At 58.6% G+C, this 57,671-nt stretch carries 39 protein-coding genes and 2 pseudogenes (2 of these 41 running past the window's edge); 16 read left to right on the forward strand and 25 right to left on the reverse strand.

Translation table 11 applies throughout. The features are described from left to right. Together treS and glgB are read left to right on the forward strand one after the other, a co-directional pair. On the forward strand, positions 1-2,890 hold the 3' portion of the coding sequence (gene treS / locus ABVN21_RS08200) for a maltose alpha-D-glucosyltransferase (RefSeq protein ID WP_339555790.1). 452 nt of this gene lie to the left of the window's left edge; the window shows 2,890 of its 3,342 coding nt (coding positions 453-3,342); its start codon lies beyond the left edge, outside the window; the stop codon is at positions 2,888-2,890. 2 nt (positions 2,891-2,892) lie between these two features. Further along, positions 2,893-5,124 (forward strand): 1,4-alpha-glucan branching protein GlgB, encoded by a 2,232-nt coding sequence (gene glgB / locus ABVN21_RS08205; protein WP_339555789.1) that lies wholly within the window; start codon positions 2,893-2,895, stop codon positions 5,122-5,124. Positions 5,125-5,223: 99 nt separating this feature from the next. Here the strand turns inward: glgB and ABVN21_RS08210 are convergent, their stop codons facing one another. The 14 genes from ABVN21_RS08210 to ABVN21_RS08275 form a co-directional block, all read right to left on the reverse strand. After that, positions 5,224-8,061 carry an RHS repeat-associated core domain-containing protein gene (locus ABVN21_RS08210; protein WP_339555788.1) on the reverse strand — a complete coding sequence of 946 codons (2,838 nt, stop codon included), beginning with the start codon at positions 8,059-8,061 and terminating at the stop codon, positions 5,224-5,226. 176 nt (positions 8,062-8,237) lie between these two features. Beyond that, positions 8,238-9,299: an autotransporter outer membrane beta-barrel domain-containing protein gene (locus ABVN21_RS08215; RefSeq protein ID WP_339555787.1), complete on the reverse strand. Its 1,062-nt coding sequence runs from the start codon at positions 9,297-9,299 to the stop codon at positions 8,238-8,240. Positions 9,300-9,710: 411 nt separating this feature from the next. After that, positions 9,711-10,511 carry an endonuclease/exonuclease/phosphatase family protein gene (locus ABVN21_RS08220; RefSeq protein WP_034146639.1) on the reverse strand — a complete coding sequence of 267 codons (801 nt, stop codon included), beginning with the start codon at positions 10,509-10,511 and terminating at the stop codon, positions 9,711-9,713. An 89-nt stretch (positions 10,512-10,600) separates the two neighbouring features. Further along, positions 10,601-11,359 carry a PIG-L family deacetylase gene (locus ABVN21_RS08225; RefSeq protein WP_339555786.1) on the reverse strand — a complete coding sequence of 253 codons (759 nt, stop codon included), beginning with the start codon at positions 11,357-11,359 and terminating at the stop codon, positions 10,601-10,603. A 163-nt stretch (positions 11,360-11,522) separates the two neighbouring features. Further along, complete coding sequence (gene glgX, locus ABVN21_RS08230; RefSeq protein ID WP_339555785.1) at positions 11,523-13,682, reverse strand: glycogen debranching protein GlgX; 2,160 nt, start codon at positions 13,680-13,682, stop codon at positions 11,523-11,525. A gap of 139 nt (positions 13,683-13,821) precedes the next feature. After that, positions 13,822-14,142 carry a DUF2934 domain-containing protein gene (locus ABVN21_RS08235; RefSeq protein WP_339555784.1) on the reverse strand — a complete coding sequence of 107 codons (321 nt, stop codon included), beginning with the start codon at positions 14,140-14,142 and terminating at the stop codon, positions 13,822-13,824. A gap of 21 nt (positions 14,143-14,163) precedes the next feature. Continuing rightward, positions 14,164-16,923 carry a malto-oligosyltrehalose synthase gene (locus ABVN21_RS08240; RefSeq protein WP_339555783.1) on the reverse strand — a complete coding sequence of 920 codons (2,760 nt, stop codon included), beginning with the start codon at positions 16,921-16,923 and terminating at the stop codon, positions 14,164-14,166. An 8-nt stretch (positions 16,924-16,931) separates the two neighbouring features. Continuing rightward, positions 16,932-19,010, reverse strand: coding sequence for a 4-alpha-glucanotransferase (gene malQ / locus ABVN21_RS08245; protein WP_339555782.1), 2,079 nt, complete (start codon positions 19,008-19,010; stop codon positions 16,932-16,934). Continuing rightward, positions 19,007-20,803, reverse strand: a complete 1,797-nt coding sequence (treZ, locus tag ABVN21_RS08250) for a malto-oligosyltrehalose trehalohydrolase (RefSeq protein WP_339555781.1) — start codon at positions 20,801-20,803, stop codon at positions 19,007-19,009. Before treZ ends, malQ begins: the two co-directional genes overlap by 4 nt. 12 nt (positions 20,804-20,815) lie before the next feature. Next, on the reverse strand, positions 20,816-22,402 hold the full coding sequence (gene glgA, locus ABVN21_RS08255) for a glycogen synthase GlgA (protein WP_339555780.1): 1,587 nt from the start codon (positions 22,400-22,402) through the stop codon (positions 20,816-20,818). 548 nt (positions 22,403-22,950) lie between these two features. Beyond that, entirely contained in the window at positions 22,951-23,904 is a 954-nt protein-coding gene (locus ABVN21_RS08260) for a D-2-hydroxyacid dehydrogenase family protein (protein WP_339555779.1), read from the reverse strand. Positions 23,905-23,917: 13 nt separating this feature from the next. Continuing rightward, a complete protein-coding gene (locus ABVN21_RS08265) occupies positions 23,918-24,940 on the reverse strand; it encodes an alpha/beta hydrolase (protein WP_339555778.1) in 1,023 nt (340 codons plus the stop codon). Positions 24,941-25,022: 82 nt separating this feature from the next. Further along, on the reverse strand, positions 25,023-25,457 hold the full coding sequence (locus tag ABVN21_RS08270) for a YqaA family protein (RefSeq protein WP_339555824.1): 435 nt from the start codon (positions 25,455-25,457) through the stop codon (positions 25,023-25,025). After that, the gene (locus ABVN21_RS08275) at positions 25,457-25,903 is read right to left on the reverse strand and encodes a DUF411 domain-containing protein (RefSeq protein WP_339555777.1); all 447 of its coding nucleotides are present in this window, start codon (positions 25,901-25,903) and stop codon (positions 25,457-25,459) included. The genes ABVN21_RS08270 and ABVN21_RS08275 overlap by 1 nt, the downstream gene beginning before the upstream one ends. Before the next feature lie 416 nt (positions 25,904-26,319). Here ABVN21_RS08275 and ABVN21_RS08280 point away from each other — a divergent pair, with 416 nt between their 5' ends. After that, a complete protein-coding gene (locus ABVN21_RS08280) occupies positions 26,320-26,856 on the forward strand; it encodes a hypothetical protein (protein ID WP_339555776.1) in 537 nt (178 codons plus the stop codon). 216 nt (positions 26,857-27,072) lie between these two features. Further along, on the forward strand, positions 27,073-27,261 hold the full coding sequence (locus tag ABVN21_RS08285; protein WP_010460665.1) for a hypothetical protein: 189 nt from the start codon (positions 27,073-27,075) through the stop codon (positions 27,259-27,261). 19 nt (positions 27,262-27,280) lie between these two features. On the opposite strand, the gene ABVN21_RS08290 is transcribed toward ABVN21_RS08285, so the two are convergent. Continuing rightward, on the reverse strand, positions 27,281-27,652 hold the full coding sequence (locus ABVN21_RS08290) for a fe2+ zn2+ uptake regulation protein (RefSeq protein WP_339555775.1): 372 nt from the start codon (positions 27,650-27,652) through the stop codon (positions 27,281-27,283). Positions 27,653-27,900: 248 nt separating this feature from the next. On the opposite strand from ABVN21_RS08290, the gene ABVN21_RS08295 reads away from it, so the two are divergent. Next, positions 27,901-30,246 (forward strand): acylase, encoded by a 2,346-nt coding sequence (locus ABVN21_RS08295; RefSeq protein WP_339555774.1) that lies wholly within the window; start codon positions 27,901-27,903, stop codon positions 30,244-30,246. 54 nt (positions 30,247-30,300) lie between these two features. On the opposite strand, the gene ABVN21_RS08300 is transcribed toward ABVN21_RS08295, so the two are convergent. Beyond that, entirely contained in the window at positions 30,301-31,305 is a 1,005-nt protein-coding gene (locus ABVN21_RS08300) for a FecR family protein (protein WP_339555773.1), read from the reverse strand. Between the two features lie 193 nt (positions 31,306-31,498). Further along, a complete protein-coding gene (locus ABVN21_RS08305; protein ID WP_339555772.1) occupies positions 31,499-36,322 on the reverse strand; it encodes a DUF6543 domain-containing protein in 4,824 nt (1,607 codons plus the stop codon). 240 nt (positions 36,323-36,562) lie between these two features. Between ABVN21_RS08305 and ABVN21_RS08310 the strand changes: the two genes are divergently transcribed. Then, positions 36,563-37,603 carry an Ldh family oxidoreductase gene (locus tag ABVN21_RS08310; protein WP_339555771.1) on the forward strand — a complete coding sequence of 347 codons (1,041 nt, stop codon included), beginning with the start codon at positions 36,563-36,565 and terminating at the stop codon, positions 37,601-37,603. A gap of 103 nt (positions 37,604-37,706) precedes the next feature. Here the strand turns inward: ABVN21_RS08310 and ABVN21_RS08315 are convergent, their stop codons facing one another. Continuing rightward, positions 37,707-38,024, reverse strand: coding sequence for a DUF883 family protein (locus tag ABVN21_RS08315; RefSeq protein WP_339555764.1), 318 nt, complete (start codon positions 38,022-38,024; stop codon positions 37,707-37,709). A gap of 163 nt (positions 38,025-38,187) precedes the next feature. Between ABVN21_RS08315 and ABVN21_RS08320 the strand changes: the two genes are divergently transcribed. Next, positions 38,188-38,442 carry a hypothetical protein gene (locus ABVN21_RS08320; RefSeq protein ID WP_223505641.1) on the forward strand — a complete coding sequence of 85 codons (255 nt, stop codon included), beginning with the start codon at positions 38,188-38,190 and terminating at the stop codon, positions 38,440-38,442. 3 nt (positions 38,443-38,445) lie between these two features. Here the strand turns inward: ABVN21_RS08320 and ABVN21_RS08325 are convergent, their stop codons facing one another. The 3 genes and pseudogenes from ABVN21_RS08325 to ABVN21_RS08335 form a co-directional block, all read right to left on the reverse strand. Next, positions 38,446-39,165, reverse strand: a complete 720-nt coding sequence (locus tag ABVN21_RS08325) for a LysR substrate-binding domain-containing protein (protein ID WP_339555763.1) — start codon at positions 39,163-39,165, stop codon at positions 38,446-38,448. A 307-nt stretch (positions 39,166-39,472) separates the two neighbouring features. After that, a pseudogene (locus ABVN21_RS08330) lies at positions 39,473-39,754 on the reverse strand (hypothetical protein); the annotation flags it as partial. Positions 39,755-40,211: 457 nt separating this feature from the next. Beyond that, positions 40,212-40,727: pseudogene (locus tag ABVN21_RS08335) on the reverse strand (IS66 family transposase); the annotation flags it as partial. 351 nt (positions 40,728-41,078) lie between these two features. On the opposite strand from ABVN21_RS08335, the gene ABVN21_RS08340 reads away from it, so the two are divergent. Further along, positions 41,079-42,506, forward strand: coding sequence for a coniferyl aldehyde dehydrogenase (locus ABVN21_RS08340; protein WP_339555762.1), 1,428 nt, complete (start codon positions 41,079-41,081; stop codon positions 42,504-42,506). 7 nt (positions 42,507-42,513) lie between these two features. Here the strand turns inward: ABVN21_RS08340 and ABVN21_RS08345 are convergent, their stop codons facing one another. Further along, on the reverse strand, positions 42,514-43,533 hold the full coding sequence (locus ABVN21_RS08345) for an AraC family transcriptional regulator ligand-binding domain-containing protein (protein WP_339555761.1): 1,020 nt from the start codon (positions 43,531-43,533) through the stop codon (positions 42,514-42,516). Positions 43,534-43,693: 160 nt separating this feature from the next. Between ABVN21_RS08345 and ABVN21_RS08350 the strand changes: the two genes are divergently transcribed. The 4 genes from ABVN21_RS08350 (at position 43,694) to ABVN21_RS08365 (ending at position 47,366) form a co-directional block, all read left to right on the forward strand. Continuing rightward, the gene (locus ABVN21_RS08350; protein ID WP_339555760.1) at positions 43,694-44,509 is read left to right on the forward strand and encodes a class II aldolase/adducin family protein; all 816 of its coding nucleotides are present in this window, start codon (positions 43,694-43,696) and stop codon (positions 44,507-44,509) included. Positions 44,510-44,541: 32 nt separating this feature from the next. Further along, positions 44,542-46,191, forward strand: a complete 1,650-nt coding sequence (locus ABVN21_RS08355; RefSeq protein WP_339555759.1) for a choline dehydrogenase — start codon at positions 44,542-44,544, stop codon at positions 46,189-46,191. Next, the gene (locus ABVN21_RS08360; protein WP_339555758.1) at positions 46,188-46,673 is read left to right on the forward strand and encodes a MaoC family dehydratase; all 486 of its coding nucleotides are present in this window, start codon (positions 46,188-46,190) and stop codon (positions 46,671-46,673) included. The genes ABVN21_RS08355 and ABVN21_RS08360 overlap by 4 nt, the downstream gene beginning before the upstream one ends. Before the next feature lie 87 nt (positions 46,674-46,760). Next, entirely contained in the window at positions 46,761-47,366 is a 606-nt protein-coding gene (locus tag ABVN21_RS08365) for a Crp/Fnr family transcriptional regulator (RefSeq protein ID WP_339555757.1), read from the forward strand. Positions 47,367-47,458: 92 nt separating this feature from the next. On the opposite strand, the gene ABVN21_RS08370 is transcribed toward ABVN21_RS08365, so the two are convergent. Both ABVN21_RS08370 and ABVN21_RS08375 read right to left on the reverse strand, forming a co-directional pair. Then, positions 47,459-49,177 (reverse strand): AMP-binding protein, encoded by a 1,719-nt coding sequence (locus ABVN21_RS08370; RefSeq protein ID WP_339555756.1) that lies wholly within the window; start codon positions 49,175-49,177, stop codon positions 47,459-47,461. Positions 49,178-49,382: 205 nt separating this feature from the next. Beyond that, positions 49,383-50,426, reverse strand: coding sequence for an AraC family transcriptional regulator ligand-binding domain-containing protein (locus tag ABVN21_RS08375; RefSeq protein ID WP_339555755.1), 1,044 nt, complete (start codon positions 50,424-50,426; stop codon positions 49,383-49,385). A gap of 317 nt (positions 50,427-50,743) precedes the next feature. Between ABVN21_RS08375 and ABVN21_RS08380 the strand changes: the two genes are divergently transcribed. From ABVN21_RS08380 to ABVN21_RS08395, 4 genes are all read left to right on the forward strand, one after another. Further along, positions 50,744-52,582: a DUF1302 domain-containing protein gene (locus ABVN21_RS08380; RefSeq protein WP_339555754.1), complete on the forward strand. Its 1,839-nt coding sequence runs from the start codon at positions 50,744-50,746 to the stop codon at positions 52,580-52,582. A gap of 22 nt (positions 52,583-52,604) precedes the next feature. Further along, positions 52,605-53,960: a DUF1329 domain-containing protein gene (locus ABVN21_RS08385; RefSeq protein ID WP_339555753.1), complete on the forward strand. Its 1,356-nt coding sequence runs from the start codon at positions 52,605-52,607 to the stop codon at positions 53,958-53,960. Positions 53,961-54,031: 71 nt separating this feature from the next. After that, positions 54,032-55,000, forward strand: coding sequence for a YCF48-related protein (locus ABVN21_RS08390; protein ID WP_339555752.1), 969 nt, complete (start codon positions 54,032-54,034; stop codon positions 54,998-55,000). Next, complete coding sequence (locus ABVN21_RS08395; RefSeq protein WP_339555751.1) at positions 54,997-57,405, forward strand: efflux RND transporter permease subunit; 2,409 nt, start codon at positions 54,997-54,999, stop codon at positions 57,403-57,405. The genes ABVN21_RS08390 and ABVN21_RS08395 overlap by 4 nt, the downstream gene beginning before the upstream one ends. 246 nt (positions 57,406-57,651) lie before the next feature. Here the strand turns inward: ABVN21_RS08395 and ABVN21_RS08400 are convergent, their stop codons facing one another. After that, on the reverse strand, positions 57,652-57,671 hold the 3' end of the coding sequence (locus ABVN21_RS08400; RefSeq protein ID WP_339555750.1) for a LysR family transcriptional regulator. The gene runs 874 nt beyond the window's last position; the window shows 20 of its 894 coding nt (coding positions 875-894); its start codon lies beyond the right edge, outside the window; the stop codon is at positions 57,652-57,654.

Below are 57,671 nucleotides of genomic sequence, written 5' to 3' on the forward strand. Positions count from 1 at the left end.
CATCATTTTTCTCGACACCGAAAAGTCTAACTGGACCTGGGACCCGGTGGCCGGCCAGTATTTCTGGCACCGTTTCTATTCCCACCAGCCAGACCTGAATTTCGATAACCCGCAGGTGATGAAAGCCGTGCTGTCGGTGATGCGTTACTGGCTGGACATGGGCATCGACGGCCTGCGCCTCGATGCGATCCCCTACCTGATCGAGCGCGACGGTACCAACAACGAAAACCTGCCTGAGACCCACGACGTACTCAAACAGATCCGCGCTGAAATCGATGCCAATTACCCGGATCGCATGCTGCTGGCCGAGGCCAACCAATGGCCGGAAGACACCCAGCTGTATTTCGGCGACACCGACAAAAAAGGCCTGAACGGCGACGAGTGCCACATGGCGTTCCACTTCCCGCTGATGCCGCGCATGTACATGGCGCTGGCCCAGGAAGACCGCTTTCCGATCACCGATATCCTGCGCCAGACCCCGGAAATCCCGGCCAACTGCCAATGGGCGATTTTTCTGCGCAACCATGATGAACTGACCCTTGAGATGGTCACCGACAAGGAGCGCGATTACCTCTGGAATTACTACGCGGCCGACCGTCGCGCGCGGATCAACCTTGGGATTCGCCGGCGTCTGGCGCCGTTGATGGAGCGGGACCGTCGCCGCGTGGAGTTGCTCAACAGTCTGTTGCTATCGATGCCCGGCACGCCGACCTTGTACTACGGCGATGAAATCGGCATGGGCGACAACATCTACCTCGGGGACCGCGATGGCGTGCGTACGCCGATGCAATGGTCGATCGACCGTAACGGCGGCTTCTCCCGCGCCGACCCGGCCAGCCTGGTGCTGCCGCCGATCATGGACCCGCAATACGGCTACTTGTCGGTCAACGTCGAAACCCAGGCCGGCGACCCGCATTCGCTGCTGAACTGGACCCGACGCATGCTCGCCGTGCGCAAGCAATCCAAGGCGTTCGGGCGAGGCACGCTGAAAATGCTGTCGCCGACCAACCGCAGAATTCTGGCCTACACCCGGGAATTCACCGGGGCGGATGGCAAGCATGAAATCATCCTCTGCGTGGCCAACGTGTCCCGTAGTGCGCAAGCGGCGGAGCTGGACTTGTCGGCCTACGTCGGCATGGTGCCGGTGGAGATGCTCGGCGGTAACGCTTTCCCGCCCATCGGCCAGCTGAATTTCCTCCTGACCCTGGCGCCTTACGGTTTCTATTGGTTCGTGCTGGCAGCGGAAAACCAGATGCCGAGCTGGCACGTGGAACCGGCGCACAGCCTGCCGGACTTCACCACGCTGGTGCTGAAGAAACGGATGGAAGAATTGCTTGATTCGCCGTCGCGCAACACGCTGGAGAAGGAGATTTTGCCGAGCTGGCTACAGAACCGTCGCTGGTTCGCCGGCAAGGACGCGGCTATCGACCAGGTCAACCTGGCTTACGGTGTGCGTTTCGGTGACGCGCTGCATCCGGTGCTGTTGAGTGAAATCGAAGTCACCAGTGGCGACCAGACCAGCCGTTATCAACTGCCGTTCGGGTTCATTGCCGAGGATCAGGTCGGCACGGCGTTGCCGCAACAATTGGCGTTGTCGCGAGTGCGTCGCGGGCCGCAGGTTGGTCTGATCACTGATGCCTTCAGTCTCGAGAACTTCATCCGCACCGTGCTGCAGGGCATGCAGGACAATCTTGTGTTGCCTTCGGACGGTGGTGAAATCCGTTTCGAACCGACCGCCGAGCTGGCGACGTTGGGCCTGACCGCTGAGTCCGAAGTGCGTTATCTGTCCGCTGAGCAATCCAACAGCTCGGTGGTCATTGGCAGCAGCCTGGTGCTGAAGCTGATCCGCAAGGTCGCTTCCGGTGTGCACCCGGAACTGGAAATGAGTGCTTATCTGACCGGCGCCGGCTTCCGCAACATCTCGCCGCTGCTGGGCTCGGTGGTTCGCCGCGATAGCAAGGGCGAAGACAACTTGCTGATGATCGCCCAAGGCTACTTGAGCAATCAGGGCGACGCCTGGGAATGGACCCAGAACAACCTGGAACGGGCATTGCGCGACGAGTTGGCGGATGCCATGTCCGAGCAGGAACAGCACTACAACGCGCTCGGCGAGTTGAAAGATTTCGCCGGCATGCTTGGCCAGCGACTGGGAGAAATGCACCAGGTGCTGGCGGCGCCGAGCGACAACCCGGACTTCACGCCGCAAGTCACTTCGCAGAAAGATGCGCTGGCCTCGGCCAAGGACGTCGCGGCGCAAATCGAGCATGCGCTGAAGCTGCTCAAGCAACATCAAAACGAACTGAACCCGGCGGACAGAACCCTGGTCAGCCGTTTACTGGACAACAAAAAAGCCATCCTCAGTTATGTGCAAACATTGGGTAAACAGACGGCTGGCGGCTTGCGCATTCGGGTCCATGGCGACTTGCACTTGGGGCAGGTGTTGGTGATCAAGGGCGATGCCTACCTGATCGACTTTGAAGGTGAACCGGCGCGACCGCTGCACGAGCGCCGTGGCAAGCACAGTCCGTATAAAGATGTGAGCGGCGTTTTGCGATCTTTCGACTACGCTGCGGCCATGGCCATTAACGTGCATAACGTTGATAACACAGCAGAAGCGCGAGCGGCTCGGCAGCGGGTTTCCGACCGCTACCTGAGCGAGGCCCGACAGGCGTTTGTCGACGCTTATCGGCTGGCGGCAGCCAGTCTTGGCCATGCATGGCAAGATCCTAAAGGCGAAGACGCCGCGCTGGCGTTGTTCGGCCTGGAGAAGGCAGCGTACGAAGTGGCCTATGAGGCAGAGAATCGCCCCACCTGGCTGTCCGTGCCCTTGCACGGTTTGTACGGGTTATTGAATGGGCTCAAACCCTTTTCCGATCTTGGTGGAGAGTAGTCATGAGTTTCTCGAACAAGGAACAGGGTCAACACAAAGAGGCGTTGCTACCCAGGGCGCGGGATATTGATGCGCTGGTACGCGCCGAGCATCACGACCCCTTTGCAATACTCGGTCCCCATGGCGATGGCGCCGGCGGGCAGTTCATTCGGGCTTATCTGCCGGACGCCTTGAGCGTTCAGGTGGTGGCCAGGGAATCGGGAGAAGAGCTCGGCCAACTTGAAGCAACGCAGACACCGGGGTTGTTTGTCGGTCATTTTGACCGGGCGCAACCCTACGTGCTGAGAACCCGCTGGGCCGGTGGCGAACAGTTCTCCGAAGACCCTTACAGTTTTGGCCCGTTGCTCGGCGAGATGGACTTGTATCTGTTCGCCGAAGGCAATCACCGTGACCTCAGCGCTTGCCTCGGTGCGCAGCTGAAAACGGTGGACGGTGTCGACGGCGTGCGTTTCGCCGTGTGGGCGCCGAACGCCAAACGTGTCTCGGTGGTCGGCGATTTCAACAACTGGGACGGCCGTCGTCACCCGATGCGCCTGCGTCATCCCACCGGGGTCTGGGAATTGTTTATCCCGCGCATGCAGGCGGGTGAGGCCTATAAATACGAAATCCTCAGCGCCCACGGCATTCTGCCGCTCAAGGCCGACCCGATGGCCCTGGCGACCTCATTGCCGCCAGACACTGCGTCGAAAGTGGCGCCTCCGCTGAATATCGACTGGCAGGATCACGAGTGGATGCAGGCCCGTGGCGAACGGCAGCGTCCGAGCGCGCCGCTGTCGATCTACGAACTGCACGCCGGTTCGTGGCAATGTGAACTCGACGATCTGGGCGAAGTGGCCCGCCAGTACACGTGGCCAGAACTGGCCGAGCGGCTGATCCCGTATGTCAAAGAACTCGGTTTCACCCACATCGAACTAATGCCGATCATGGAGCACCCGTTCGGTGGTTCGTGGGGCTATCAATTGCTCTCGCAATTCGCCACCAGTGCCCGCTATGGCACCGGCGATGAATTTGCAGCCTTCGTCAACGCCTGTCACCAGGCTGACATCGGCGTGATACTGGACTGGGTGCCGGCGCATTTCCCCACCGACACTCACGGCCTGGCGCAATTCGACGGCACCGCGCTGTACGAATATGGCAACCCGCAGGAAGGTTTCCATCAGGATTGGGACACGCTGATCTACAACCTCGGCCGCACCGAAGTGCACGGCTACATGCTGGCCTCGGCATTGCACTGGCTCAAGCATTTCCATGTCGACGGCCTGCGGGTGGATGCCGTGGCGTCGATGCTGTACCGCGACTATTCGCGCAAGGCCGGCGAGTGGGTGCCGAACCGCCATGGCGGGCGGGAAAACCTCGAAGCCATCGACTTCCTGCGTCATCTCAACGACGTGGTGGCACTGGAAGCGCCGGGCGCGTTGGTGATCGCTGAGGAGTCCACCGCGTGGCCGGGTGTCAGCCAAAGCACGCAACAGGGCGGCCTGGGCTTCGCCTACAAGTGGAACATGGGCTGGATGCACGATTCGCTGCATTACATCCAGCAAGATCCGGTGTACCGCGCTCACCATCACAACGAGCTGAGTTTCGGCCTGGTGTACGCCTGGTCCGAACGCTTCATCCTGCCGATTTCCCACGACGAAGTGGTGCACGGCAAACACTCGCTGATCGACAAAATGCCCGGCGACCGCTGGCAGAAGTTCGCCAACCTGCGGGCCTATCTGAGTTTCATGTGGACCCATCCGGGCAAGAAGCTGCTGTTCATGGGCTGCGAGTTCGGCCAGTGGCGCGAGTGGAACCACGACCAGCAACTGGATTGGTACCTGCTGCAGTATTCGGAACACAAAGGCGTGCAGAAACTGGTGGGCGACCTCAATCGTCTTTATCGCGAAGAACCGGCGTTGCATGAGCAGGATGATGTACCGCAGGGCTTCCAATGGTTGATCGGTGACGATGCAATCAACAGCGTTTATGCCTGGCTGCGTTGGAGCAAGGAGGGCAAACCGGTGTTGGTGGTGGCTAACTTCACGCCAGTGCCGCGTGAGGCTTATCGCGTAGGCGTGCCGTTCGCCGGGCGCTGGACGGAGTTGTTGAACAGTGATTCGGCGACATATGCGGGCTCCAATTATGGGAACGGTGGCGGGGCGTTTACCGAGGAGACGCCGAGCCATGGGCAGGCGTTGTCGTTGGTGCTGAATTTGCCACCGTTGGCGGTGCTGGTGTTGAGGCCGGAGGGGTAAGGGTACCGGTTAAGGGGCACAGGTTGTTCGGCAACTCGTATACCTATCAGTATTCGAGTTGCTTAACTAATAAAATCATGATTTACATCTGTCCAATTTTTATATCCATTTTGTTCTAGATGGCGGATTGTTATTGGTTTTTTCAAGGTAAATCATTGGTGTGAATTTTCTGGTTGTTTGGAAAAGACTGTTTCCGCTGGTGGTTTGAGTGACGATATTTTTAACTATGTAGTTGGTTGCTGGAAAAACTATACTTTCGTGTTCAATAGAGTTGCTGATGGTGTAAGTGTCTGATGCGACAAAAATTACGCCGACGGTTCCCTTTATGAAGTTATCATGATGATATTTCGATATGAAACTTTCGGCTTCTGTTTTGTCTGAGCTAAACGATAAAAAGCTACTGGCGCTTACGATATCACCTATTTTCAAAGTCGGGCTTACACCGAGGCTCAGACCCATGTCTGACAATCGTGACCCTCGATAAACTGGCGAACTTGTTTTAGGTCCCACTGAGGCTGACATCAGGAGAATGGTTTGCCACGGATCTTGTTCGTGCTCGCTCAATAGCTGTAATGCTGGTACAAAGCTACTTTTGTATACGTCATTCGACATGTTGACGCTGTATTCGCCGGTATTGGATTTTAATTCACGGCGCGCCTCGTTTGAAGCTGTGGCCAAGGAAGGACGCTCTTGTGTATTTGCTCGAATAAAGAAGTTTCTGCTGGTTGCTCCAATGTAGCGAGAGCCCGCGTTTGTGCTCCAGAATAAATGCAACCCTTTCTTTTCGTTACTTGTTAGTCTTCTATGATAGGTGGTCTCTTGCGGCTCGGCTATTGCCTCGGATGCAAAGCCCAGTTTTGACATGATTGTTGCGGAATATTGTTGTGGGTTAGCACCTTTTCCTTTTAGATATTGGTTAACTACAGAGCGTACATCTTCTTGAGGAAGTTCGCCCATGTCTCGTTTGAGGGTGTTTACTATATGACTGATATCTGCCGCTGTTAATTCAGTTCCCATGCGACCATCCAGATCCGCAAAATTGATGGGCCTGTTTCCAACCATCGCATACAAATTCATTCCATCCACATATCCCGCCGGATCCGGATTAATCCACCGCTGCAACCACGGCGCGTAATACCGAAACCCGTAATAATAAAGCCCCGTCGCATCCCGTTCCTTACCCGAGTAACGCACAGTCTTGTACTTCGCTTCGGTGGCCGACCGTGCCGCGAAGCAAGCCGTGCCCCCAAATGGGTAATACCATTCCTGGCTGATCAGATCGGCATTCTGGTCCAGTTCCATCGTGCTGGACTTCAGGTGATCGTTGAGGCTGTAGCGCACCTGGTCGTTGGTGATGTCGCCCGGTTTTTGCGCGACCCAGTGCAGCACTTGCACACCGTTGCTACCTGCGCTGGCGTTGATCACGTGGAGGATTTCACCCGTGCCGCTGTGGGTGCGGATTTCTACGCCGGGCAGGTAACGCACTTCGCTGATCAACGTGCGCACATTGGTTTGGTTCGCGCGAATTTTGCGGACCCGCTGGCCGCTGCCGTCGTAGAGGTACTTTTCGTAATCGTCGTTGCCGTCTTCACGCACCACCGGACGCACACGGGTCAGCTGATTACGCAGGTCCCAATCCAGTGACTGGCCGACCTGCAACTCCCGCAGATTGCCGTTGGCATCAAACCCGTCAGCCAGTTCGGCTTCAGTCGGTGGCCGACCATTGCGCTCGGGCAGGCAACGGTTGCTGTATTGAGTGCGGGTCAGGGTGCGGCCATGGGTCTGGGCACCGACATGCACCAGGTTCAACAAATTGCCGCCCGCGTCGTAGTGAAAGGTCTGTACGTAGTTGGCGATCTGGTTGGGGTCGAGGGGCAGGGGTTGCGTGCCCGGAAGGGCGGGGCCGCCGTTGCCGGTCTTGGCTTCCCAGCCGGTGGCTTCGATCAGTTGGCCGAGGGTGTCATACCGGTAAGTCTTGATCGGTTCGATGCGCTGGTTGTTGAAGTAGCGGATCGGTTGCGCGGCGTCTTCGATGCTCAGCACATTGCCGGCTGCGTCGTAGCGATAGTTCAGATCTTGCAGTGGAGTGCCATTGGCTTTGTGTGCGCTCAGTCCAATCAGGCGACCGTCCGCAAGGTCGTAGCGGTGGCGGGTGATGACGCCGTTGCCGGCGGTTTCCGATTCGATCTGGCCGGAGGGGTTGTAGAGAATCTCGCTGACCAGGGGCTTGTCAGATTGCCCGGCACCGGCCAGGGTCAGATAGGTGGTGCTCAACTCCCCGGCGACGGTGTAGGCGAATCGTTGACGATTCCCCAACGCGTCAATCTGCTGGAGCAGTTCGGTGCTGGGTGCGTAGCTGTACGCGGTGGTGGCACCGGCGCCGGGTTCAAGCAAAGCATCCCGCGCGGACGCGTCACTCGGCCAGTTCACGCCGTCGGTGTCGCGCAAAAAATGCCGGGTCTGTTGTAGCACAGCACCGCCCAGTCCCAGCTCGCGCAGGTGCACGGTGCCAGCCGGGTCATCATGCCGAATCAGCTGACCACACAGGTTGCCAGTGATAGCGTCGGCGTCTGCATAGGTAAAACGCTCCAGGACATGCTCAACCATTCCGTCGCCACTTTCACGCACGGCCACCGGGCGCAGCAGGTCATCGAACTCTGTCCATGAGTGGCTGCCGCGTCCGTCCCAATGATCGACAACCTGCCCGGCGGCGCCGTGCAAGGCCAACCGCCATCCGGCGTCCACGCTGTCACTCGACAACGCCGCGCCGGACAGGCTGAGCACCTGGCTCAGGTTGTCCGGCGCCGATGCGTCGCTTAGTGCCAGGGCAAACAAATACGGATCGCGACTGGCCACTGGGCGGGCGGCAGCGTCGAAGCGTTGCCGCGTGACTCGCGGCTCAATCGGATCGAGCGCCAACCGCCGATGAAACTGCACGGTCCTGACTGCCAGGCCACGTGGGTCTGCCACCAACAGTGTCGGGGTCCCGTCATGCATGTAACCGGCAATCGTTGAAGGCATTGGCGAGCCCTGATCAAAAACGAGTGCCCACCACAATGCATGACCTTCAACGGCCTGGATACTGGCAAAACTGTCAGGTGGCGCCCGTTATTTCACCAGCGCATCCGCACGCCGAGGCTGCCGATTATCCCATTCAAGTCATTGTCATCGACATCACTGCTGTAGTCGGCACTCACGTACAGGCTCACGGCCGGTGTCACTCTGGCCACCAGCCCCAGACCGAGTTCTACCGTCGAAGATTTACGGCTGCTGCTGATCTTGTCGACCTCATCGAGGGTCACGGTGTTGCCGGTATATACCGTGTGCCACAAGTTGGTCCGCACGTAGGGTTCTACGGGCAGGCCGTTGATGTCGTAACTGCCTTTCAATTTGGCGCCGACGCGGCCACTCCATGACGACACGTCGCTGGAGGACGCATTGCCCGAACCCGCGTACGGGGTGTCGAGGGTGATGCGTTGATTGATCAACTGCGCCTGTGGTTCAACCACCCAGTTTTCGCTGATGCCAATCGGAAAGCCGCCTTCCACCGACAGCGTTACCGCGCTGCCTTCGGCGGCTTGTCGGGCGCCTTGTTCATTACGGCTGAAACCATTGACCCGACCACCGCTGGCGGACAAGTCGACGTGCCAGCCTTGCGGGCCGGTCAAGCTGTAATAGGCACCGAGGCTTTCGCCTTGCAGGTTGAGTGTGTTGGTGTTCGGATCAGACATCGCGCGATTGGTCACCAGGCCACCGCTGTTGGCCTGGAATTGGCTGGTGCCACCGATCAGGCCGACCCGTTGGGTATGGCCGCTGCCGCTCTGCAAGGTCAGGATTGCCGGGCTTTTAAGTTCGCCAGAGCCAGGGATGGAGAAACCCTGGGCCAAAGCATCGGTTTGTGCCTGACGCGAAGCTTTTCCATAGAGTTGGTCCCAGGCGGAGGGCGCCGCCTCCTCGGTGATGAAATGGCTGTTTCGCATGTCGGGGCCAAAGCGGCCGGGATACGTGGTGTCGAGGGCGGGCAAGGTGAGCACCGGAACGTCCTGGCGATACCAGGGCGTCGATTCGTCCTCAGCCGGTGAGGCCTGCACTTCCATGGAAGAGCACAGCAGGAGTGAGCTCGATACAGTACAAATTGTAACTTTGATCTCTTGTTGGGTGAATGAGGTTTTCATGGAGGTCTACCTTGCAATCGCATGCCGTTCTCGCTTTGCCGTCTCTCCTACCCCGAATGAGGGGCGACCGATGGATTGGAGCAAGCCGAGGACCGCCCGGTTTAGCGGGTGTCTTGGCGGGCTTGTCCCTGATGTTATTGCCGGGGGTAGTACGGTGTAGCTAAGAAGACCCCTGCCACTGCGTCAAGAAAATGGCCGATAAATGGTAGGGGTATTTTAGGTCATATAAGTGACTGATTTACGACGCATGCCTAAGTGCTTGTTTAATGGAAAAATCGTCAAAAAAGTCACGAGCTAGAGCGTTTTCCTCTTTTTACCAACTCATCCTCACACCCGGATCTCCGGACATTTCCCGCTGCCGATTGCTGTCGATATTGCTGCTGAATTTAGCGCTGGTATCAGGTCGGGCGCCTAAAGATGGACTTCCACCGCCAACGGCAAATGATCCGACAGATGCGTCCAGGGCTTGTGCCCAAGGATTCTTGGCTCATGACTGCTGGCATTGCGCAGGTAGATGCGATCCAGGCGCAGCAGCGGAAAGCGTGCGGGGTAGGTTTTTGCGGGGCGGCCGTGATGGCGTTCGAAGGCTTCGTGGAGGTAGTCGCGACGGGCGAGGGCGGCGTTGCCTTGCAGTTGCCAGTCGTTGAAATCGCCCGCGATGATCACCGGTGCGTCGTCGGGCAGGGATTCGAGCAGTTGGCAAAGCAACTGCAACTGCAGTTGGCGATGGCTTTCGAGCAAACTCAGGTGCACGCAGATGGCATGGACCTCGGCGTGGCCCGGCACGTCCAGCACGCAATGCAGCAGCCCTCGGCGTTCAGGCCCGGTGATGGAGACATCGAGGTTGCGGTATTCGCGGATCGGGTATTTCGACAGTAGCGCGTTACCGTGGTGGCCGTCGGGGTAGACCGCGTTGCGGCCGTAGGCGAAGTCGCTCCACATGCTGTCGGCGAGGAATTCGTATTGTGAGGTTTGTGGCCAATCGTTGTAGCGGGAGGAATGGCGCTCGTGCTCGCCGACCACTTCCTGCAGGAACACCAGGTCCGCCGATGTACTGCGTACCGCTTCACGCAATTCCGGGAGGATGAAGCGTCGATTGAGTGCAGTGAACCCCTTGTGGGTGTTGACCGTCAGCACGCGCAATCGGTGGATGGCCGGCGGGGTGTTCAACGGCACTGATGCTTCTGGCTGCCGCTTGGGATTACTGGTCACTGTTACTCCTCTGAATCAGACTCGCTTATGTATGCGACTGATGCGGGGGCGGGCAGTTCAGCGTGATTCGTCGAGACGTCAAAAGATCTTCATACAAGTACGACTTCATAGGGCAGACGCATCCGATCCAGCACCACCTGCGGCAGCAGCGGTGCAAGGCCGATGGCCGGATCGCCATCGAGCTGGCTGGCGTAGGCATGGGTCGCGTGGCTCTTTCGCGCGACGGTCCAGGTGTCCAGGCGAATTTTGCGCGCGCGATGCCAGGGGATTGAACCATGATCTCGCGCTGCCCAGTGCCAGGCCCAGACCGGCACTTCGTTAAAGGTCGCGCCGGCGATGGTCGCGGCATTGGCGCTGGCACGACCGACAGCGTCATGGTCGCCAGTGCCGTCCTCGCACCAAATGCTGAACACCACATCACCGGGGCGTAGATAGCGGCTGATGAATTGCGTCAACTCCTGCTCATGCTCGGCCAGGGTGTTGTCAGTGAAGCCGCCGCGAATCCATTTCAGGCTGTGCATCGGCAACCCGAGCCGACGCAGGGCTTCGACGCTTTCCTGGGAGCGAAACACGCTGAGGCGTTTCTCCGACCAGTGCGCAGAAGTCGGTTGGCTTGCGCTGCCATCGGTCACCGAAATCAGTTGCAAGGGATGGCCCGTGGCGCTGAGCAATTGCAGCAGCCCGCCACACATCACCACTTCATCGCCGGGATGCGCAGAAATCACCACCGCCCGTGCGCCCGCAGGGACTAAAGACTGAGTGCTGATGACCGGAATGTTTTCCAGTTGCGGGGCGCTGTTCCAGATCTGCCCTGGAGCGCTGCTTTCACTGATGGAAACAGGTTTCATGAGGTTACGTCCTTGTTACGCGAGCCGCAGGGGCTGGTTGATAACGAAGCGCGGCACTCCGAACCCTGGAGTGCCGCGCATCGAGTATTGCTTATGTAACGCTATTCGTCGCGTCCCACGCTCGCAGTTGATCCATTTTTATCTACCGCTTATCCGGCGCAGCTCATTCCTCTTCCTCGTGCTGCAATTCGAACAGCAGCAGCGATCGACCGGTGACCGAATATTCATGGCCGAATTCGAATCGCTCCTGGCCACGAATCGACGGTTGATTGGTGTCGATCATGCAGGTCCAGAAGCCACCATCGGGCACTTCCGGCAGGAGGAAGTTGACGACATCGTGATGAGCGTTGACCACCAGCAACAGGGTGGCGTCGCCGCCTTTGCGGCGGATACCGGTTTCCTGCGCGCGGCCGTCGAGCAGCATGCCCATGCAACGGTTGTGCGCATCATGCCAGTGCTCGGTGGTCATCTCGCTGCCGTCCGCTGCCAGCCAGGTCACGTCCTTGACGCCGATGTCCTCGTTGTAATTGCCCACCAGGAAGCGTCCGCGACGCAGGATCGGGTAAGCCAGGCGCAACTTGATCAGGCGTTTGACGAATTTCAGCAGGGCCTTGCCTTCTTCGTTCACGTACCAGTTGACCCAGCCGATTTCGCTGTCCTGGCAATAAGCATTGTTATTGCCATTTTGGGTACGGGCGAATTCGTCGCCGGCCACCATCATCGGTGTGCCTTGCGACAGCAACAACGTGGCGAAGAAGTTGCGCATTTGCCGCTGGCGCAGCTCATTGATTTCCGGATCGTCGGTGGGGCCTTCGACACCGTGGTTCCATGACAGATTGTTGTTGCTGCCGTCCTGGTTATTCTCGTCGTTGGCCTCGTTGTGCTTGTCGTTGTACGACACCAGATCATTGAGAGTAAAGCCGTCATGGGCGGTAATGAAGTTCAGTGAGGCGTAGGGGCGCCGGCCTCGGTGATTGAACATTTCCCCGGAACCGGTCATGCGCGCGGCGAAGTCAGCCAGTTGGCCGTCGTCGCCCTTCCAGAAGGCGCGCACGGTGTCGCGGAACCTGTCATTCCATTCCACCCAGCCGGGTGGGAAATTGCCGACCTGGTAACCGCCAGGGCCACAATCCCACGGCTCTGCGATCATTTTCACCTGACGCAGCACGGGGTCCTGACGGCAGGCCACGAGGAAACTGTGACGCTCGTCGAAGCCATCGTGATAGCGCCCGAGAATGGTCGCTAGGTCGAAGCGGAAACCGTCCACGTGCATCTCCGAAGCCCAGTAGCGCAGGGAGTCGGTGACCATTTGCAGCACGCACGGGTGGCTCAGGTCCAGGGTGTTGCCGGTGCCGGAATCGTTGATGTAGAAGCGTTTGTCGTCGGGCATCAGACGGTAGTAAGAGGCGTTGTCGATCCCACGCATGGACAGGGTTGGGCCTTGTTCATTGCCCTCGGCGGTGTGGTTGTAGACCACGTCGAGAATTACTTCCAGATTGGCTTCGTGCAGGTGCGCGACCATCTCCTTGAACTCGGCGATCTTGCCGCTGGCCAGATACCGCGGATCGGGGGCGAAGAACGCAATGCTGTTGTAGCCCCAGTAATTGGTCATGCCCTTATGCAAGAGGTGCTGATCATTGACAAAGGCATGGATCGGCAGCAATTCCACGGAAGAGACGCCGAGCTTGCGAATGTGTTCCAGCACGTCATCGACCATCAACCCGGCAAAGGTGCCACGCACATTCTCGGGGACGGTAGGGTGACTCATGCTGATGCCGCGCACGTGGGTCTCGTAAATGATCGTCTTGTCCCACGGCACGCTGACCCGATGATCGTGACCCCAGGTATGCGCCGGATCGATCACCTTGCACTTGGGTACGAAAGGCGCACTGTCGCGCTCATCGAAGCTGAGGTCGGCGTCGGGGTGACCGATGGTGTAGCCGAACAATGCTTCGGACCATTTCAACTGGCCGACCAGTTGTTTGGCGTAGGGGTCGATCAGCAATTTGTTGTGGTTGAAACGGTGGCCGTTGGCCGGGTCGTACGGGCCGTATACGCGGTAGCCGTAGATCATTCCCGGGTGGGCATCTGGCAAGTAGCCGTGGAAGATCTCGTCGGTGTATTCGGGCAGTTCGATACGTTCCAATTCCACTTCGCCGGCGTCGTCGAAGATGCACAGTTCGACCCGGGTGGCGTGGGCAGAAAACAAGGCGAAGTTGACGCCCAGACCATCCCAGGTCGCACCCAGCGGAAAGGGCAGGCCCTCCCGGATTCGCGAGGCCTCGGCCTGAGGTTCTGGCGCGGCTTTCTTTGGACTGGTCATAGGTGCTCCTGCAAAGTGAGATATACCGCAACCTGTGGAAGCGAGCAGGCTCGCTCCAACCGGTCAGTTATTCGAGACGAACGGGTCCACAGTGGCGAGCGGACTCGCCACGAAATGAGTAAAGACAACAGCGGAAAGGTCAGATCGCTGACGGTTTTCGCGCGGCGCGAGGCTTCTTCTCGACGGCTTTTTCCCCTGGGGGAATAACGGAAGAAGCCGCAGACGGTTTGGCTTTTGGTTTTGGTGCGGCCACCTTGACCTCGCCAGCCTTGCCGTTGGCGGTTTTGCTGACGGCCGGTTTGCTGGCCGGGGCCTTCGCCGGTTTTTTCGGCACCAGGGCTTCCGCTTCAGCCAGTTTGCGCGCCATCTCCCAGTGGCGGGCTTCCTGACCTTCGGGTTTTCCTTCTGACTCCCAGATCTGATAGGCAAACTCGCGAATGCGTTTATCGTCGGTACTCATCGCAATGCTCCTGAACTGAACTCAAACATCGGTAGTTTGGATAAAGAGATTGACCGGGAAATCCCCCAGCGCGGCGCTGATCATCAGCTCCCTGTGTTCTGTGACTGTGACGCTGGAAAAAAGTCCCTTTAGATTTTCGTCTGCGGTAGTGAACGGCAAATTGATCCGGGTATCGCCCCACTGCGGCGCGTCCACGTGTGGTGCGGCACTGTTTTCCAGCAGCGCCGCGCAACGGATCGGCACGATGACGATGGCGCGATTTCCCTCCCATTCGCGCACAAAACCCAGTACTCGATGTGCCTGGCTGCCGATGACATCGAGGGCTTGGTAACTCCCTCGTCGAAACAGCTCGGCATACCTGGCACGCAGGTTTAAGGTCTGCGCAATCAAGGCTTGCTTGATGCGCCCGTCGCGCCAGTGTTCCAACAGATCAGGCAGGTCCAACGGTTGCTGCAAGACCTGCTGGCGACTGACGTAATCCACCGGGCGGCGGTTGTCCGGATCGACCAGGGTGAAGTCCCAGAAATCGTTGCCCTGATAGATATCCGGTACCCCCGGCACGGTCATGCGCAGCAAGGTTTGCGCCAATCCATTGAGGGCACCGGGGACGGCAATTGTCCGGGCTACCTTGGCCAACGCAGTGCGCAGCAGATCACCTTCCGGACTCAGCAGCAGGCGTTTGGTAAAGCTTTCGGTGGCATGTTCGTAAGCGTCGTTTGGCGCGCTCCAGCTGCTCTGCAACTTGGCTTCGCGCAGGGCCTTGCGTTGCCATTGGCTGATGCGTTGGGCGTAGGCCTCAAGCGCCGGCTGATCATCGGGGCGCAGGTCCAGCGGCCAACTGCCGAGCAGCGCTTGATAGAGAATCAACTCGTCGCCGGCGGATGGCATCTGGTCATCGTCGCGCAACGGACGGGCGAGGGCGCGCCACAGACCGATCTGTTCGACATACCATTTGCTGCGTTCACTCAAGACGGCCAGGCGCGCACGGGTATCCTCGCCGCGCTTGTGATCGTGGGTAGCGGTGGCGAGCAGGTTGTCCGGGAACAGTTCCAGGCGCTTGAGGCAGGCTGCATGGAAATCAGCCACCGGAGCACTGAATTGCTCGGTGTTGAAACCGACATCATTTCGCGACAGCAGTACCGCCGAGCGATAGAACGCGGTGTCTTCCACGGCCTTCGCGGCGGCAGGTGAAGTCAGCTGTTGAAAGCGCACGCAGGCATGCTTGAGTCGCTTGCGCAGGCGGCCGGCAGGACGTTTGCGCCAGGGCTCGCCACCCAGCCAATTGGCCAGGCAATCGAGGACTGGCCAGTCGGCTTCGCCGAGGGTTTGCCGGGCACCCTCCATTGCTTGCTGGAAAAACACCTCGTCCTGATCTGAACGTCCAAGGGCGCTGATGTAGGTGCGATACACCGAGAAATGCACGATCAATTCCTGCAACGCTCGACGAATTGCCCCGAGTGTCAGGTCGCGGGTCATCAGGTCATCCCGCGCTACTTGCAACAAGGCCTGGGCCACGCTTTCGAAATCCCCGGCGAGCGAGCCATTGAGGATTTGCTGACGCGCGAGTTGCGCTTCCTGACGGAAATCGGCCGGGCGTTCGCTGTAGCGGTGCCAGACTTCACCCAAGGCTTGTTGACCGTCGGGATCGTGTTGCAGCAGCGACAACTGATTCATGAATTCGTAACCGGTGGTGCCGTCCACCGACCAGTCGCGGTGCAGGGTTTCGCCTTCACCGAGAATTTTCTCGACATAGATCGGCAGGTGCCGATCAGGTGACAGGCTGTCGATCCGACGCCGCAATTTACGGCAATAGCCTCGCGGGTCGGCGAGACCGTCAACGTGGTCGATGCGCAAACCGTCGACCAACCCTTCAGCCACCAATTGGAAAATCTTCGCGTGGGTCGCCTCGAAAACGGCGGGACGTTCTACGCGCAAACCGCCCAGTTCGTTGACATCAAAAAAACGCCGCCAGTTGATGTCATCGGCGGCGGTGCGCCAACTGGCGAGTCGATAGCTTTGGCGTTCCAGCAGGTTGTGCAGCCGTTGGAAGCCCTCGCTGGTCAGCGAGTCATAGGCTTCCAGATTGCGCTCGATGCCTTGCAGGATCGCGGGGTGGCTGGTCAGTTCGCGCAATTCATTTTTTAACGGAATCGCCAGGCTGTGGGCGTCGGTCTGGTAACTGAGGGTACTGAAGCGGTCCGCCAGCAATTTGAGCGGCTCGGCTTCGGCCTTGAGCAGTTCGCCGTAATGGCTGGGGCAAATGGGAAAGTGATGATCGTAATGCTCGACATAAAAGGTGCCGTGCTCACTGAATCGCAGCTTCAGCGTGCCATCCTGCAGGGCGATGCCGTAGTCGCTGCCAAGGAACGGCAACAGCAACTGGCCCTCCATCAACGGATCGGGCGAGTGCCACTGGATATCGAAGAACTCGCCGTACGGACTTAGTCGCCCCCATTCCAACAGATCCTGCCACCATGGATTGTCGTTACCGCCGACCGCCATGTGGTTGGAAACGATATCGAGGATCAGCCCCATTTTCTGCTCGCGCAGCGCACTGACCAGGCGGCGCAATGCTGCTTCGCCGCCCAGTTCCGGGTTGACCGTGGTCGGGTCTACCACGTCGTAGCCGTGCATGGAGCCGGCGCGAGCGCTCAGCAGTGGTGAAGCGTAAACGTGACTGATGCCGAGGCGGGCGAAATAGGGCACCAGCGGCACGGCATCGTCGAGGGTGAAGTCTTTATGAAATTGCAGGCGCAGGGTGGCCCGTAGCGGTTGTGTCATTGCTGGATTCATTGGTCACGCTCGGCCGCCTGAAGTCGCGCGCAGGCGAGCAGTTCCAGACGCCGTGCGGCGTCCGGGTCATCGAGCAGGGCTTCACTGTTGCCTGGCAGACGTCGGGACCAGTTGGGATGGGTATCGATGGTGCCGGGGAGGTTGGCCTGTTGTTCGACGCCCAACGCATCCTCAAGAGGTAGCAGCACCAGCGGCGCGCGGGTGTGGCCGAGGAAGCGCACGCTGGCGTCGAGTATCTGGTCGGTCTCGTGGGACTCTTCGCGAAAGTTCTGCGGGTCCTGGCTCAACGTCCGGCGCAGTCCCTCGCGCTCCCGTTCGCGATGCTGGCGCCATTCGATTTCACCATTGGCGTCAACCAGGCTGAGGCGTGCATTCCAGTCGATATCGCGGCCATGCCACCAGCCATTGAGGGTCGGCAAATCGTGGGTGCTGGTAGTCGCCAACGCGTTGTCCGGCCAATCGAGTATCGGTTTGAAATGGGTGTTGTCCTGTTCGAACAGCAACACCCGCATGCCAAGGATCGAACGGCCACTGAGTTTCTCCCGCAGCCCGTCCGGCACCGTGCCGAGGTCTTCGCCGAGGACGATGGCCTGGTGCCGATGGGATTCCAGGGTCAGCAGCCGCAACAAGTCCTCCAGCGGGTAATACAGATACGCGCCATCAGCGGGCGATGCGCCATTGGGGATCACCCACAAGCGTTGGAGGCCCATGACGTGGTCGATCCGCAGGCCACCGGCGTGGGCGAAGTTGGCGCGGAGCATTTCGATGAACGCGCGAAAACCATTGCGCACCAGGCCTTCGGGGGAGAACGCGGAGATCCCCCAACCCTGACCGGTACGGTTAAGAATATCCGGTGGCGCGCCGACGGTAAGAGCGGCGAGCAATTCGTCCTGGCGACTCCAGGCCTGACTGCCACCGCCATCGGCACCGACGGCCAGGTCAGCGATCAGGCCAATGCCCATGCCGCTGCTGCGGGCGGCGGCTTGCGCGCGCTCCAGGCAACGGGTGATCAGCCATTGGCAGAAAGCGAAGAAGCCGATGCGGCCGGCGTTTTCTTCGGCAAACTCGGCCAGCGCGGCGCTGCGCGGGTTGCGCCACTGTTCGGGCCATTCGCGCCAGTCAAGGCTCAGACCCTGAGCGGCGCGCGTCTCTTGAATGGCTTCGAAACGGCAATGATTTTCCAGCGCTTCACCGCCGGCGTGACGAAAGCTGCTGAAGTCGGCGTGCAGCGGGTGTTCGCCCTGAACGAAGCCTTCGTAAAGTGCTTGCAGCAGTCGGTGCTTGGCTTCGGCGGCGGTAGGCCAGTCGATCAACGGCAGCTCTTCGAGATGTTTGAGTTCAGCGGCCAGGCCTGTGGCGTCGATGGCGGTGCGCATCGCGCGTTCCCCAAGAATCGCCCCCGGCGCGCAGTACAGGCTGTTGAGAAACAGACGGCTGGACGGGGAATACGGGCTGTAGCGGTGGGTGTCGTTGGCAAACATGGCGTGCAGTGGGCTAATCGCCAGTGCTTCGGCGCCGCGTTCGCCCGCCACTCGAGCCAGGTCTTCCAGCGCCTGGGTATCGCCGAAACCACCATCACCGGGCCGGCGCAGGGAATACAGCTGCACGCTTAGGCCCCAGGTGCGCGGGATCGGGCTGTCCACGGCATCGCCGACGCTGTAGCAGCGAGCAGGTGCCACGGCCAGGGTGAAACTTTGTCCGTCAATGTTGACGTGTTGGTAACCGACCGGAACCAATCCGGGCAGGACGGCTTCGGCATCCAGTTTAAGACTGAGTCGCGAACCATCTTCGAGATGGATTTCGCAGGGTGTCAGCGGCTCGAAGAAGTGCGCCAGATTCAGACCTACGCCGAAATCGGCGGTGATCAACGGCGGCAGGTGTCGAGTCTGTTGCACCGCTTGCAATTCGAGCAGGCTGGCGTCGATTTCCTGGGCGCTGCCGGCGGGGTGGCCGAGTCCGGTCAGGACGGCGCGTAATACTGATGGAGCGACTTTCTGCGGCCGGCCGTTGGCGTCGATCCAGTCGACGGCCAAACCAGCTCGGCTAGCCAATATTTCCAGTTGCGCATCACTCATTGGCGCTCTCCATCCGGGGGTAGCAAAGGGGCTGCGGCCGTGAGGCTGACTAGCGCGCAATACGGGGCAAGAGTGCCCTGTTCCAACCGGCCGGCTGATTGCGCTGGGTGTTCGAACAACAGCGAAGCATCGGCCTGTGGGGAGTGGACCACGGGCGTATCGCCGAGGTTCAGGTCAATGCGCAGCTGACTGCCATCGCCCAGCCGCCAGCGTGCGCTGACCGCGCCTTTGGCCAGTACTTCGGCCCCCAATGCATAGGCTCCGGGCAGATGCGCAACGATTCGCTCGCGACGAATTTGCAGCAAACGGCGGTACAGGTCATGCGGGCTCGAGGGGCGTGTTGGTTTCAGCTCGGGTTGGGAGGCTTCGAAAGTTTGTCGGGCGTTGGGGTCGGGGATCTGTTCGCGTTTGTGTGGGTCTGCAAACGCGCTGAATGCGGCAAACTCGTTGCGCCGACCTTCGCGAACCAGTTTCGCCAGTTCACCGTGATGGCTGGTGAAAAACAGAAAAGGTTGCTCGGCGGCGAACTCGTCACCCATGAACATCAATGGAATCATCGGCGACAGCAGCAGCAACGCGGTGGCGGCGGTTAATGCATCCGGATGGGCCAGTTGATGCAGGCGTTCGCCAAAGGCGCGATTGCCGATCTGGTCGTGGTTCTGCAAAAACAACACGAAAGCGCTGGGTGGCAAATGCCCGCTGGGCTCGCCGCGGGATTCGCCGTGCCGATTGATGTGGCCCTGGAATACGAAGCCCTGGCTCAGGCAGCGCGCAAGTTGCTCGGTTGGGTTTTGCGCGTAATCGGCGTAGTAGGCGTCGATTTCGCCGGTCAGTAACACGTGCAAGGCATTGTGGCCGTCGTCGTTCCACTGGGCGTCGTAACCTTGCTCCAGGAGGCTGGCCTGATTCTTTTCGTTTTCCAGCATCAGCCAGACATGCCGTGCCGGATCGATTTGCTGCCGCACCCGTTTGGCCAATTCCTGGAGAAAGTCCGGGTCCTCAATGGCGTGCACCGCGTCCAGGCGCAAGCCGTCAAACCGATACTCCAGCACCCACATCAACGCGCTGTCGATGAAGAAGTCCCGCACCTCGCGCCGACGGAAGTCGATGGCGGCGCCCCACGGCGTGTGCTTGTCCTCGCGAAAAAAGCTTTTGGCGTAGCGATGCAGGTAATTGCCATCGGGGCCGAAGTGGTTGTAGACCACGTCGAGAATCACCGCCAGGCCATGGCCGTGGGCGGCGTCGATCAGGTGCTTGAGTTGTTCGGGCGAACCGTAGGATGCCTGAGGCGCGTAGGGCAGAACGCCGTCATAGCCCCAATTACGCTCACCGGGGAATTGCGCGATGGGCATCAACTCAATCGCGGTGACACCCAATTCGACGAGGCGCGCCAACTGCTGCTCGACGGCCTGGAAGCCACCGAGCGTACCGACGTGCAATTCGTAAATCACCGCCTCGTTCCACGGGCGGCCCAGCCATGCACTGTGTTGCCAATGATAGGCCAGCGGATCGACCACCACGCTGTGGTGGTGGATGTCGCCGTCCTGAGCGCGGGAGGCCGGGTCGGGCACCTCCAGATCGCCGTCGATGTTGAAGCGGTAACGCGTACCCGCCGGGCAGCGGGTTTTGATCACGAACCAGCCGTCTGCCTGCGGCAGCAACGGCAAGGATTGTCCATTTTCCAGTTCGACACTGACGTAAAACGCATCTGGCGCCCACAACGCGAATTGCGTTTGTTCTGCGTCCAGCTTGGTTGCGCCGTGGGGCCAGGTCTCAAGGGTCCGTAACGGCATTTCTAAAACCTCTTATTGTTTGTGTGATTTCCCCAAGGCCTTGGCCACCAGTTGTTCATAGAGCTCGGCATAGGGTTCGACCGCCTTGCACCAGTTGAACGGTGCCGCCATCGCCCGGCAGCGCATGGCATGCAGCAGGCCGGGAAAGGCGAATACCTTGAACGCGCGGCTCAGGGCTTCTTGATAACTCTCTACCGTGGATTCATCGAACAGGAATCCGGTCACGCCGTTTTCAATGGTGTCAGCCAGACCGCCGGTGTTGCGCGCTACCGGCAACGAACCGAAACGCTGGGCGTACATCTGGCTCAGGCCGCAAGGCTCGTAACGCGAAGGCATCAACAGGAAATCGCTGCCGGCAAACATGCGGCGGGCGTCGGTTTCGTTGAAGCCGATGCGCACACCGATCTGCCCGGGGAAACGCAGGGCCAGTTCGCGCATGGCTTGTTCTTCTTCCGGTTCGCCACGGCCAATGATGGCGATCTGGCCACCGTTGTTGACGATGTACTCGGACACTGCTTCGGTCAGGTCCAGGCCTTTCTGGTAGACCAGTCGGGAGACCACTGCGAACAGCGGACCTTCGGAGTCTTCCAGGCCAAACAGTTCGCGCACGTGGGCGGCGTTGACGGCTTTGCCTTCCCAATCGCCAATGCTGAAAGGACGGAACAGGTGTGGATCAGTGGCGGCGTCCCAGCTTTCATCGATACCGTTGGGAATACCGCTGAGCAGGCCTTGCTGGGTCTTGGCGGCGAGAAAGCCGTCAAGTCCGCAGCCGAAATCCGGGGTGGTGATTTCCTGGGCGTAGGTCGCGCTGACGGTGGTGATGTGGCTCGAGTAGGCCATGCCGGCCTTCAGGAACGACATCTTGCCGTAGAACTCCATGCCTTCCTGTTGCAGGGCGTGATGAGGGATGCCCAGTTCCGGGCACGAGCCCAGGCTGGTTACGCCTTGATAGGCCAGGTTATGGATGGTGAACAGCGTCGGAGTTCGCTGACCGCGCCAGTGCATGTAGGCGGGCGCCAGACCGGCCGGCCAGTCGTGGGCGTGCACCAGGTCCGGGCACCAGTGAATTTGTGCGAGGTTGGCGGCGATGTCGGCGGCCGCCAGCCCCAGGCGGGCGAAACGGATATGGTTGTCCGGCCAGTCGCGACCGTTGTTGGCGCCGTAAGGCGAACCTTCACGCTCGTACAGTTCAGGGCAGATCAACACGTAAATGACCAGACCGTCGGGCATGTCCATGCGCCCGATCTTGCACGGTGGCAAAGCAGCGTGGCCACCCAGTTCACCGATGATATGAATCGGATTTTCGCTGTGCAGCACCTGCGGGTAACCGGGGATCAGCACTCGCACGTCATGCAGTTGCGCCATGGCCCGCGGAAGCGCTGCGGAGACGTCGCCCAAGCCACCGGTTTTCACCAGGTCGGCGATTTCCGAGGTCACAAACAACACTTTTTTCTTGTTGGGATTCTGACTGGCAACCGGTGTCAGCGTCTTGGTGACGGGAACGCTGACCGATTGGGCAGTGAGAGCACTCACGCCACTCGATTCGCCGACATGCTGATGAGCACGCTCTCCCTGAATATCTAAAGCCGCACTGGTCATATGAATCTCCCGTGTTGTTGATCTAATTCTTCAGGTCTGGCAAACGGTGTTTCGTGGCCAAATCCTGTGGCCGGGCGCAAAAGCGCTGCACATCGGTGAGCAAACGCTGCCCAAATGCGCTGAAGCAGAATGGGGTGGATGAGCCATTGCAAAGATTGCACCAGTCGCAACACACCTGCCTTTCAGTCGACCGACCACTTGAAGCAAAAGTTTCGATTATTTTTCCGCTTTATGACCGACCGGTTTTACCCCGCGAAAATGAGCCTAGACCAGAACTTAGAGCGGTAAAGGTCGAATGGCAAAATTGTTCGACAATCGGTTCAAAGAGGTACGAACGTGCTGGATTGGAGGGCAATCGCACCGACGAAGTGCAGTTTTTTTTCGGGAAATGGCTGAAAAAGAGGCAGAACTGTCACATCAGTGTGCGTGGGTGAACACTTGAGATGCACCATTGCGGTGCAAGTTTTTCGGGGGATGTTGATCCAGCCTCATCGCGGGCAAGCCTCCACTGAGGAGCAAGCTTGCGCGCGATGAACGAAAACGAGGTCTCAGGAAAGCAATCGAATCGGCTCACCCGCAGACCAGGCCCGGATGTCCTCGATCATCTGCGAGAAGAACAAATGGTAATTCTGCTGGCTGACGTACCCGACATGAGGCGTGGCTAATACGTTTTCCAGCGTGCGGAAAGGATGATGAGGCGGTAACGGTTCGACATCGAAAACATCCAATGCCGCTCCCCCCAGACGTTGTTTCTGCAAGGCCTTGATCAGCGCCGCCTCATCGACAATCGGCCCGCGCGCGGTGTTGACCAGCAGTGCCGTAGGTTTCATCCAGCCCAGCGCCTCGGCATCAACCAACCCACGGGAGCGGTCGCTGAGCACCAGGTGCACCGACAACACATCGGCCTGCTCGAACAGTTCCTGTTTGCTGACATAAGTCACACCGAACTCGGCCGCCCGCTCAGCGGTGAGGTTTTCACTCCAGGCGATCACGCGCATGCCGAAGACCTGACCGAACTGTGCAACGCGCTGGCCGATGCTGCCCAGGCCGAGGATCGCCAGGGTCTTGCCATGCAAATCGCCACCCAGACTCTGTTGCCAGACGCCTGCGCGCAAGGCATTGGCTTCCACCACGAGGTTGCGGGTCGCTGCCATGATCAGGGCCCAGGTCAGTTCCGGGGCGGCGTGTTTGTAGCTGTCGGTGCCACAGACTTGAATGCCCAGCGCGGCGGCAGCCTTGAAATCCAGCGCGGCGTTGCGCATGCCGCCGGTCACCAACAGCTTGAGGTTCGGCAATCGCCCCAGCAGATCCGCATCGAACCGGGTGCGCTCGCGCATCACGCAGATCACCTCGAAGCCCCCGAGGCGCTGGGCCAGGGTTTCGTTATCGGCGGGGTATTCATGGACGAAACTCACCTGCCCGATGTCGTCCAGCAGCGACCAGTCGACCACGTTGCGGGCCACGTCCTGCCAATCGTCAATTACTGCGATCTGCACCGCCATCAGCCTTACCTCATTAATGCACGGGGTTGGTTTTGTTCAGCCAGTCAAGCAAGGCCTTGTGAAACTCCGCCGGTTCTTCCATCTGCGGCGCGTGGCCCATGCCGGGGAATTCGACAAGTGTCGACTGGGGAATCAGTTTCGCCACTTGCTTGCCGAGTACGTCGTAATGACCGATTTTCGCCTTGACCTCGGGCGACGCGATGTCACTGCCGATCGCTGTGGTGTCGGACGTGCCGATCAGCAACAGCGTTGGCATTTTCAGGTTCTGGAACTCGTAGAAAACCGGTTGGGTAAAGATCATGTCGTAGATCAGCGCTGAGTTCCACGCGACTTGCGTATGCCCCGGGCCTTTGTTCAGGCCAGCGAGCATGTCCACCCAGCGATCGAACTCAGGCTTCCAGCGGCCACCGTAATAGGTGTTGCGTTCATAGGTGCGTATGCCATCGGCGCTCAGCTTGAGTTCACGTTCATACCATTGATCAACGCTGCGATAGGGCACGCCGAGGGCTTTCCAGTCTTCCAGGCCAATCGGATTGACCAAGGCCAGTTGTTCGACCTGATCGGGGTATTGCAACGCATAGCGAGTGGCGAGCATGCCACCGGTGGAATGCCCGAGAAGGCTGGCTTTCTGGATGCCCAGGGCTTTAAGCAGTTGCTGGGTGTTACTCGCCAATTGCTGGAAGCTGTACTGATAGTAGTCCGGTTTGCTGGAGGTGCAGAAACCGATCTGGTCCGGAGCGATGACCCGGTAACCGGCATCGCTCAAGGCTTTGATCGAGGTTTCCCAAGTTGCACCGCAGAAGTTCTTGCCGTGCATCAGCACCACGCTGCGCCCGTTGGCCTTGCCATGGGCGGCAACGTCCATGTAGCCCATCTGCAGGGATTTGCCCTGGGACTCAAAGGCGAAATGCTTGACTGTGTAAGGGTATTCGAAGCCTTGCAGTTCCGGACCATAGGCCGGGCCTTCGGCGGCAACGGCAGGCAGTGCAGCGGTCAGCAGCAGTGCGGGTAACCAGCGGGCAAGGGTAGAGGGCATGGGTGAACTCCGTTGAAAATCCGTCGATGCTGGATCGGCATGATTAGGCGACATTAAACAGGCAATCGCAATAACGGTTGGTTCAACCCATCCAGCCCAGCGTTGCCAGCGCGAGCACGCCATAGCGGGCGCCTTTGGCGAGGGTCACGATTAGCAGGAAGCGCCCCAGCGGCTCACGCATGACGCCGGCGACCAGAGTCAGCGGATCCCCGATCACCGGCAGCCAACTCAGCAGCAAGGACCAGTGGCCATAGCGCTGATAGTGAATCCGGGCGTTTTCCAGATGCTTGGGGCTGACTGGAAACCAGCGTCGATCCTGGAAACGCTCGATGGCGCGTCCCAGCCACCAGTTCACCAGCGAGCCAAGGACATTGCCCAGCGTCGCCACCGCCAACAGCAACCACAGCCAATACTTGCCGCTAAGCAACAATCCCACCAGCACCGCTTCGGATTGCAGGGGCAGCAAGGTAGCGGCCCCGAAGGCCGCCAGAAACAAGCCGAGGTAGGCGCCGAAAATCAATGGGCGGGGTAATCGGCCACCACCATATCCGTGCCGTCCTTTTTCAGGCCGATCACTTGATAGGCATCGCTCATGCCGTCCATTTCCATGCCGGGCGAACCCATTGGCATCCCCGGGGCGGCCACGCCCAACAGGTCATCGCGCTTGCTCAGGGCCAACACCTGATCGGCCGGAACATGGCCTTCGACGAATTTGCCGTTGATCAAACCGGTGTGGCAGGACGCCAGGCGCGGTGGCACCCCATGTTGTTGCTTGAATTCACTCATGTTGGCTTCGACGTGGTCTTCAACCTTGAAACCATTGGCTTCCAGATGGCTGATCCACTTTTTGCAGCAACCGCAATTGGCGTCTCGATGGACCTCAATCGGGATCAGGTCGGCGGCTTGGGCCAGGGAGGAAATGAACAGGGCGCTCAGGGCAACCAGACGCAGAGGGGTTCGCATGTCGGATGGGGTCTCGTGGTGCGGGAAAAAAGGCATTCTGACCAGATTTTCCTGCCGGTCATTCAAGTTGTGTTTCGAATTAATACAAAGCGGATCAGCCCTATCATCGTAGATCAAAGCTGTCAGGTGGATGAGGCGGAAATTACAAAATTGTCAGGTTGGATGTTCGTCGCTGGTATCGGGGCTCGCGCAGGCAAACTAACCAGAAGTAACGCGTCCTGTTAGTTGTGACGGCCAACTGTAGGAATTGTCTGTAGGCCAATAAAACAAGGCTTGTGAGTGTTTTTACTATTGTGCAAGTTAATTGTAAAAGTTACGAAATGCGTGTTGGAGTCGCCCAAGTCCGGAACGATACTCATACCAAGTTACTTGGTTAAGAAATGAGTTTTTATGTTTGCCTCGCAAGGACTTCGGTTATGAGTATCGGATATGTGGGTGCCTGGACTGCAAAGGCGGGAGTGTTGGTACGAGATACAGCAAGCCGGACCAAACCTCCGTCCCAACCCGACAAGGTCAGGCAGATGCTGTCGATGGTGGGTAGCAATCCAATCGTACTGGACACAGCGAAGATGGATAAGCTCCAGCTCTACAAGCAACTCAAGGGTTTCGACCCGGCGAATGTCACAGTCAAATCTCTGGGTAATCTCAGCGTATTTTTGAAAGATCGTGGGTTGATCAGTGAGGTGACGGCGCTGACGCTGACAAATGCCGGCGACAAGTTTGACCGGTTCGGCATTCAGAACGATCCGGAAGCCAAGTTCAATGCGCTGGAATACTTCGCGATGCAGTTGGACAGTATCCAGAGCAATAACTTGAAGGGTAACAAGTACGCTAACTACTTGATTCCCGAATTTAAAAAGGCAATTTACGTATTGCAGAACCTTGAAATCTACGGAAAAAGTGGCAATAGACCGCCGCCACCGCCTGAAAAAGATGAAGATCCCAAGGTGTGATATCAGATTGTGCTGACCCATTCGGGTTAAAGAACGGGTCAGCCCGCAGCTTTGTTCCTGATCGACTTCTCAAGGTAAGCGCTTCATTGAAGCGAAATCTCTTCACTGGCTGTAACATGAGCCCCGGTTGCTACGCCCAGTCCCCGGAAATCGGTAGGCGCTAGGCAGGCAATCGATCCATCTATTCAGGTTCAGGCTTACATTCAGGAAATGCTAATGACCCAGTCGCAACGTTTGAAATACTCGATTCTGATCTCCCTGGTGGTACTGGGGATCATGTTTGGCCTGTCGTATTTGCAGAACGCCGGCGTCATCAGCGAAAAACTGTTCCAGTACATCGCCATTGGCGTGGCGGTGATCGTGGTCGTCGTCAATGGCGTGATGCGCCGCAAGGTCAAGCCCTGAGCAAAGGCCCAAGGCTTGATCAGTGGTGATGCAGCACGGCAGCGGCCCGGGGGTCAAGGCTGTAGCTTTTGTCCGGATTGAGGACAATCACGCCTTCGCTACACAGCCGTTTCAACACTTCCCGCACACTCAGGAAGGACAGGGGAATATCCAGTTCCAGCAATTGAGTGTGCACGCCGCGCACGCCGAGGCTGCGGTCGCTTTCGGCGGCTGTCAGCAGTGCGTCGATGACTTTCAGACGAATCAGACTGGTTCGCAGTCCAAAGCTCTTGAGCAGGAAGCGGATCCGCTCGTTACCGTGGCGCTCGGTACGCTGGTCGAAGACACCGACCCTGAGTGAAGGGCCCGATGGCGCGTTGCTACCGTCCGTTGGCAGTTGCGAGTTGTACATGGCAAAACTCCTTTTCCGAGCCTGATCAGAAAAAATTGGGCGCTCTTACGTAACAAGACGTATGAGCCACGCAAATCATGAAGACTTAAATGTAGAAATTTCGTCGTCATTGCGTGACCGACCTGTCATACGCCGCAGGACTGCGGCCCGAATGACTAAATTTTTTTCGTGTGCTTCGTCCCTAAATGGATGCGCAGTGCGTGTCAGTACGCAGAACTGTGACCATCGTTTTTCGATCAGGAGCGAGTGTGATTATTTCCAGCCAATTGACCAGGATGAGCCTGGCAGGTCTGTTTCTGGGGCTGAGTGTTGCGGCGAATGCACGCAATCAGCCGGAGCAGGCGAGTGCCGATATCCGTCGGACCAGTTTCGGCGTGCCGCACATTCGTGCCGAAAACGAACGCGGGCTTGGTTACGGAATCGGCTATGCCTACGCTCAGGATAACCTGTGTTTGCTGGCCAACGAGATCGTCACGGTGAACGGTCAGCGCTCAAGGTTTTTCGGCCCGGATCAGTTCACGGTCGAAGAGCGCGAAAACCGCGTCAGCGATCTGTTTTTCAATTGGTTGAACACCCCGCAGGCGGTCGACGCGTTCTGGCAGGCGCAATCCCCTGAAGTACGTGAGCTGGTTGAAGGCTACGTGGCGGGCTACAACCGGTTGCTGGTAGAACGACGGGCCGAGGGATTGCCGCAGCAGTGCCAGGGCGAGTGGGTACGGGAGATCACCGCTATGGATCTGGTCAAGCTGACCCGGCGTCTGCTGGTCGAAGGCGGGGTCGGGCAGTTTGCCGAAGCCCTGGCAGGCGCCACGCCACCGGCGGCGGTTACCCGCAACGCCGGCGAGCATGCCACATTCCAGGTGGCGGCTTGGCGCATGCAGCGTTTCGCCCTCGATCGCGGCAGTAACGCGGTGGCTGTGGGCAGCGACCGCTCCTTCAATGGCCGCGGCATGTTGCTGGCCAATCCGCACTTTCCGTGGCTGGGCGGGATGCGTTTCTATCAGATGCACCTGACCATTCCCGGCAAGCTGGACGTCATGGGCGCTGCATTGCCTGGCCTGCCGATGATCAACATTGGCTTCAATCAGCATCTGGCCTGGACCCACACCGTGGACTCGTCCAAGCATTTCACCCTCTATCGCTTGCAACTGGACCCCAAGGACCCGACCCGTTACCTGCTCGACGGCAAGTCCATGCCCATGCACAAGCAAACCCTGACGGTTGATATGAAGCAGCCAGATGGTTCGCTCAAAGCCGTTTCCCATGTGGTGTACAGCTCTGAATTCGGTCCGATTGTGCAATGGCCCGGAAAGCTGGATTGGGACAACCAGTTTGCCTACAGCTTGCGCGACGCCAACCTGGAAAATAATCGGGTCCTGCAGCAGTGGTACGCAATGAATCGGGCCGGGAGCCTCAAGGCGTTTCAGGAATCGGTCCACAACATTCAGGGCATCCCGTGGGTGAACACCCTGGCGGCGGACGATCAGGGGCAGACGCTGTACATGAACTTGTCGGTGGTGCCGAACGTCAGTGCCGAGAAGCTCGCGCAGTGCAGCGACCCGCGGATTGGCTTGCAGTTGATCGTCCTCGATGGCTCCAACAGCGGCTGCGCTTGGGACATCGATCCGCAAGCCGCGCAAAAAGGCATTTATGCGTCGGACAAATTGCCGCAACTGTTGCGCAAGGACTTTGTGCAGCACTCCAATGATTCGGCATGGATGGCCAACCCGGCGCAGCCGCTCACCGGTTTTTCGCCGCTGATCAGTCAGGACAGCCAGCCGCTGGGCCTGCGTTCGCGCTTTGCCCTGGATCGCCTAAACTCGCTGACCAAGGCTGGCCCGATCGCGGCGGCGGATCTGCAACACATGGTGATGGACGATCAGGTGTATCAGGCGGCGCAAGTGATGCCGGACCTGCTGCAATTCTGCGCGGATAACTTGGGTTCCGATGGGAAAACCCTGGCGCCGCTGTGTGCCAGCCTGAAGGCGTGGGATCGCAAGGCGAATCTGGACAGCGGTCTGGGCTTCGTGCATTTCCAGAATGTCATGGAGCCATTGGAACAGACGCCCGATGTCTGGCGCGTCCCATTCGATCCGCAAGACCCGCAACACACCCCGCGTGGCTTGGCGGTTGAGCGTTCGCAAGTGGCGAACGCGCTGCGCCAGGCGATGCTCGCCTCGGCAGAGCAGGTCAATAAGTCAGGGCTGAAAAAAAGCAGTCGTTGGGGCGATATTCAGGTGGTCAGCAGTGGCGGTCAGCAAACGCCCATTCATGGCGGACCGGGGACGCTGGGCGTCTACAACGCGATTCAGAGCGTGCCTAGATCCGACGGCAGGCGCGAAGTCGTCAGCGGCACCAGTTATCTGCAGGTGGTGACGTTCGATGAGAAGGGTCCGCAGGCAAAAGGCCTGTTGGCGTTTTCGCTCTCCAGTGACCCGTCCTCTAAATACTCCCGAGACCAGACGCTGGCATTTTCGAAGAAGCAGCTGAGTGTGTTGCCTTTCACTGAGCAGCAGATCACGTCCGATCCGCAGTATCAGGCTCAAACAATACGCGAGCAGGATGAGAAGGCCGGCACCGTGGCCGCACAGTAAGATCAATTGTGTTTGAACGAAAAATGAAGGCCGCACCCATCAGGATCGCGGCCTTCAGCTTTTTGGGGGTTGCACCGGAATGGAGTTGAGGACCGGGTTGCCTTCTTTGTTGCGAGTCAGGTAAACCGGCAGCACCTTGGGCAGGGTGGCCACCAGGGTATTGAGTTCCTTGATGTTGTAGATGCCACCGATGCGGATCGCGCCGGTGTTGTTGTCGGCAACCAGCAACGGGGTTTCCAGGTAGCGGTTGATCAATGGCAGCGCATCGTTCAACGCCAGATCATCGAGTACCAGTTTGCCGTTGAGCCAGGCCAGTGAATTGTCGTTTTCGTAGGTTTGGGTGATTCGCGGAATGTAATCGCCATGGCGATAGCTCGCCTGCATGGCGGGGCCGAGTCTCAAGCCATCCCCCGGCAAATCATCGTTGCTGCTGACCAGTACCGAGCCTTCAATCAGGTTTACTTTCACCTGATCTTCATACATCCAGACGTTGAATTTGGTCCCGGTGACGCGGATTTTGCCTTCGGCTGCTTTGACGACGAAGGGATGGCTAGTGTCGTGAGTGACGCTGAAAAACGCTTCACCTTTTTTCAAGCTGACCTGACGCCGATCCTTGTAGTTGCTGTACGTCAGCTCGCTGCCCAGATTCAGTTCGACCTGGGTGCCGTCCTTCAAGGTGACCTGGCGCACATTGTTCGTCGCTTCGAAGTGCTGGTATGAATCGGGCAGCCAACCCAGGTTCCAGCCGCTGAAGGCTGCCAAAGGCAATGCCAGTGCACACACGGCGGCGGCCATGCCGAAGGTGCGCCAAGGTGTTTGAGGTTTGTTCCGAACCATTGGCACAACGTGCGTTTGCGGACGTGGCAGATCCCCGGCGACCTCCCAGATTTCCAGCATGGCCTCATATTCGAACGCGTGAAGCGGGTGAGCATCCAGCCATTGTTCGAACGCCAGGCGCTCCTGCTCGGTACAGTCTTCGGCGTGCAGACGCATGCACCAGTGCGCGGCGGCATCGGTAATCGCGTCAAATTCGGTTTGCGAGAGAGAATTGTCGGTCATTGACTCATCCTGGTTTCGCGCATTCTAACCTTTGGGAGAAGGTGGCGAGAACATCTGTCATGGCAATTACCCATCAAAGTGTATTTTTTTTAGTTTTAAACGTTGAAAAATAGGAGAGTGAGCAGCTTTTCCTGAAGAGCTTGAATGGATAGCGCTGCGCAGATCCGCGAATCTGCGCATTGTTTTATGACGTTCAGCCGGAGGAGGTTGGCGCGGCAGGCACCGGGTCCAGTTGCCGCCCCATCTCGCAGATCAAAAACGCAATCGAATCGGCATTGCGCAGAATGATGTCGATCCTTTTGTCAGGGTTTTCCAGACTGTAAAAGGCGTCCCGCGCCGCTGTCATAGTTGTGGTGTCAGTGACCTTGAGGATTTCCTTGCCAACGTGATACGAACCTGGAATCGCGTCCAGACTGACCCATGATTGCAACGAGTTATGCCAGCGGGCGAACAGCTCTTCCCGTGGGGTTGCCAGGGACAACGCCTCTCGCTGGAAATCCACCTGGCTTTGCTTCATCGCGCGGCCATAACCGGTGATTGGCGTGACGAGGTCGCTGAATGGCCGTCGAGCCTCCAGTGAAGCAATATCCACGGCCTTTGAAAAAAGGTGGGCGAACTCATGGATCAGCGTGGCGGCCTGGCTGTGGCCGTCGACGTTGAACGGTTCGGTCAAACAGGATTTGTACCAATCGAGCTGTTGATCGAAGAACCTTTCGGTGAAATGCACATTTTTTCTGGAGTCCTGATCCACGACAAAAGCGATCAAATTTGCATGGGCATCTTTGTTCGAACCGACGACAAACCGCTGGCTGTTCATCAAGTCTTCATCCGGGTCAACCAGCGCCGTACAGACAGGCACGATGGCTTGTTTGATTTTTTCGATCAGGCCCGCTTCGACACTGCGGACATCAAAAAAACGTTTGAGAAATCCGTCCATTCGAGTTCCGGGTATCAGGCGTCTTTGCTGCGCCAGATTGTGCAGGCTGTTGAAGGCGTAATAGCGAGCCATGTCGATGGCCTGCACGATCTGGCGGGCTTTTTCCGGATGATGGGCGCGAATTTCCTGCATCCCGCGTGCTTCGATGTTCAGTACCCGACTGACTTCGTGGCTGGTCACATGCTGGTTGTGCATTTTTGACAGGGCTTTTCCGTAGTGCACAGTATGCACGTCGGGGTCGATCACCATTTGCCGTGCCGACGTGGTCGCGAGAGAAGGCCCGTCCTGATTGGCGTTGCGGATTTGCCACACCGCGCCGGGCTTGTCTACGGGATAGACCTTCCCTGCAATCGGGGCGTAGCGCTGTTTACTGACTGGATCGAGGTAAGTGCCATCGTTGTTGTCTTTACTCAGGTCTTTCAAGGCGACGGTCGGTGTTTCAAAAGGCTGTAATGACGTACGTGCCGGCGCTGTCGGCTTCAGTTGGGACCATTTTGGTTCCATCACCGGTTTCACTTGCGGTGCAGTGTCGGTCGCTTCCGGCGACGTCACGAGTTCTTCCTCCAGCGACAAGCGCCCTAGAGAGACCATCTGCACCGTACCGGCAATGAAACTCTCCAGGGCCCGTTTCCAGTGGTGATCCTGCAACGCTTCGGCGGAGTCTTCGAAGTCTTTGAAGCTTTTCCACAAAAACTGCACAAAGGCGAGTTTGCCCGGCAACAGGCCGGAAAACAGTTTGATGCCTGAGCTGAACAGGTGCTTGGCGGCTTCCCAATCGGACTGGCCCGCGGTATCGGTGCGACTGCCGAGCATCTGCTCCAGGAGACGGGCATTATCGCTGTACAACTGGCTGAGCAGGTTGCCGCCGATGGGCGAAGACGCCAGGGTGATTTCGCTCAGTTGGCCAATGCTGGTGCTGAACAGGTTTCTGAACACCGACTGCTGATCTTGAGGCAAGCGGCGAACCACCAGATCCTGGAGCGCTCCGGGCGTATTCATCGCGGCAACCACTCCGGCTTCGTTCTCGAACTCGCTGAAAACCGGACCCGTATGGTAAGGCGCATACAACACGTGCGTCCCGGCGTGCCCGGCTCCCGGGCTTATCAGGTAAAGCCCCAAGGCATTGATGGCAGCGGCACCGGCCGTCTTGAGCAGCTCAAGCGGCCTAACGATGGCATGAGCCCCCGTTACCGCCGCACGAGCAACGGCATCGGGCATGTCCAGCACCTGGCTGATCAGGTCGAATGCATGCGAAGAAAGTCGTTGTTGCAACTTCAGCGCGTGGGCGTGTTGTAGCAACTGCCAAGGTAATTGCTGAAAAAAACGCAGTTTTCGGCTGGCGGCTTCAATACCTGGACCGGTTAATTGGCTGGTCACCGATTTTGCATAATCACGCTCGGCGTGCAACGACTGCAAAAGCTGTCGCACGGCCTCCTCGTTCAGTTGCGCAGGCAGGGTTTTAGTGGTGGCCGACGTAATTCTGAAGCCGGTGCCTTGCGCAATGTTGACGTGATTCAAGGCAAATTCGGTCAGGGTTCGTGACGGCCCGGTCAAGGCCAGGTTGGGGGTGATTTCGATCTGGTCGGGGGCGAGCGACTCTCCGGGGAAGCGGCTGCTCAACAATGACTTTAATCGGTCGTGGGTGTAGTCCGACAACGTTTGTATTGCGTGCAGGTAGTCTTTGTCATCGGTGACGCTGTGGCGGTATTGCGCCAACAGTTCGATGTGCAGTTGCTGCTCTTCAACCCGGGCCATGCCGAGCCAGGCGGGCAGGGATTGCTGGCGGGATATTGCCCTGGAGATTTGCGTGGCCCTGCGCAAGTTGGTGTCGATACCCATGTTCGCCAGGTCAATGAGCGCCGTGTCTTGTTTGGCTTTTTCCAGCGAGCTCGATCGAACGAGCTCGCAAGCGGCCAGAAAGTGCTCGATGGACAATTGCGCAAGTCGTAGCAGGACATTGCTTTCTATCAGTTCAAACGAGCCGAGAGAATAGCGCTGGTGGAGGTTGCGTCGCCCAGGGCTGAGGTTTTCCAGTAATTCCAGACACCTTCGACTATCGAGCAAACGACGCTTCAGGGACTCCGTTACGCTGCTGACCGAGTCAAAGACTTCGATCCCGGTTGCGGGAGTCCACAAAATGGCCCGCCCCGAATGTTGGTAGTCGAGGCCGCCACGCTCGGTCAGCAACAGGCAGTTGGCCAAGGGCAGCACCTCTCGCTGTCCGGGAGCTTCAAGGACCAGTGACCAGGTGTCAGGCCGAAACCCATTCAGCGCAAGGCGGCTTCTGAGATCCGGACGATCCGGATTCAGTGCCGTATCGATGATGGCCTGATCGGCACGCCGCAAGGTCCCCTCGAGCACCCGCAGGCTGGCTTCCCCGCGAATTCCAACGGACAGCGAGTGGCCCAGTTGGGGCTTCATCCGCTCCAGGTAGACTTGTTGCAGCGCGAGGGTGGAGAGCGGTTGAGCGGCGAAATCCGCGCTGAGCAGGGCGTCGATCTCGCTGAATGTTTTCACGTAGGCCGCGGCGGTGTCTGCCCGCACTATCGAGGGCTGTTGATCGCCTGCCAGGACGGGCCGCGTACTCCAGCGCCCATGGGTATCGAATGTCAGTAATCGGTCGCTGACCATGGTGCGTATGTCCAGCGCCTTGTCGAACAGGGCGTGGATATTCACGATGCCGTCGCTGTGACGAAAAACCTGTAGGGCATATTCAATGTTTTGCCGTTGTTTCGTGATAATGGCCTCGAGCAACACATCGAAGATCGGGCCGGAAATCACTTCCCCGGAAACGTGCGGCTGGCGGAAACCGAGGAAGTTGACTCGCTCCTGCAGGGTTAACAGGCCATAGAGTTCATCCTCGTGACCGGCAGCGTCGAATTTGCTCAGCAACGTGGCCTTGAGATCCTGATAGTCCTTCAACACCTGTAGCCCCTGAGTCGGGGTGTAGAGGTAGGCATTGGTGTGGCTGATCATGACTGATCCCGCCAACTCGACATAATTGGCCTGTTGTTGCCACAGGCGCACGGTTTCCAGCGTCGGACGCCTGGAACCGGTCGCCGTCGGTTGAATCATTGCGTGCAAGGCGTCGCTTTGTTCGGGGCTGATGATGCCGGCCTCGCGTTTGAGCAGTAGATCTGCTCGCGCCTTTTCACGGATCGCCCGGCTGAAAAACGCGCGACGCGAAGCACCATCAACGGCAGCGGCATTCCAATAGCGCTCCAGCGTACTGAACAGCAAGGTGACCAGTTTGCTGGAAACAGAGTGGACTGCGCTTTCCCAATGCTGCTGGTCAGTGCTTTGTGGCTTTCTTTTCGGATGAGAAAACTCATGGAGCTGCCCGCTGGGCCAGCGTTGATGCCGGTAGTGGCGCAGAATCGCTTCGCCCAGGTACATCGAACTGTGCCAGCGCCGTGTCGGTTCATTCTCCTGGCTGGCATTTTCAATGGGTACTTCGGTATAGAAATTGACTTGAGTTTTGCTTTGATCCAAGCCTGGAAAGGACGGCTGCAGCAGATCATCCAGAAGGGTATTGAGCAGCGAGTCGAGAGTCGGCAGCTCCAGCAGTTCCTTGAGCATGGCCTGATCGTTCAGTTGCTGGTTGTGCGTGATCGCAGCGCTCTGATCCTCGACCACGTCGCCCTCGATGTCCTGATAGGTCACCCGAACACGTTCGCTGGCTGCCAGGACCTTGCGGTCGGCCAGCGACATGAAGGCTAACAAAGCATCGTCTTCGTTCGCATCGTTCAGCCTTTGTACAAGCTGTTCAGTCAAGGCCGTGCGACTGTAGAACTTCTGAATGCCGCCGTATGGGGTGTAGACGATGACCCCATTGGTTTCCGGGGTGGGACTCAACACGAAGCTGCCAGCGAGGGGAATGTTTTGCAGCCCTTGGGTATTGAACAGGATACGTTCTGCGAGCATCGCCGGGGTTTGTTGGCCACGCAAAGTCTGGGTGGCGAGTTCCACATGAACGAGCCATTCGAAATCCTTTTGCGTCAGCCCGTGGGTTTTGCCAAGGTCATTCCAGAGACCGGGCGACTGCAAGGCCTCATGGAGAAACAGTGGGTGTGTGGGCATCGTCGAGTCTCTATCGGGGGCGCAGATGAGTGCGCTGGTGGATTGAGCCTCAAGACTAAAAATCGCCGCAGGGTCGGAGGTGGTAGATAGTTACCACCATTCGATGGGTGTTTTTGACAGCCGCATGGCATTGGCCGGTGCGCAGGCTCATCTAAACGTTGACAGTTCACGCGCCGCGCGTTGTTAATCGGCGCTCTACATACGCTGTTGCCCCCTCCAATAATTAGTCTGGAGCTTCAGATGTCTGCCCCACACGATTCTGTGTCTACTGTTGTCTCGCAAACCCTGTCCCTCGCTGAGCTGACGGCATTGCTTGAGAAGATATTCCTGCGTCACGGCACCTCGGCCGACGTCGCTCGGGTGCTGGCTGAAAACTGCGCTGGCGCCGAACGCGATGGTGCCCATAGCCATGGTGTGTTTCGTATTCCCGGTTATGTGTCGACGCTCAAGAGCGGCTGGGTCAATGGCCAGGCTGTGCCGGTGGTCGAGGATGTGGCTTCGGGATTTGTCCGGGTCGATGCTCAGAACGGTTTTGCGCAGCCAGCCCTCGCCGCTGCCCGTTCGTTGCTGGTAGAAAAGGCCCGCAGTGCGGGCATCGCGGTACTGGCGATCCGTAACTCGCACCACTTCGCGGCGTTGTGGCCGGACGTCGAGCCTTTCGCCTATGAAGGGTTGGTGGCGCTCAGCGTGGTCAACAGCATGACGTGCGTGGTGCCCCATGGCGCCGATCGGCCGTTGTTCGGTACCAACCCGATTGCGTTCGCTGCGCCTCGGGCCGACGGCGAGCCGATCGTTTTCGACCTGGCCACCAGCGCCATTGCCCACGGCGATGTGCAGATTGCCGCACGCAAGGGTGAGCGCTTGTCCACGGGCATGGGCGTGGATGGCCTCGGTCAGCCGACCCAGGACCCGAAAGCGATTCTCGAAGGGGGCGCCTTGTTGCCATTCGGCGGGCACAAGGGCTCGGCGCTGTCGATGATGGTGGAACTGTTGGCGGCGGCGTTGACCGGCGGGAATTTTTCCTTCGAGTTCGACTGGAAAAATCACCCTGGAGCGAAGACGCCGTGGACCGGCCAACTGCTGATTGTGATCGATCCGAGCAAAGCCGCTGGCCAGAGCTTTGCCGAGCGCAGCCAGGAGCTGGTGCGGCAGATGCATGGTGTGGGGTTAAAACGGTTGCCGGGTGACCGACGTCACCATCAGCGCGCCAAGTCGCAAAGCAATGGCATTGCGCTCGATGAGCAGACGCTGGCGGATCTGCGGGAATTGGCGGGGCTCTGACTCTTGCAGACAATTCTCTTACTGTAGGAGCCGGCTTGCTGGCGATGGCATTCTTGAGGACGCCATCGCCAGCAAGCCGACTCCTACAAATGTTGCGTTGTAATCAGCGGCGTGCCAGCAACAAGCCGACCACCAGCCCGAAACCGGCCGAGACCGCCACGGTTTGCCAAGGATGCCCGCCGATAAAGGTTTCAGTGGCTTCGACCGCCGGTTTGGTGCGATCACGGACACTGGTCACCGAATCCCGGGCTTGCTGGAGTTTCAGGGAGATTTGTCCACGAAGCGTCTCTGCTTCTTCCCCGACCAGTGAAGCGCTACTTTTGAGCAGTTTTTCCGACTCTTCGATCAGAGCCTGCAATTCGCTGAAGGCTTGGTCCTTGATTTGATCTTCGGCAGCCTGTGCGGCGGTTCTACGGGCCATTGAAATACTCCTTGCAATTAAGTGGACAGTGAACAATGGAGTCCGCTGCACTTGAAAAAGTTGCAGCGATTTCGTGCGTCGACCCAAATCAGGAGAAATCCAGAGCAGGACGATTCGTCCTACAGTGTAAGATGTCGCCTATTTTACGCAGCAGGAAATTCCCATGAGCTTCAATCTGGCCGACAAACCCCTTGCCGAGCGCGCTGCGCTTGAAGACGAGAAATCCCGTCTGTTCGAACTCTGGCAAAACAACCTGGGCAAAGCCAAGGGCGAGGCTGCACGCTTGTTCGGCGAACGCGCCAAGCGCAAAGGCAAATGGGCGGAGTGGGTCCGGGCCGAGCTGGATGGCATGTCGCCGCCGGAGTTCTCGAACATGGTGCGCAGTGAAGTCAATCGCTTGATGGCGGCCAACAAGTAGAGTTTAGGTAAAACACGCCACAATCGCCTCACGTACTTTCAACACCACCGGATCGAGCTGGGTGCTGGTGCGCCAACCCAGTTCGATCGGGTATCGCGGCAACGCCAGAGGGCAGGGCAGTAGGGCCAGGCCGCTGAGTGCCGCGATGCTGCGGGCCGCGTGCGCCGGAATGGTCGCCACGGCGTCACTGCCCTTAAGCAAATGCGGCAGCGCTGCAAAGTGAGTGGTCGAGGCACAGACCCACCGACTCAAGCCCAACGCCGCCAAACCTTCGTCGGTAATGCCGATGAAACCGCCCGACGACACCAGAATGTGTTCGCGGGCGACGAACTCCTCAAGGCCGATGGCCTGCTGGCCCTCGGTCAGACTGAGCGGATCGACCAGACACAAATAATCTCCTTCCCCCAGCACCTGACGGCTGAGCAAGCGTTCGGCAAACCCGCCGGCGGTAATCGCCAGGTCAATGCTGCGCTCCATCAACACCTGGGCGACGATCTGGCTATGGGTCTGACGAAAGATCAGCCGCAGTTTCGGCGCGCGGCGGGCAATTTCTTCGATAAGGCGCCGACCGTAGGCGATCTCGAAATCATCCGACATGCCTACCGTGACAGAACGGCCGTCGTAGTGATGGGCGCTCGGGTCGACCATCGCCAGGGTTTGCCGGCATTTGTTTAGCGCCTCACCGACCACCGGTTTCAACAGTTGCGCGATCGGCCGGGCCAAGCCCTTTGGGTCTGCTGGCCGCGCACGCAAGGGGCGCTTAGATGCATCAGAGGTTGCCTTCAGACCCGGTGTAACTTGCACCCTGGACTTTGCCACTGGCACTGGACAGGCACGACCAAGGAGCGTCCGCCTCAGGTACGCTGATCGTCACGCCAATTCCTGCTTCGGCGGTCATGACGTCGGTCACCGAAAGTTTGCTGACGGCCACGCCGGTTTTCTTCGCCACCTCGGCCAGGCAGGCCTTCTCCGCCTTGCTGGTGGCAGATGTGCCACTGGTGCTATTGGCACTCACAGCGCCCGATGTCGCTAGCTGGCAAACCCCGTTAGCCCCGCCTTTACCGGTATAGGATACGTCCCATGATTCATCTGGATTGCGCGTGAGGGAAATCGCCACGCCAGAGCCCTTGGCTTCATAGGCGTTGTCGTTGAATTTCTTCAGTTTGGCCTCCTTGCCATTGATGAACACTGGCCCGCCCTTATCCGCATGCACGGCGATATTGGTCGGGCACTCGTAGTTGAGCTGCGGAATATCAGCACTGGCCACAGTGGCGAACAGTAAAGTGGTGGCTCCGAACAAAAAACTGTTCATGTTCATGCGACGTTCTCTTTCCGTTTGAGAGTGGTTGGGTTTACTGCACAAGCATCATTGTCATGCGACAGCGCACGCAAGGCCGAAGCTAGCTGAAACGACTTGTCTCCACCTCGATGACACGGCTTCGGCAGTATAGGTGGTAGTGGGCAGTTTGAACGGCCAAACGGTCACGGCCGGATCTAATTGTCGGGTCGTCAGACGCGTTTGCCCGCATCCCCCGGACATGCGAGTTTCCCAGCACACGGCTTAAGCCTCTGCTAAGGCACCATTGGGCACCCGGTTTTACATCGTAAACATTGGCGAATTACACATCCCTTGGGCAACGCAGGTGGTAGATCTCAAGATGTGCGGCCGCGGCTGTCCCGCCATAACTCAGCTTCACAACATGCTGGCTGTGCCATGGTGTGTCTTTGGTGACCGGTTCAAGGCATGCGCAGCTTATGAGTCCGGGCATCTTTTCTTGCCGTATTCGACGGCGTAAATCCGGTTCCAGGTCGGGGACTTCACTTTCGATTTCGTACAGCAACTGAATGTAGCGCAGGGCTTGCTCGGCGAGCATGCTCTTGTTGGTGGCATGCAGTTCGAAGAACTTGCGCCGCGCATGGGCCATGCACCCGATCTCGGTCACACCGAGTTCGAAGCTGGTTTTGTAACCACCAAAATCATCGCAGACCAGCTTGCCCTTCCAGCCTTGCAGGACGTTGCGAGAATGCTCACCGGCGCGGCCGGGGCTGAAGTCGTAAACGACTGCCGCTGTTTCGCAGAATTGGCTGGTGGCGTAGGCCCATACATAAGAGCGATGGGTTTTCTTTGAGCCCGGAGCGAGCATTTGCACCGGTGTTTCATCGGCGTGGATGATCAGCTGCCCGAGCACTATGTCGCGCAGCGCATCGACCAGAGGCTGCAACTGCACGCCAGTAACGCCAACCCATTGAGCCAAGGTTGAACTCGGAATTGCCAGGCCAGCCCGTCTCGAAGAGCGGAAAATCCAATTCTTTTATCGCTGTATTTGGTAACCCAGGCGGGGTCGTCAGATTTCTATCTGAAGAGCCCTGAGTGCTGAATAGGGTGCTCGTAAATAGTCAAGTATTGATTCGTCAATAGTCAAATTTACAGGCGTAAACTTATATATTCTTTAGCCGCAATCCCTGCATTAGCGGGTCATGCACGTGGGTGAGCGCCCCGAATTCCGGAGCCACCCCCATTCAGAAATCGTTATGCGCTTGCGTCGCCAGCCTCCCAATCGCCGGGACGGGGTTTCCGCTGCAGGTACTTCTCACAGGCAGGCTGCATCTGTGCAAACACATCGAGTGACACACCTATGAACGCTAAAGCCGAAATCCCGGTTGAGTTTCTTCAATGCCTGGAAAGTCAGCAGGCCCATTTTCGAAACAACCGCTACCCAGACGCTGTACAGCGCGTAACTGACCTCAAAGCGTTGGTGCGCCTGGTGGCCGATAATCGTGAAGCGCTCATCGAGGCGGTCAATAAGGATTACGGCTGCCGTTCGCGCTTTGAAACGACCTTCGCCGAGATCGCTGTCACACTCGATGGCCTGCAAGACACCATCAAGCGGGTGAAGAAGTGGATGAAGCCGCAGAAGCGCCACGTTGATCCGATGCAACTACCGCTAGCGCGGGCCCGGCTAATTCCGCAGCCGATAGGTGTAGTGGGTGTTGTCGTGCCCTGGAACTTCCCGATCGCCATGGCATTTCACCCGCTGACGAGCATTTTTGCTGCGGGTAACAGCGCCATGGTGAAGATGTCAGAGAACTCAAACCATCTGGCGGGTTTGCTGAAGACACTGACGCCGCGTTATTTCCCTACAGGCAAATTAGCTTTTTTTGAGGACGGCGGTGGTCGTGGCCCAGCGTTTACCGCATTAGAGTTCGATCATGTTTTCTTCACCGGCTCACCAGCCACCGGTAAAGCGGTCATGGCCAATGCCGCGCAGAATCTGACGCCTGTTACGCTTGAACTCGGTGGCAAGTCGCCAGCTGTAGTCGCCCCGGACTACCCGATCGACAAGGCTGCGCAGCGCATTCTGTGGGCCAAGACGTTCAACGCCGGGCAAATCTGCACCAACGTGGATTACCTGTTCTTGCCTGAAGGCAAGGTGAACGCGTTTGTCGAAGCGGCAAAGGCCTATTGCGCCAAGCACTACCCCGACATCAATGGCGGCGACTACACCGCAGTGATCGATCAGCGCGCTTATGACCGCTTGCACGCTGCGTTGGACGACGCCAAGGCCAAGGGCGCGACGCTGGTCAATCTGATCGAGTCGCAGTCGCCCGATGCGAGCCGCCGAATCATGGCGCCGACCATCGTGCTCAATCCGACTGAAGACATGGACCTGATGCAGCGCGAGATCTTTGGCCCGATCCTGCCTATCAAAACCTACCGCACCCGCGAGGAAGTGACCGCCTACATCAATGAGCGTCCGCGCCCGCTGGCGTTCTATGCGTATACCAACGAGCGCAGCCTGGCGGACTGGTACATCTACAACACGCTCTCCGGTGGTGTGACCATTAACGACAGCCTGTTGCATGTCAGTGTTCACAGCCTGCCGTTCGGGGGCATCGGTAATAGCGGCATGGGGCACTACCATGGCTATGAAGGTTTCCAGACGTTTTCCAAGATGCGCCCGGTGCTGTATCAGGGCCCGATCCGGGCGATCAACATGATGCTGCCGCCCTACGGCGCGAAGGTGGAAAAAATGCTCAACATGATGATTCGCATGAAGAGCTGAGATCCCTTCACTCAATTGTCGGCTCTGGACTATCGGCCAGCTGTCGCCACTTGCGTGGCGACATGCCGGTCCATTGTTTGAACGCGCGACTGAATGCAGTGAGGTCGGCAAAGCCCAGGTTCAACGCCAGAGAGGTCAGGTCGATAGAGCTGCTGGTTAGGTGGTGCTTTGCCAGCCGCAAGCGCGACGATTTGAGTGTGTGCGCAAAGCTGCTGTCCTGCGCCTTGAGGCGTTGCTGCAGGCTGCGTGGATGCAATTCAACAAGCTTGGCCACCATGGTCAGATTGCACTCACCGGTTGGCAGCAAGGCATCGATGGCGCTTTCCACCTGGCGGGCCAGGCTGAAGGGCGCCAGGCGTTGCCAGCCAGTGCGCCATTGCAGCGTCAGGTGATCTCGCCAGCGCTGATTAACCACTACCGGTTGGTCCAACAGGGTGGCGGGATAGCTCAACAGGTTTATCGCCTGGTCATAGCGAATCGGCCCGCGCACAGCGTGCTCGTAGGCTTTGGCATGAACAGGCTTGTGGATTTGCAGGCCGACTTCAAGCGGAGGCAAATCGACGTCATGCAGTTGCCTCATGCCTTGGGCAAATACCGCCAGGGTTAGTGCATTGAGCTGTTCGCAGTCCACATCCTCGGCAAATGCAAACCGCCAGTGGATCGCAAAACTCGACTCGGATGTGCTGATTTCCCAGAGAAGCCCGCGAGCGTGAAAGTCCATGTTCTTCTGCAGCAACTGCAAGGCATCACCCACGGTGGCCTGTAGGCACAGGCACGAGCCGAGTGCGCCGAGCACTTCCAGTCCCTGACGATTGCCCAGACGTACACCAAAGTCTGGCGCCTTGCAGCGTAATGCCGCCAAACGCAGCAGCTCAGCCATCGCGACATAAGGGACGTAGAGGTCCGGGGAGTGCGTCACTGCCTGACTCAACCCGGCTTCACGCAAGAGGCGTTCGGGTTCCTGGCCCAGTTCGCGAACCAGTTCGGAAAACCCTAAAAGCGCGCCACTTCGGACGAAATAGTTCATCGGCTGATCACCTGTTGGCGTTCCTGAGTACGAAAAAATACTCGCCAATGGTCAAGTTTTGTTTCGTGAATTGTCAAGATAATCCAGCGGCTTTTGTTTACTTTGCTAGTACCTAAACCTGCGTGAGTGCGCTGCATTCGCGCCGCTGGAGTCTATAAAGATGACAACAAAACTACCTGCAGCAATGGTTAATGCCCTGTTCGGTCCGCGCCCAGAGGGTGTCGAGATTCCAGAGCCACCTTGTTTCGACTCTATTGCCAAAGAGCGCCAATACCGCAAGGAGCAGCTTGCCGCTGGCTTCCGAATTTTTGGCCGGTTCGGCTTTTCCGAAGGTGTCGCAGGGCACATCACGGTGCGTGATCCCGAACGCCCGTCCGAGTGGTTTTGGGTGAACCCGTTTGGCAAGAGTTTCAGCCGTATCCGTGCTTCGGACCTGGTCCTGGTCGACCATGAAGGCCACGTCGTCCAAGGGCAATACGCGGTCAATCGCGCGGCCCTGGTCATTCATTCCCATGTCCACGCAGCACGCCCCGATGCACTGGCCGCTGCGCATGCCCACTCGTTGCACGGCAAGGCGTTTTCCAGCCTGGGTATCCCGCTTGCGCCCATCACTCAGGATGCCTGCGCCTTCTACGAAGATCATGGCTTGTATAGCGAATTCGGCGGCGTCGCGACCGAGGTGGACGAAGGCGTGCGTATCGGTGAAGCGTTGGGCAAACACAAGGCGGTAATCCTGCAGAACCATGGCTTGCTGACGGTCGGCCAGTCCGTCGCCGAAGCCATCTGGTGGTTTATCACGATGGAGCGTTCCTGCCAGGCGCAGTTGTTGGCCATGGCCGCCGGCACGCCCAAGTTGATTGATCACCAGACCGCGCTAGGCGTGCGTTCGCAGGTCGGCACGCCTTACGCCGGCTGGTTCCAGGCAAGACCGTTGTGGGATCAAATCACCCACAGCGATCCCGATCTATTCAATTGATGTACCCGCACAAAATAAAAAAGGTACCTGAGATGAGCGGTAACAAGTGGGATTACATTATTGTCGGTGGCGGGTCCGCCGGCTCAGTGCTGGCAAACCGTTTGAGTGAATGTGCCAGCAACCGTGTGCTGCTGCTGGAGGCCGGCCCGAGTGGACGCTGGAGCCCGTTGGTGGCTATCCCGGCCGGCGCGGTGGCGCTGATGAAGAGTCGTCGTTACAACTGGCTGTTTGAAACCGAGCCGCAGCCGCAACTGGCCAACCGCCGGATGTTTCAACCGCGTGGTCGCTGTCTCGGTGGTTCGAGCAGTATCAACCTGGCGGTCAATACCCGGGGGCAGCCTTGGGACTACGATGAGTGGGAGCGTTTGGGCTGCCCGGGTTGGGGCTTTCGCGATGTCTTGCCCTTTTTCAAGAAGTCGGAGAATTTCGAGCCTGTCAGTCAGCCTGCCGACGCGCCATTTCACGGCAAGGGCGGGCCGTTGAACATTGCTGAACGGCGATGGACCAGCCCCTACGGTCACGCCTTTCTCGAAGCTTGTGCGCAGGCCGGGTTGCCACGCAGTTCTGACCCTAATGGTGCCGATCAAGAGGGGGCGTGCCTGCAACGCGCCTACCAAAAAAACGGACGACGCTGCAGCAATGCCAGGGCCTACCTGAACCCGGCGCGTGACCGGGAAAACCTGCAGATCATCACCGGCGCCCATGCCACCCGTGTGCTGTTGGACGGCAAGCGCGCCGTGGGTGTCGAGTACATGCGCAACGGCAAGTTGTGCCAGGCCCGGGCAAGCGCCGAAGTCATTCTCAGCGGCGGCGCGTTCCAGTCGCCACAGCTTCTGCTGCTGTCGGGCATAGGCCCGCGGGCTGAGCTGGAGAAGCATGGCATTCAGGTTCGCCATGAACTGGAGGGGGTAGGGCAGAACCTGCAAGATCACCTCGCGGTCGTGCTCAACGTGCGTACGCACACCCGCCGGGGCATCTCTTTGCACCCCTCGTCGCTCCTTCAGGCGGTAAAAGCCCTGGCGCAGTTCGTCTTCCGTCGTCGTGGGATGCTCACCACCAATGTGATCGAGGCGGGGGCGTTTGTGCGTTCGTTGCCACAGGAGTCCATGCCCGACATGCAGTTGCATTGCGCGCCCATCATGTATCGCGATCACGGGCGTGACATGCGCTTGCCTGCGTCCGGCTACGGCTATTCGATGGCGATCAACGACGGTCGACCGCTCTCCCGCGGCCGGGTTGGCCTGCACAGCAGTAATCCGCTGGCACCTCCATTGATTGACCCTAACTACCTGAGTCACGCGCGTGACCTGCAACGACTGGTCTTGGGCGTCAAAATGATGCGCAAGATTATTGCCCAGCCGGTGCTCGCGGTGCACAACAAGTGCGAGATCAATCCTGGCCCGCAGGTGCAAACCGATGAGCAACTCGAAGCCTGGGTACGGGAGAACGTTGAAACGGCCTATCACCCAGTGGGCAGCTGCAAAATGGGCCCCGCCAGCGATGCGATGGCCGTGGTTGATGCGCGGTTGCGTGTGCACGGCCTCGATGGGCTGCGCGTGATCGACGCGTCAATCATGCCAACCCTGGTAAACGGCAATACTAACCAGCCAGTCACCATGATTGGCGAGAAGGGCGCGAGCATGATTCTTGAAGATGCCGCTGCCTTGGAGCGCGCTGTATGAACATGAGTTATCACTACGACCACCTGGCTCAATTCGTGGGCAAGGAACTGGGCGTTTCCGAATGGGCCCTGGTTGACCAGGCACGAATCAACGAGTTCGCCCATTGCACGGAAGACCACCAGTGGATTCATGTGGATGAGGTACGTTGCCAGGTTGAAAGCCCTTTTGGTACGACCATCGCCCACGGCTTTCTAAACCTGTCACTGCTCGGTGGCTTGATGATGCAGATGGGCATCGTGCCTGCCGGTGTGAGCAGCCTGGTCAATGCCGGCGTGACCAACGTTCGCTTCAAAAATGCCGTGCGCGCGGGCACGCGTGTCCGGGCGCGGGCCTCGGTGCATTCGGTCGAGGTCAAGGATGGCGGGCGTACCTTGCTGATACTTCTGGCTCAGCTGGAGCTGGAGGGTCAAGCGGAGCCTGCGTTGACCGCTGAGTGTGTGGCTATGCTCTTTCGAGAGGTGACAAGTGACGCTGTTGCATAACTGATGTTCTCTCCCGCTACGGGGTCTTGCGTTGCCTGTGTTTGAATGGCCTTGCAGCCGCCAACGACATTGCCCCGGGGCGCGACAATGACCGTGAAAAACCTTCTCGATGCGAGCGCTTCAGATTTGTTTAGGGCCGTGCTTTGCCGTTACGGCGTGAACGAGCCCGAACTCTGGGAGCACCTGTTGCAGGTGCTCGAACTGCGCGACTACGCCCCCGATCAGCACATCGTTCGTGCCGGCGAAATGCCGACGCATTTCTTCGTCATCCTCAATGGCCTGGTGCGCTATTACTATTCTTCGCCAGAAGGAAAGGACTGGAACAAAGCCTTTTTTCACGAAGGCGCGTTGGTCGGTTCACTTAGCGCCTATTTGAAGCAGCAACCTTGTACCTACAGCATTGAAGTGCTGGAGAAGAGTCGCTTGGTGGCTGTGCCGCTGCAGATTTTTACCCAGCAACAGGGGCGCTCCTTGCAGATGCAGGGGATGCTCGACAAGGTCACTCGGGAAATCATGCTGCGTAACGAATCGCGAGAGGCGCTGCTGCTGACCTGCAATAGCGAGCAACGCTATCGCTGGTTGCGCGAAAACGAAAACTGGTTGCTGGCGCGGGTCCCGCAGTACCAGCTCGCGAGCTATCTGAGTATGGATGCTGTGTCGTTCTCGCGGATCAAACGCAAGTTAGGCTGCTGAATACCAGCAGCCTGTCAGATGCCAAAAAGCCTGCTCGAGAAGACGATCGAACATATGCGGGCAGGCTCGCTCTTGCATTAGTTCAGGTGCACTTACTGCACGGCATGCACACCCATCCCCAAACGCTGAGCCTGCTCGGCACACCAGCTCTGATGTTCAAGCGGTACGCTATCGAGATTGAGCACCAGGCTGCCATCAGCGTGCTGATTAACCTCTACGGTCAGCTCATTGCCGCACCGCTGCCTGGCAAGTTCGTTGTAAACGTAGGCTGCCGCTACCTCGCGTAAGCGATGCTTGATGATCTTGCCCACCGCTGTGATCGGCAGTGCGTCGACCAGGAAGATCTGTTTCGGGCAGGCGGGGCGTTCGGCGATATTATCGAAGGCGTACTGGCGCAGTTCGTCAATGCTGGCCACGCAGCCCTGTCGTAGCTGTACGAACACCACTGGCAGCTCACCAGCATATTCATCGGGCATGCCGACGGCAGCCGCCAGTGACACCTGCGGATGGGATTCCAGGCAGTTCTCTATCAGAGCCGGGTCGATATTGTGGCCGCTGCGTATGATCAGATCCTTGGCCCTGCCGGTGATAAAGAGGTTGCCCTGATCGTCCAGGCGGCCCAGGTCGCCGGTGCGTAGCCAGCCATCGTCGAGTGGGCTTTCAGTTTGTCCGAGATAGCCAGGGAACACCGTCGGCCCGCGCACACAGATCTCGCCACTCTCGGCAATACGCACCTGCATTGCACCGCTCACGTGCCCGGCGCTGCCTGGAATGGAAGGGCAACGCAGATTAGGCAAGGTAATGACGCCGGCCGCCTCGGTCATGCCGTAGGCCTGGTACAGATTCAGCCCGGTGGTCTCTCGCAGTTTTTCGCAGAGCGCTGCTGGCACCGGCGCGCCACCGGAAATCATGAAACGCAAGGAGCTGATGTCATGGTTGCCAACGGGGATGTCGAGCATGGCTGCCACCGAGGTTGGGATGCCGCCACTGATAGTGATGCCGTAGTGCTCGACCAGTTGCCAGTGACGCTGGATCACCTCGCGATTGCGGAATCCGGAAAGCGTCGGCAGCAGCATGCGCAAGCCACTCGCCATACCGCCCAGGCTGTTTACCAAGGCACCGGCGACGTGGAAGAGCGGCAAGCCGTTGAGTGCTACGTCAGTCGAGCTGGCTTCCATGCAGCGCACATAGGCGTGCGCTGCCGCGACCTGGTTGGCGTGGGTGTGGCAGGCGATCTTGGGCAGCCCTGTGGTGCCGCCGGTGTGGAAGTAAGCCGCGATGTCATCGGCCTGCGGTTGAAGCACAGGCTCCAATTCGGCATCGCTATAGTCTGGGAGCAATGCGTCAAAAAAGTACTCGCCTCCAGGCGCCAGCACCGCAATGCATTTGGGCCGGTGTGGCAGCCGTTGGGCCACGCTCAGGGTCTTCTGCCACAGATCGGAACCTGGCGTCGGCCCAGGTACGAACATCAACTCTGTCTTTGCCTTGAGCATCAAGTTGTACAGCGCGTCCTCACTGAGCAGCGGGTTGATCGGGTTGGCAACCCCTACGCTGGCAGCGGCCCAGAGCAAATACTGGCTTTGCGGAATGTTCGGCAACAGCATCGAGACCACCGGTCTACGGGTGCCCGCGAGGTCCAGAAGCAGGCGCGCTGAACGGTTGATATTGGCCAGTAGTTCGTTATAGCTGACGTGCTGTTCCTGCAGGGGTTCCAGGTTGCTGAGGTAGGTCAGCGCGGTGTGATCGCCATAAGTGTTGGCCGACGCCTGGAAGAGTTCATACACCGTTTTCGCACAAGGTGGGGTGATCATGCTGCAGTCCTGTGGTTTCTTGTTTTTCCCATTGTGGGCAGGACAGATGAAGGGGGGCATTAACAATTGTTAAGAAAAAAAGAGCGCTCAGTGTGTGCTGGCGCTCTCAAGGAGGAGTTGCGTCATCTGACGTGCAGCCCGAAGGGGCGTTGTTCAGACATCGTCATTGTTCACTGGCATCAAGGCAAATACCGTTCAATTGGCGTCAGGTTTTTGATAATTGGCGCCGTCGCTGCGGGTTACCTGGCTTATCGACTAACTGCTTGCGCCATTCCCGGGGACTTTGCCCATACCAGCGCTGGAATGCACGAGTGAATGCGCTTTGATCGCCGTAGCCGAGCAAGTCGGCCAATTGCGAAATTTTGATCGTCGAGTCCTGCAGATAGTGACAAGCCATGGTTTGTCGGGTTTCCGACAGCAATTCCTGAAAGCTGATGCCTTCGAGTTCCAGCTGACGCTGCAATTTGCGCGTGCTGATCTTCATGAAGGTGGCGATGTACTCGAGGGTCGCGTGGCCGTCCGGCATGAAGTTACGAATGAGCCGCTGGACCAGCGCCGGCAGCTCCTGGACGGACATCTGAGCCTGGTGATCAAGGTGCTGCCGTATGAGCCTGTGCAGGGCCGGATCGGCCGACTCCAACGGGATATCGAGCAAGCCGGCATCGAACATGTACCCGTTGTAAGTGGTATTGAAACTGGGGGACATGCCAATGACGCGCCGATACTGCGCAGGTTCGGCGACCGGGGTGTGCCGGATCAGAAACGACTGGGGTTGCCAGCGCTTGCCGAGCAGTGTGCGCATCAACTGCATGCCAACGCCCAATGCAAGCTCCGAACCCTGGCGATAGCCCGCGATTGACGTGTCGGTGATGGTGTAGGTGAGGATCGCGTGCTTGCCTTTTTCGTCGATAGCGACTTGGCCCGCACCCGAATGAATGTGGTAGTACGCGGTCAGTTCCGACAGCGCTTCACGGACATCCCTGGCGTTGTTCAACAGGTAGAGCAGGGAGCCGAAGACGTTGACCCCCTGGGCCACTCCATACTGCAGGGCGAACAACCGGTTCCCGGTTTCCAGTTCGCACAGCACCATCAAATCCAGCAGTTTGCTGTAGGAAATCAGGCTGTCGGGAAGTTGTTCCAGGTCCCGCGGCAAGCCGGCCCGCTGGAGCATTTTTTCAGGGTTCAGGCCCTGTTTCGCGGCGAACTCAGAGAAGTTGGCCAGCGCCGTGGCTCGCACGAAATCGATCATGGGCAGATTTTTTCTTTGTTGTTATGGGCGCGACAGCTGACGTGTCGGTGCTGCTGCTTTGTCGCGTATTGAAGGTATGAGGGCGTGAAAAGTCAAATTTGCCACCGCCGCTGAGAATCGTCTTCCCTTCATTTTTTGCCTTGCAGCACGGCGAGACAAACGTTCCGCGTTCTGCGTGAAAAGACAAACTTATGTCATGAATTATCAAGTTCTGTTTTTTCTTCTTCGCATAATCGACACAACAATAAGGCTCTGCCGGCGTTCGTGGATTGCTCCACGCAAGGCTGGCAAAAGGGCAATTCCCATAGAGATCTGCGATGCCAAACAACAACAATAAGCGTCTTTCCCGTTTGAATCCGTTGGCAGTTGCCATCGCACTGTCCACCGCCAGCAGTGCACAGGCCGTTACTTTCGAAGTCGGTGACGAGTGGCAAGGGGAGTGGAACACCACGCTGACCGTGGGTTCGCAGTGGCGCGCCGAAGATGCGGATAACAAGCTTTATTCTGGTGCCAACGGACGTTCCGTGGGCAAGCAGGGCGGTCTTTCCAATCGCAGCGATGCGGGCAACTTGAACTATGACAAGGGCGACCGGTTCTCCAGCATTGGCAAGTTCGTGACCGATGTGTCGTTGCGCAATGGCGACCTGGGTGGCCTGGTGCGAGTGAAGGGCTGGTATGACCAGGCCCTGGCCGATGAAGACGTCAACCTTGGCAGCATTTCCAACGGCTACAAAAAGGACGCGCCACTGTCTGACCGCGGCTACGAAGACTTGCAGAAGTACAAGGGCGTGTACCTGCTCGATGCCTATGTCTACGACACGTTCTATATCGATCAGTCACCCTTGCAGGTGCGCCTGGGTCGCCAAGTCGTGAACTGGGGCGAGAGCTTGTACATCCAGGGCCTGAACCAGATTAACCCCCTTGATGTTCCGGCCCTGCGACGTCCCGGCACCGAGCTCAAGGAAGCGCTGATTCCGGTCTGGATGGGCTATTTCAACCTCGGTCTGCCGGCGGGCATTTCCATGGAAGGCTTCTACCAGCTCAAGTATGAGAACACGGCCGTGGAAGGCTGTGGCCATTACTGGTCGGTGGCCGAAACGGTGATCGCACGCGATCCTGGCAGCTGCGATGTCGGCGTCACCCTGGGCGATCCGAACGCGCTGTCTTCGGCAGAAGCGATCAACGCCGGTGCCTACCTGCCACTGAACAAGGGCAAGGAACCCAAGGACGGTGGCCAATGGGGTCTGGCGTTCCGCATTCCCGTCGATGCACTGGATGGCGAGCTGGGTGTTTATTACATGAACTACCACTCGCGCACGCCATACCTGGCGATCCGCAACGACGCGTCGCGCGTACCGGATGAATTCTCCGGAGCACCGGCCGGTGGCGCATTCGGCGGCACGGGCCCGAGTTGGGAATACCCCGAAGATATCCGCCTGTACGGCGTGAGCTTTACCACAACCGTCAAGGGCTGGTCGCTGGCCGGTGAATTGAGTCACTCGCCGAACCAACCGGTGCAACTCAACGGTGCCGATCTGCTCAATGGCGCATTGGGTGGCGTCGGTCCGCTGGCCGAGCTGCAACAAGCGGTGCTCGGACAGCGCGCGGCACTGACAGAGGGCTGGAATCGCTTCGAGAAAACCCAGCTGCAATTCAACGCGGTGAACCTGTTTCCCAATGTGCTGGGTGCGGACAACCTGACGGTCGTTGGCGAAGTGGGCTTCCAATGGAACAACGTGCCGGACTTCAAGGACAACGAACGTTATGGCCGCGCCTTCATATTTGACATGGGCGCCGCGCCAAGCACTGGCGCCTTGGGTGCACTGGGCAACGCCCAACCCGATGGTGCGAAGAATGATGGTTATGTCACCGACTTCTCCTGGGGTTATCGCCTGCGCGGGCAGCTGGACTACTCCAACTTCCTGGGCACTTCGGTGACCGCTTCGCCGTTCGCCTACCTCGGTCAGGATGTGGAAGGTGTCTCCATGGACGGGCAATTCAACGAAGGCCGCCTGACCGAAAGCGTCGGTGTGAGCTTCGACTACAACAAGCAACACAAAGTCGAAATGAGCTACGTCACCTTCGACAACAGTGCCGAATACGACCCGATGCGCGACCACGACTTCTTCGCGGCCAGTTACAGCTACAGCTTCTAACAAGAATAAAAGGTAATCAAAAATGAAAATATCGACCCGGGGCGTGCTTCTGTCCGCCCTTGCCAGTGCAATCATGTTCAGTTTGAGCGGCCCGGTCACGGCCAAAATCACTGCCGATGAAGCCGCACGATTGGGTGCTGATCTCACCCCATTGGGTGGCGAGATGAAGGGCAACACCGACGGCAGCATTCCGGCGTACACCGGTGGTCTGGCGCAGCCGCCAGCCGGCTGGGCGGCGGACAAGGGCTACACCGATCCGTTCGCTTCGGAAAAACCGCTGTTCACCATCACCGCGCAGAACCTTGGGCAGTACAAAGACAAGGTAACGCCGGGCATGCAGGCGCTATTCGCCAAGCACCCCAACTATCAAATGCCGGTTTACCCGACCCATCGCACCGCCACCGTTCCGGCCGATATCGCGGCCAGGGTCAAGGCCGATGCGGTGACTGCCGAGCTCAGTGGCTTCGGGCTGGTCAATCTCAACGGCACGACCACGCCATTCCCGATTCCCAAGAACGGTTTGGAAGCGATTTGGAACCACACCGTGCGCTATCTTGGCGGTGGTTTGGAACGTACCTACAGCTCGTTCCCGGTGCGCCCCAGCGGCGATTTCTATGACGTGAGGATCCTTGAAAATCGCGTCTTCGACAGCAACATGGACCAGCAGTCACCTAATCGTCTGCTCAACTACACCGCGCGCTTCCTGTCGCCTGCAACCTTGGCCGGCACGATCCAGCTGGTGCAGGAACCGATCGATCAGGTCAAGGAAGTGCGTTCGGCCTGGATCTATAACGTGGGCCAGCGTCGCGTTCGCCGCGCACCGGACCTGGCGTATGACAACGTCAACGATGGCACCGAAGGCTTGCGCGTCACCGACGACTTCGACGCCTTCAACGGTGCACCGGATCGCTTTGACTGGAAGCTGGTCGGCAAGAAAGAAATGTATGTGCCTTACAACGACTACAAACTGGGCAACAAGCAGATCTCGTACAAAGACATCCTGACCCCGGGGACTCCCAATACCGATCTGATGCGTTATGAGCTGCACCGCGTCTGGGTCGTGGAGGCAACCTTGCGACCGGATGCCAAGCACGTCTACGGCAAGCGTTCGTTCTACCTGGACGAGGATTCCTGGTCCGTTCTGGCCACCGATGCTTATGACACTCGTGGCTCGCTCTGGCGTGTCGGCGTGCATCCTCTGATCCAGTATTACGATGCCCAGGTGCCCTGGTATGCCGCCAATATCTGGCATGACCTGAGCAACGGCAGCTACTACATGTCCGGCCTTTCGAACCAGGAAAAATCCCCCTGGAAGTTCGGCACCAAAGGTCGCTTCGTTGACTTCCAGGCCGATGCGCTGCGCCGCCTGGGGCGTTGACTCCTGAGCCCGCGCGGTGCCGAGCTGCCGCGCGGGTCATTTCGATTTTCCCTACAGTGGATACTTTCCTTATGTTGTCTCATCGCCTGCCTTCACTGGCGCTAGCACTGTGGGCGATCGCCGCGTTACCGGCGGCCTTTGCCCAGTCTCCCGTCCTCGACTATCCCGTCGCTGCCGACAAGGTGTTCCTGCTTGACCTGGAAAAGGTTGGCGAACGCCTCGTGGCCGTGGGCGAGCGGGGCGTGGTGGTGTACTCCGACGATCAGGGCCAGCAATGGCACAGCCTGCGCACACCCGTTACGCGCACGCTGACCGCACTGGCCTTTGCCAATGCGCGAGACGGCGCAGCGGTGGGGCATGGCGGCGCACTCCTGCACTCGGATGACGGCGGGTTGAGTTGGCAGGCGGTGGAAGCCGATACCGGTGGCGAGTCTTTGCTGGGAGTGGCTTCGATCGGTGAGCAGAAGATGCTGGCGTGGGGCGCTTTCGGCCTGTTCCTGGAGTCCAGCGACGGCGGCGCGAGCTGGCAACGGCGGATGATTCTGGGTGACGATTTCGATCGACACATTGCCCAAATCCTCAAGGTCGAAGGGCAACTTTTTCTCGTGGGTGAGAGCGGCACCCTGGCTCATTCGCTGGATCAAGGGCAAACCTGGGAAACTCTGGACAGCCCCTACGAGGGCAGTTTTTTCGGTGCCCTGCAAACCCGTTCCGGCGCGTTGCTGGCGTACGGCATGCGCGGCAATGTCTGGCGCTCGACGGACAAGGGGCAGAGTTGGAGCAAGGTTGAGACTGGCACCACCCTGGGCATCAATGGCGGGCTGCAACTTGATTCCGGCCGCATTCTGGCGTTGGGTAACGGCGGGCTTGTGCTCACCAGCGACGACGACGGGGTGAGCTTCCAGACCTTGAACGGTTCGAGCAAAGCGAGCCTTGCTCAAGGCGTACAACTGACAAATGGCCAGACGCTGGCCGTGGGGGATCAGGGCATCAAGTCATTGACCACTCTCGTATTGCTGCAAGAGAGCGTGAAGTTATGAGCCGGTATGAAATCCTCAACGATGTCGAACACCTCAATCGCAAGGACTTTTCCCGTGGGCTGGTGGGCAAGGTTTCCTATTGGATTTTCCATCAGCGCAAGCCGCTGCTGGCACTCTTTATCCTGTTGACCCTGGGGCTGGGCTATAGCGCGTCGCACCTCAAAGTCGAGGCCGGCTTCCTCAAGATGATTCCACTGCACCATGAGTACATGGGCACCTTCCTCAAGTACCAGAAAGATTTCGGTGGGGCGAACAAGATCCTGATCGCGGTGAAGAACAGCAAGGGCGAGGTCTTTGCGCCGGAGTCCATGAACGTGTTGCGCAAGGTCTCCGACGAGGTGTTCTTCCTCAACGGCGTGGAGCGTAGCTCGGTCACTTCGTTGTTCACCTCGAACGTGCGCTACACCGAAGTGGTGGAGGAGGGCTTCACCGGGGGGAATCTGGTGGCATCCGATTATGCCGGGCGCCCCGAACAACTGGCGCAGGTGCGTGAGCGCACGCTCAAGTCCGACTGGATCGGGCGCATCGTTTCCAACGACTTGTCGTCGGCCATGGTGGTTGCCACCTTGCAGGAAACCGACCCGGCGACGGGCGAACGACTGGACTTGCAGCAAGTCGCGGCGCAACTGGAGAAAATCCGCCAGGACAACCAGACCGGCGACATCAGTATTCACGTCATTGGCTTTGCCAAATCCATCGGTGACATCGCCGAAGGTGCTTCGGGCGTATTGTTGTTTTTCGTGGCGGCCTTCGTGATCACCGCCGTGCTGCTGTTCTGGTACTGCGGATCGCTGATGCTGACTGGCTGGGCATTGATCTGCGCGGTCATTCCGGTGGTTTGGCTGCTCGGCATCCTGCCACTGGTGGGCCTGGGCCTGGACCCGATGTCGATTCTGGTACCGTTCCTGATCTTCTCCATCGGTGTATCCCACGCAGTGCAGATGACCAATGCCTGGAAGCTGGAAACCTTGGCCGGCGCGGATGGCGTAACGGCTTCGCGTAACTGCTTCCAGAAACTGTTCATCCCCGGAGCCGTGGCTTTGCTCGCCAACGCCCTGGGTTTCGTAGTGATTGCCCTGGTCGACATCGAGATGGTGCGGGAGCTGGCCATCACCGCCACCCTTGGCGTCTCGGTGATGATCATCACCAATAAAATGTTGTTGCCGATTCTGTTGTCGTTCATGCGCCTTTCGGCGGCCGATGCGCTCAAGCTGCGTGGCAAGGAAACCATGGGACTGCGGCTGTGGGAGCACCTGGGTAAACTGGCGACGCGACGCGGCAGCCTGGTCGCTTTGTTGATCGCAGCGCTGCTGCTGGTGGGTGGGCTATACCAGGCCAGAAACCTGCATGTCGGTGACCTGGGCGCGGGTGTGCCGGAGTTGCGGGAAAATTCGCGCTACAACCAGGACGTGGCCACGATCACCAGCCACTTCGCCACCGGTGTCGATCTGCTACAGGTCATCGTCAAGGCCAAGGGCGATGAAACGCCTTGTGTGAAGCGCGAAGTGCTGGCGCCGCTGGAGGAGTTCGAAGTGTATTTGCGTCAGGATGACGGCGTGGCTTCCGTGCGTAGTCTGAGCGCATTCGTCAATAACATCACCCAGGCCTATGCCGAAACCGACTTGAAATGGCGCGTGCTGCCAGAACAGGTGCCGCAGATCGCCCAGGGCATCGGCTTCGCCACCCGCAGCGGCACCGAATACATGAACAGTGCCTGCAATGCCATTCCGGTGTCGATCTACACCAAGGATCACCAGGCCGGCACCATCAGCGAACTGATGACGCGGATCAAGGCGTTCAAGGCGAGCTACGACAGCGACGACATCACCTTCGAACTGGCATCGGGCAACGTCGGCGTGATGGCGGCGACCAACGAAGTGGTGCATGCCGCCGATAAAGTGGTCAATAGTGCCCTGTTTGCATCGGTTGCGCTGTTATGCCTGTGGATGTTCCGCTCCTGGCGCGTCACGCTGTGCATCATCCTGCCGCTGGCGTTGGTGACGGTACTGTGCAACGCGCTGATGGCGACGCTGGGCATTGGCCTGAAGGTCAATACGCTGCCGGTCGTAGCGCTGGGAGTCGGGGTGGGTGTCGACTATGGCATCTACCTGTTCGAGCGCATCAAACACGAAATGCACGAACGCAGTCTGAGCCTGGAGCAAGCGTTCGTCGAAGCGCTGAAACAACGCGGCACGGCCTCCGTATTCACCGCCGTGACCATGACGTTGTCAGTGGCAACCTGGGCGTTCTCAGCACTGAAGTTCCAGGCCGACATGGGCATCCTGCTGGCTTTCATGTTCCTCGTGAACATGTTCGGCGCGATTCTGTTGCTGCCGGCGTTGGCTGCATGGATGCTGAAACCGCAGCGATCACTCAATTCGGTCGTGGAGCAACGGAATAATTGACGTAACTGGCAGTCTTTATCGGCTGCCTTACTTAAAATCTTGACCCAACGCGCTCTTTTGGTTGAGTGAGTCACCAATCTGAAAGTGCACTGACCGTCCACTATTGGCCGATTTCTACCTGTTGCGAGCGGCGAGAGTCGACCCATTGCAGCCGTTCGTCGACGACTGCAATCGATCCAAAGCATCTGCTTAATCGCGGGTTTGTGAGGCGGGGGTATAAATTGAGACGGCTTGATGGTCGATGACTCATCGCTTGTAGAGCAACG

Source organism: Pseudomonas sp. MYb327, assembly GCF_040438925.1.
In the GTDB taxonomy this organism is placed as follows: Bacteria; Pseudomonadota; Gammaproteobacteria; order Pseudomonadales; family Pseudomonadaceae; genus Aquipseudomonas.

What these genes read in the sequence shown, in the direction of transcription:
- ABVN21_RS08240 (WP_339555783.1), bottom strand. Translation starts at nt 16,923, where the DNA reads ATGACACAACCGCTACGGGCCACCCTGCGCCTGCAATTTCATAAAGAC.
- glgX (WP_339555785.1), bottom strand. Translation starts at nt 13,682, where the DNA reads ATGACCAGTCCAAAGAAAGCCGCGCCAGAACCTCAGGCCGAGGCCTCG.
- ABVN21_RS08395 (WP_339555751.1), top strand. Translation starts at nt 54,997, where the DNA reads ATGAGCCGGTATGAAATCCTCAACGATGTCGAACACCTCAATCGCAAG.
- ABVN21_RS08375 (WP_339555755.1), bottom strand. Translation starts at nt 50,426, where the DNA reads ATGATCGATTTCGTGCGAGCCACGGCGCTGGCCAACTTCTCTGAGTTC.
- ABVN21_RS08380 (WP_339555754.1), top strand. Translation starts at nt 50,744, where the DNA reads ATGCCAAACAACAACAATAAGCGTCTTTCCCGTTTGAATCCGTTGGCA.
- malQ (WP_339555782.1), bottom strand. Translation starts at nt 19,010, where the DNA reads ATGAGTGATGCGCAACTGGAAATATTGGCTAGCCGAGCTGGTTTGGCC.
- ABVN21_RS08225 (WP_339555786.1), bottom strand. Translation starts at nt 11,359, where the DNA reads ATGAAACCTGTTTCCATCAGTGAAAGCAGCGCTCCAGGGCAGATCTGG.
- ABVN21_RS08320 (WP_223505641.1), top strand. Translation starts at nt 38,188, where the DNA reads ATGAGCTTCAATCTGGCCGACAAACCCCTTGCCGAGCGCGCTGCGCTT.
- ABVN21_RS08365 (WP_339555757.1), top strand. Translation starts at nt 46,761, where the DNA reads ATGACCGTGAAAAACCTTCTCGATGCGAGCGCTTCAGATTTGTTTAGG.
- ABVN21_RS08260 (WP_339555779.1), bottom strand. Translation starts at nt 23,904, where the DNA reads ATGGCGGTGCAGATCGCAGTAATTGACGATTGGCAGGACGTGGCCCGC.
- ABVN21_RS08215 (WP_339555787.1), bottom strand. Translation starts at nt 9,299, where the DNA reads ATGAAAACCTCATTCACCCAACAAGAGATCAAAGTTACAATTTGTACT.
- ABVN21_RS08385 (WP_339555753.1), top strand. Translation starts at nt 52,605, where the DNA reads ATGAAAATATCGACCCGGGGCGTGCTTCTGTCCGCCCTTGCCAGTGCA.
- ABVN21_RS08305 (WP_339555772.1), bottom strand. Translation starts at nt 36,322, where the DNA reads ATGCCCACACACCCACTGTTTCTCCATGAGGCCTTGCAGTCGCCCGGT.
- ABVN21_RS08390 (WP_339555752.1), top strand. Translation starts at nt 54,032, where the DNA reads ATGTTGTCTCATCGCCTGCCTTCACTGGCGCTAGCACTGTGGGCGATC.
- ABVN21_RS08300 (WP_339555773.1), bottom strand. Translation starts at nt 31,305, where the DNA reads ATGACCGACAATTCTCTCTCGCAAACCGAATTTGACGCGATTACCGAT.
- ABVN21_RS08360 (WP_339555758.1), top strand. Translation starts at nt 46,188, where the DNA reads ATGAACATGAGTTATCACTACGACCACCTGGCTCAATTCGTGGGCAAG.
- ABVN21_RS08315 (WP_339555764.1), bottom strand. Translation starts at nt 38,024, where the DNA reads ATGGCCCGTAGAACCGCCGCACAGGCTGCCGAAGATCAAATCAAGGAC.
- ABVN21_RS08340 (WP_339555762.1), top strand. Translation starts at nt 41,079, where the DNA reads ATGAACGCTAAAGCCGAAATCCCGGTTGAGTTTCTTCAATGCCTGGAA.
- ABVN21_RS08235 (WP_339555784.1), bottom strand. Translation starts at nt 14,142, where the DNA reads ATGAGTACCGACGATAAACGCATTCGCGAGTTTGCCTATCAGATCTGG.
- ABVN21_RS08345 (WP_339555761.1), bottom strand. Translation starts at nt 43,533, where the DNA reads ATGAACTATTTCGTCCGAAGTGGCGCGCTTTTAGGGTTTTCCGAACTG.
- ABVN21_RS08350 (WP_339555760.1), top strand. Translation starts at nt 43,694, where the DNA reads ATGACAACAAAACTACCTGCAGCAATGGTTAATGCCCTGTTCGGTCCG.
- ABVN21_RS08355 (WP_339555759.1), top strand. Translation starts at nt 44,542, where the DNA reads ATGAGCGGTAACAAGTGGGATTACATTATTGTCGGTGGCGGGTCCGCC.
- ABVN21_RS08290 (WP_339555775.1), bottom strand. Translation starts at nt 27,652, where the DNA reads ATGTACAACTCGCAACTGCCAACGGACGGTAGCAACGCGCCATCGGGC.
- treZ (WP_339555781.1), bottom strand. Translation starts at nt 20,803, where the DNA reads ATGCCGTTACGGACCCTTGAGACCTGGCCCCACGGCGCAACCAAGCTG.
- ABVN21_RS08265 (WP_339555778.1), bottom strand. Translation starts at nt 24,940, where the DNA reads ATGCCCTCTACCCTTGCCCGCTGGTTACCCGCACTGCTGCTGACCGCT.
- ABVN21_RS08285 (WP_010460665.1), top strand. Translation starts at nt 27,073, where the DNA reads ATGACCCAGTCGCAACGTTTGAAATACTCGATTCTGATCTCCCTGGTG.
- ABVN21_RS08370 (WP_339555756.1), bottom strand. Translation starts at nt 49,177, where the DNA reads ATGATCACCCCACCTTGTGCGAAAACGGTGTATGAACTCTTCCAGGCG.
- glgA (WP_339555780.1), bottom strand. Translation starts at nt 22,402, where the DNA reads ATGACCAGTGCGGCTTTAGATATTCAGGGAGAGCGTGCTCATCAGCAT.
- glgB (WP_339555789.1), top strand. Translation starts at nt 2,893, where the DNA reads ATGAGTTTCTCGAACAAGGAACAGGGTCAACACAAAGAGGCGTTGCTA.
- ABVN21_RS08280 (WP_339555776.1), top strand. Translation starts at nt 26,320, where the DNA reads ATGAGTATCGGATATGTGGGTGCCTGGACTGCAAAGGCGGGAGTGTTG.
- ABVN21_RS08275 (WP_339555777.1), bottom strand. Translation starts at nt 25,903, where the DNA reads ATGCGAACCCCTCTGCGTCTGGTTGCCCTGAGCGCCCTGTTCATTTCC.
- ABVN21_RS08310 (WP_339555771.1), top strand. Translation starts at nt 36,563, where the DNA reads ATGTCTGCCCCACACGATTCTGTGTCTACTGTTGTCTCGCAAACCCTG.